Here is a 57671-nt window from a genome sequence, read left to right as displayed (position 1 = left end):
CCCAAGTCGCCCAATCCGATGTGGGAAGTTCGGCGCCCCTACGCTATCACGTTGATAACTCGATCGCGATCGAAACTGATTGTGATCAGTAATTATTGAGGCTATGCTGCCCAAAAGTTGGGGGAAATATGCCAAAGCCTGCGGTAGACCAGTCCGACGTCATGATCCCTATGAGCGATGGGGCGAGGGTAGCGGTTCGGATATATCGTCCAGAGGGACCTGGTCCATTCCCGACCTTGTTCGCGGCGTCGCCTTACCGATACGACAATGACGACGTGCCGCCTTCGATGATCTTCTATTGGCACGAAACCGGTCCGATCGATTTTTATGTCGAGCGAGGCTATGCGTATGTTCATCTCGACGTCCGCGGAACTGGTAAGTCAGAGGGAGAGTACGGGTTCTTCAGCCGTCGTGAACGAAGAGACTTGTATGAAGTTATTGAATGGATCGCGGCGCAGCCGTGGTCCAGCGGAAAAATTGGTGGTATCGGACAATCCTATTACGCCGCCGCTCAGTGGTGCATGGCTGCTGAACGACCCCAGCATCTGACATGCGTCGCGCCTTTCGATGGTCACATCGATTTCTACAATGGATGGTTCTATCAAGGTGGAATCCAGAGCCAGTTTGCTTCCGTTTGGTGGAACGGCTCGGTCCGCCTTGCGAATCGATTTCCTGCCAATGGATCGGGACCGCGCATCATCGAATATGATCTGATCGCCGACCTTATGCGGCATCCGATCCGTGACGATTACTGGGAAGAACGGACCATTGTCGATCAACTTTCACAGGTCGACATTCCGGTCTACTCGATCGGCATCTACGTAAAGCGTGATATCCATCTAGATGGCAACATCATTGGCTACAACACCGTGCGAGGCCCAAAGAAGCTTAGGTTGTTGAGCACTCCCACGCTCCCGCAAGCTTTGGCTGCGTTCGCCTCGACTGCAATGCACGAAGAGGTCTTGCTTCCGTTCTACGATTGTTACCTCAAAGGAACACGCAACGAATACCTTGATCGTCCAAATGTCGAGTTTGACCTGTGTGGATCTTCAGCGACGCTCACATCCACCACCTGGCCGCCCGTAGGCGTGGAATACAAAGAGTTCTTCCTCGGATCTGGTCCGACTGGAAGTGTCACATCTATGAACGACGGGACACTGCAGGACGAAGTTGATCTCGGCGTGGCAACCGACCAGAGCACGGAGTATTCTTATCCTGATTCACAATGGGCGATCGGTCCAGTTGCACATTCGGCCCGCGGTCCCGACCTGCTAAAGAGAATGGTTACCTTTGCCTCTGCAGCTTTTGGGCAGGATATCATCCTTGCCGGCTGGGGTGAGTTGGTTCTTTTCGTCTCATCGACTAGGGACGATGCAAACTTCATCGTCAAGCTTTCTGAGCAGTTCGAACAACCAGCCGATGATCGAGCGAAGGGCATCCAACCGCAATCGATCCTGATCTCGAAAGGATGGTTACGCGCCTCCCAACGGGCAATTGACGAAGCCAGAAGCGTCAAAGGTGGGCCCGTCCATTTTCATACGAAGCGCTCTCAACTCGTTCCCGGTCAAGTCGTTGAATTGCGGATCCCATTAACGGCCACAGCCTATAAGGTCAGGTCAGGTTCAAGAGTTCGCATCGATATATCTTGCGCCGACTCCACGGTCACAGATCTGCAATTTTCACACGCCTTCACGCCGGATATGGTTGGCAAAGACACGATACATCATGGACCGACACACCCGTCTCGGCTCATCTTGCCAACATTGCGCACTTAAGCCGTTCGAGTAGCGAGTAGGTTCATCCAAATTTGCTCGACGCGTTGCATGTGGCTAAGCCTAGTATCAGCGTTCGCAGCCACCGGAAGGCCGGATCGTCGGCTAGCCGGGTGTGCCAAATCAGCATTTCGTTGAAGGAGGGACCTTCGTGCGCAAATTCTAATAGCCTCAAGTTTGTTCTTGCGGCAGTGGAGCCAAACAGCCGCTTTGGAATAAGGCCAAGATACTTGGTCCCAGCGACAAGATCTGGAATCACCGAAAAGCTTGGCACAATAATCTCGGCCGGAAATTCTTCGGTAAGCGGGCGACTCGAGATCTCCGCCGTCGCCATGACCAAGCCTCTAAAGCCTACAACAATCTGAGGAAAACGAGCGCAGTCTTCGCGTGATACGGGTCCTCTCAACGGATGCTCACCGTCGACAACACAGCAATACACTTCAGAGAAGAGGAAGTCGCTGCGTATTGTTGGGTCCTGATGAACGATTGTATGAACGGCGGGATTGCCGGTAACGCATACGTCCACTTCTCCAGCACGGATGCTTTCCAACGGGGATTGAATCGGTAGGACTTCGAACTGCACCCGAGGCGCCCACTTGGCGCATTGCCGGAAAAGATCGTTAAGCAACGTGATCGTGGAATAGTCGGACGCCATGATCCGGAATCGACGACTATCCTTGCTGGGCTCGAACTCCGGCTTCGAGCTCACAGTGGCCTCCACTTGAAGCAAAGTCGCTCTAATTGATGCCGAAAGGTGCTCCGCAAGAGGTGACAATTGGAAACTCTTACCTCGGCGCACCAGCAGCTCATCATTGAACTGTTGCCTTAGGCGCAGGAGCATTCCGCTCATGGTCGACTGTGTCACGCAAAGCTTTTCGGCTGCCTTCGTGACGTTCCGCTCGGCCAGGAGGGCGTCCAGAGAATAAAGTAGATTGAGGTCGAATCTCGCCATTTGTCCGACATGTCGCCACACGGCGTAGTATACTGGAGATGCTGAAGAAATGCCAAGTATCGTCTCGACCGATATTCGAGCTTGAGAAATCCCATTTGTCATTCTGTCTGTGGAGAGGGAGGCTGATCCGACCAACATAAAAGCGGAGGGAACGACAAATGTGGGGCTTCGCGACACATGAAGTGACGACGGGCTCAAGAGCTAGGCCGGATCTTGCCGATCTTGTTGGTCGCGTCGAAACGCTCAATGAACATTTTCGAAGTATTGCGCGCGAGACTGAGGTCAATCGTAGGGTTCCCAAGCGCTCGATGGAATTGCTGCGGGATGCGCAACTGTTCAAGGTCATGCAGCCGGCTGCTTTCGGTGGATATGAGTACGGCCCGGCCGAACTGGCCCGGCTGGGATACGAATTGGGCCGGGGCTGCGGAAGCACTGCTTGGTGTGGAACGCTTACGATCGGAGGTCAATGGATCGTATCCTTCTTTCCGGAAGAAGCGCAGCAGGAGGTTTGGAGCGATCCAAACGGCATCGTTGCCGTAGCGCACACGCCAAGCCGCGATTGCGAGCGCGTGTCCGGCGGATTCCGAATAGCTGGCAAGTGGCCATATGTGAGCAACTGCGAAAATTGTCCGTGGCTGATTGTCGCTGCAATGATTCCCTGTGAAGGAAACGCCCCAGAGCTTGGCTGGTTGTTACTTCCCAGTGAAGCGTTCACGGTCGACCAGAATTCCTGGTTTACCTGTGGCCTTCAAGGGACCGGGAGCAAGACATTGGCCTTGGATGAGCTGAAGTTCGTTCCCGAGCATCGCGTACTGCGATTTGCCGACATAGCAAGCGCGACCGCGCCTGGCAGCGCGATCCCCGAAAACATCATGGCTCGCTTCTACTTCACGACCTTCGGTCCCACGTCCCTTGCCGCACCGATACTTGGGATGGCCCGCGGCGCGCTGGATACGTTCACGGAGATGGCTCGCTCCAAGTCGCGTCCCGCCGCGGCTGGTGCCGCTGCCCTCGCGCTCCAATCCCGGGTGCAGGGCAAGATCGGCGCCGCTGCAACAAGTATTGACGCCGCGTTGACGTTGCTGGTCGACGGTCTGGAGTGCGCGGACGCAAAACTCAGAAAAGAAGGAACGCTTGACCGCGCGGAACGATTGGCCATTCGACGCAATCATGGATTCGCGGCTAAGCAGGCGGTAGCTGTCGTCAACGAGTTGTTTCTCCGGGGAGGGGCCAGTTCCGCGGACTTATCCTTGCCCCTTCAAAGGTTCTGGCGCGACGCCAATACCGGCGCGCTGCATATCAGCCTCGACCACGAAAACACCGACATCATGTACGGGCAGAACGCCCTCGGGATTGATCCCGAAGGAATGTTTTAGACTGACAACCAATAGGACTCGCAACCATGAGCAAAACTCCGGACGAAGATGTCGTAGTCCAGACGAAACTCGCCATGCGCAGGCTGGCAAGCTCCGTCGCCATCGTGACATGTCAAGACGAGAGTGGCCGTTACGCTATGACGGCCACATCCTTGAGCGCGATGAGCATGCGGCCTCCGTCATTGATCGTTTGTGTAAACCGATCTTCATCGTTCTACGAGCACATACGTGGCGTCGACAATTTCGGGGTCAACATTCTGAACAGTGGGCAAGCCGACGTCTCGATGCGTTGCGGCACGTCGGGCCAGATGGATCGATTCGGCGCAGGCTCTTGGAGGCAAGACGATTCAGTTCCAATCCTGGCTGACGCTCAAGCCAGCCTTATCTGCGAGTCTGCGGATCGATTTGATTATGGTTCCCATTCCATTTTCGTGGGCCGAGTGCTTTCCGTCGTCCTGAACGGGACAGTTGATCCGCTGATATATCTAGACGGCACCTACGAAGCGCGTGCCGACCGCCGGCAAAATCACGAAAAATGCGCTTGCGACAGACACCACACCGTGTAGTGTATTCATCAACAGGAGCTGAATACAGCCATGCGGTATTAGAGGGGAAGGCCAATGAGTGCCGAGCAAGGGCTTGCTTCTGCCGTGAGCCTTCTTCTTCCAAAGGAAGCTCCGGAAAAAGCCGAGAGGCTGATCGGGAGCGATGGACGGCTATACTCGGGCTGGACGACGACGCTCGCCTCGCTGATTGGAATGGTATTTGGTCCAAGCAGCATACTCGTCTTTTGCTTCAGCGCATTTGTGTTGCCGCTTGAGGCCGAGTTCAAATGGGGAATTTCGACGATATCGTTGGGCGCCTCACTTATTTCACTCATGATCATTACGACTTCGGTCATATCGGGCTATCTAACCGATCGCCTAGGTGCCCGAAAATTGGTTCTTTGCTCGATTCCCCTGTTTGGATTGAGTGTCTCCGCCTTGTATTTTCTTCCTGGGAATCTCTATGTTTTCTATGCGGGCCTTGTGTTGGCCGCACTTTGCGGCATCGGCGTATGGCCTGTCACCTACAACAAGGCTACCGCCAGCTGGTTCGATAAGCGTCTCGGGCTGAGTCTAGGGCTTGCAAATACGGGGATAGGCATCGGCGCTGCCGTATTGCCTGCCCTTGTAGCCTACACCATTGCCAACTTTGGGTGGCGTACAGGCTACGCCGTATTGGGTGTTCTCGCGATTATCGGCCCATGGCCCGTCGCCTTCTTCATGCTGAAGGAGCGTCGCGTCAAAATAGAGACTCATGATAGCGCCGACCTACTGGGGATTTCGCTGCGTCAGGCCGCTAAGACCCGTGAGTATTGTATTTCGGCCGCCGGCTTTTTCGTCCTGGGTACCGCGAGCTCCGGAGCGGTTATTCACATGATCAGGATTTTGACTGACGCAGGCCTGACGCCGGCTGAGGCGACCTTTTTGCAATCAGTGATGGGGATATCGTTGATCGTCGGACGGGTTTGCACGGGCTGGTTTCTAGATCGGCTCAAGGTTTCCGTGGTGATGACGACCATGTGCCTCGCTGCCGGGGCAGGGCTTTGGATCCTCAACTCGAGCCCGCCATACGCACTGGCCGCGGTCGCTGCATCGCTGCTCGGCTTCGTGATCGGCGCTGAATTCGATGGACTTGGCTATTTGATTCCGAGGTACTTCGGGCAGAAATTTCTAGGCGTGATCTACGGATCCATCTACGCGATATTTCAAATTGGAGCGGCGTTGTCGATTGCGGCATTCGGTTTCATCCGCCAAAGCACAGGTTCGTACTCTTTGGCGCTAACGGTCGTGTTTGCGGCGTTGATGTTTGCCTCCGGCCTATTTCTACTTCTCGGCAGGTATCGCTTCTTAGGACGAAATCCTGGAGGCTAGGGTGATCGCGCTTGAGTCGGCGCTAATCCGGCGGGCTTTGTAAAGTACGAGAGTGTGTCTAGCCAGCAACACTTTTGGCTTGTAAAGGTACACTGTACCGTGTAGTTCCTTGCATACTGCACCGTGTAGAGTTTTATGATTTGACCGGAGCGGAGCCGGTCGGATCGGAATGAGGATTTTTAACTTAGGGGGGACATCATGAACCGTCGCTGTACCATTCTTGCAGTATCCATGCTTTCAATCACGGGGAGTGCGTCTGCCGCTGATCTTCCCGCGAAGGCAAGTCCAGCAGTGGCTGTCGACACGCCGTTTTTCAAATTGATCGACGATCGCATAACTGTATCTTGGATGCCTGCGGGCACCGATCCAGGAAACTATTCAATTCGTCCTGATGGCAGCATCAACGGCAAGACTGCTAAACAGGTCTATTCGTTCACGCACTTCGACATATGGGCCTACGGCACGAACTTCTTCAACATTTCTCTCTTGAAGTCAGATCACAACGATCCCGCCAACCCCTGCACGAATGCAGGCGTCATCTTCAACCCGACTAACGGCACGACGACGTCTGCCGCTTGCGAGGGGGCGTCAGAGATCTTCGGCCAAATCAGGTCGACGTTCGGCTGGAACGAAATCTTCAATACGAAAGCGTTTGCCATTGATCCGCTCCGCAACATTTCTTTCGCGGTAGGCTTGGATGCGAACACTGTCAATAATCGCCTGGCGCCGGCGAAGCGCGACGTTGTCGCCGGCCTTCAGTTCCAGTTTGCGCTTCCCTACAAAGGCTTCTTCAACGTTTCACCTTTGATGTATTGGGATTTTGCAAATCACAACGGCTTCGCGCAGTGCGGTAGCGGCTTCTCGGGACCGGTACCAGGCGTCAACTGCTTGATAGACGGCCACCGCAGTTACAATCCGACTTGGGCGATCGAAACCAACTATTACATGGATCTCGGGTTTCTTCCTGAGAGCATGCAGTTCTTCTCGATCAGTGGCCGAGCCGCCTGGTATGGTCCAAAGGGAACTGAGAGCAATCCACTTCCTTACAACCCTTTGCCAGTGGCGGCGCCCGCCAATCTTAATACCACGGTCGAGTTCAATGCCGAGCCAATCCGGCTGACGTTCGATGCTTCCAAAGCCGCTTGGGGGCCGAAATATTCGCACTTTGTTGATATGTGGGTGGCGTACCGCTATTGGCAAAACAAATTCGGACTCGATCACGAGAAGAGCAGATTGTGCAACGTCTCGCCGGGGGTGAGCAACAACACGTGTACCGAATCAACAATCTATAGCGGCATTACCATGAAGTTCTGAAACTTCCTTCGTTAAACCTCCCGAAGGAATAGACTAAGTGCCGGGGTAGTTCCGCGGCACTTTTTTTGCAGGACGAGAACTTACTTGCACCGGAAAGGTGGATCAAGCTGGTTTCGTTCGACGTCGCGCACAAGTGCTGAGGTTATTCACCCCGATGACTTTAGCCTTCGCGAGCTCCATTCAGGAAAAGCCTTACAGTTGTAGAGACGTTTCGTCTAATCTCCTTCTGCAAAGCCTCTCGCGACTGTCCGAAGAGCAATTTCATATGGGTATCGCCCTTAAGCATCGCGATAAAAAGAGCAGCGGCGGTCGTAGTGTCCTTCAGCACCAAACGGCCCTTTCGCACTTGCGTCGCGAAATACGACGCGACAGCGTCTTGGGTTCGCTTCACCGGACCGGAAAACATCATGTTTCCGATATCTGGAAACTGACGCGAATCGTTGATTACTGTTTGAAACAGATTAATTTGTTCAACCGAGTATATGCGGGCGAGGAACCACTCGCCAAACCGCTTTAGAACATCCTCAACCTCTTCCTCAGTCTCTCTCGCCAGAAACTCGGGCGGTGTGATGCGCTCGCAAAGCTCCTGAACGACGGCGGCAAAAAGGCCCTCCTTGCTTTCGAAGTAGTCGTACACTGTTCGTTTGGAGACATTCGCCTGAACGGCCACTTCGTCCATGCTTGTGGCGCCAAACCCGCGCTCAAGGAATATTTTAGTACCGGCCTCGAGGATAGCTTCGCGCTTGGTCGCTCGCGGCCCGCGGCGAGGAGCGCTTCTTTTGGATTTCATCGGTTCCCGCTCAGTTCTAGAATTTAATTATCGATCGGCCAACCTCGAGCCTCGCCGACTTTCGTATTGGGCTCGCTTTGCCCAGAATCGATAGCCTATACGCTGACCTGAGGGGGCGAAATGTTCCCCGTCAAGCCAATCAATTGCTGGTTTCCCACCAAAAAAGCGCCCAGCCGCTTCCCGAAACAAGTTTCCTAGCGCTTCTAGGGGGCCTTTGGCCACGATGTTGGTCGCGGCGAAAGCCTGCGGCGACTAGCTCATTCGTTGATGCTTCTTCCGCCCAGGCTGGAGTTCAATGCCTAGCAGGCTGGCGCCCGTATCAGGCTGACAGGCCGACGTGCGAAGGGCCCGATCCACAGGGTACGGATAGCAGGGCGCCAGTACTATCCGACGGGTGCAAACCGGCGGCTAACACTCGACAAAACTATACGGTATAGTATATGTCTCCGAACAGTGCCGGCAAACGGTTCCAGTACCGAAGACTCTCGGCAATCAAAGGGGAGAGGGCGTGACAATATCAGCCGGATCCGTTGCGCACGAAGATCTGTCAAAACGCACTAGCAATTGGCGCATAGTATTGGGTGCGGTTCTGGGTCTCATCGTTGGCAACGGACCGATGATGCAGTTCACCTTCGGCGTCTTCTTAACCGCCCTAGTAGAGAGTTTTCAATCCGACCGCGGTACGCTCTCGGCTGCCCTCATGATGGGCCTGTGCGCGACGGGAATCGCCACGCCTGTCGCAGGCTGGCTTGTCGATCGCTACGGCGTCCGCCGAATTACATTGCCTGCCGTTCTCCTGTCGGGGAGCGGGATGGTTGCGCTCGGATGGCTGCCAAACTCCTCAACGAAATTTGTCGCGCTCTACGGTGTTGTCGGCCTGGTATGGGGCGGCCAAACCCCGCTGCCCTACGCAAGAGCCGTTGCTGGCGCTTTTGATCGACGACGAGGGCTCGCGCTTGGCATCGCTATGACTGGTGTCGGTCTCGGCGCCGCGCTGATTCCACTGCTAGCAGCCCATCTCCTCGCGAGTTTCGGGTGACGTCACGCTTACATGATGCTGGGGGTGTTGGTGGTAGTGCTGGGGGTACCCGCAGTCTGGACGCTTGGGGCCGACGCGCGTCGGCCCAATGGAGCGGTCGTCGAAAAGCCAGGCTTGTCCACGCGCGAAGCGATCGCAAGTGCGCACTTTTGGCAACTGAGCGGCGCCTTCTTCTGCGTGGCCATGACCGCTTCGGGTGCGACCGCGCATCTGATCCCGCTACTCACGGATCATGGCGTTCCGACCGCTCAGGCGACGCGGGCAATTAGTGCAGCCGGTATCGCGCTAATTGCGGGAAGGTTAGTCGCCGGAGCCATGCTTGACCGCTTTTTCGCGCCGAATGTTGCACTTGCCTTCTTCTTGATGCCGCTTGCGGGCATCATCATGCTGCTATCAACAGTCAGCATGCAAGCAGGGCTTGTCGCGGCCATGCTCGTCGGATTGGGGCTAGGCGCTGAGATCGATCTGATCGCCTTCCTTCAATCACGCTATTTCGGTCTGCGTGCCTTCGGCGCACTCTACGGCTACCTCTTCGCGATCTTCATGTTGGGTAGCGGCATTGGTCCCTGGGTTATGGGTTTAAGTTTCACGCGGTTTGGAAACTATACGCCAGCGCTCTGGCTGTTCGCTGCGGTGCTCGTGCTTGCGTGCTCCCTGATGTGGCAACTAGGCCCCTATGCCTTCGGCCCAACGTCCGACCGTTCCTCATCCTGAGACGGGAGATCTCGATGTTAAATCCACTGACGCCAGAGGTGGTGCATTTCTCCGCCCGGGATGGCACTAAGCTGGCAGTGGCCGTCTACAAGCCTTCACAAGCGCGCGAACTGCCGACCTTGTTCGCCGCCTCGCCTTACCGTTTCGACAACAATGCGCTCCCGGCCAGCCCGCAGTTCCTATGGCGGGAAACCGGCCCGATCGATTTCTACGTTGGCGAAGGCTACGCTTATGTGCATCTCGATCTGCGAGGCTGTGGCCGTTCCGAGGGCGAGTTCGGCTTCCTCGGCAAGGACGAGCAGGGCGACCTTTACGACGCGATAGAATGGGCGGCGGCACAGCCCTGGTCGAACGGAAAGGTCGGTAGCATCGGTCAATCCTATTATTGCATGATCCAATGGTTCCTTGGCGCCCTGAAGCCGCCGTCCCTCGCTTGCATCGGTGCGCATGACGGAGCGGCCGATATCTATCGCCAGGGCTGTTATCATGGAGGTATCCCGTGCGATTTCTTTGCGGGCTACTGGTGGCATCAGAATCGGACTATCAATCGCTTTCCCGAGACTGGACCCGCGCGCAATCAAAAAACCGACCTCGATAGCCTACTCGCGGAGCATCCGCTGTTCGACGATTTTTGGCGCGAACGATCAGCTTGGGACAAGCTCGATCAGATCGAGGTCCCGCTATATTCAAGTGGTGTCTGGGGCAAACATCAGCTTCACACGCGCGGTAACATTGACGGCTATCAGCGTGCGCGAGGTCCCAAGAAATTGCGCATGTCGGCGGCACCCAATGCCTGGACCGCGGCAGCCGAGTTTGCCAGCACTGACTTTCACCGCGCAGTCATGCTGCCATTCTATGATCGCTGGCTGAAAGGAATCGAGACAGGCTGGGAGAGCCGTCCGGCGGTCGAATTCTTTGTCGGCGGATCGGGCGAGCGGCGTGTTGCGGCGCAATGGCCGCCGGCCGAAACAGAGTATCAAACTCTCTACCTGTCACCCACACGGTCGGGCAGTGTCCATTCCTTCAACGATGGCTCGCTAGCATCGCGGACCTCGACAGGGGTGAACTCCAGTTCTTACTCTTACCCCGATCCTGGCTGGGTCGCAGGTGTCGTCGGGTTTGGGCCCGGCGGCCCGGCCTCCGGCTTCGACCCAGTTCGGCGAGTATTGACCTTCACGACACCGCGGCTCGAGCAAGATTTGGTGATCGCGGGGCCGATCCTTCTTCGTTTGTACGCTGCATCCTCCAATGCCGATACGGATTTCTTCATCAAGCTAAGCGACCAACTCGATGACACCGATGCGTACAAGGTTGGCCACAACGCGGCAGCAACTGTTGTCACGCGCGGCTGGCTGAGAGCATCACATCGCGAACTCGATCCGTCCAGCACGACCGAGGTTCCTCGCCACCCGCACGATCGCGCGGACCCGCTCATTCCGGACCAAATCTATCCCTTCGAAATTAGTCTTGAGCCTCAGGCATATCGCTTCGCAGCTGGTCATCGCATCAGGCTGGAGATAGCGAATGGGGACTCACCTGTGACCGAACAGCTCTGGCCACATATGTATACGCCGGAGAAAATTGGAACCGATACGATCTTCCATGATTCTGATCATCCATCTTGCCTCGTGTTGCCGGTAATTCCGACGGCTTCGGACGCCCGATAGAATTGGAGGATTGAGTGTACGACGTTTATCTAAACGGAAGGAACGATCTACTGGTTGTCCCGCGAGGATTTGCTATTCCTTCGAGTCTGAGCGGGAATTGGCGCAAGAGAAAGCGCGTTGTTCGCTCGGTAAGCGAGGAAATTCGTGAGGACGTTCAGCACCGTGGTTACCACCGCCGCAGCCTGATCGGACGTCAAGGTCGCAGTTGATCGCGCGTAAACCCTGGCAAATTGGCAGTGGCCACATTCGAAATTGCACATCAATGATGTTGGCGCACCCGACACGATTCGAACGCGTGGCCTTCGCCTTCGGAGGGCAATTGCTACTATCAATCCTGGACAGCGGATTCAACCAATCAAGAATGGGCTTTTGCCCCGCAGATCAGCAACGCGCTGAGTTCGCGATCGCGAACTGGACGTGTTCGCCCACACGAAGTTCCACTTGAACGCGTAGCTGAATTCGTGGGTTTTGGTCTATAAGGGAAGAAGTTGCCTTACCTTTCAACGGGGATTGACTGACACTCTCTCCGCCATTTGCAGAATTTTGTACGCCAAACTACGATCTCGTGCATTTTGCACCGCCTGCGATCGCGCCTCAGGCATCAGAGGCCACTCCATGACGTACCTGGGAGCAGTTGGCCCCAGGCCCACATCGTCAGCGCGGTTTTTGATCGCGACTCCGGAACAGCCGCGAATGCGGGATGCATGGAGCAGATATGCGATCTGGCGTGCCGCATCGTCGTATTGGACGCCTTCGGGCCTTATGTGCGACACGCAGTTTCGATCGGCATCAGTCGCCCCTCGCTGCGGTGCCAAGGTGAAATAGGCTCCGAGACTATTGGTTGCGGAAGGGCCCGGTCTCTCGCCGATGAGCACTAGCACACTTACAGAATTTACACGGGAGGCGACCGCGTCCCCGAGCGTCAATCGGCGTTCGACTGGGATCCCCTATCGGCATCCAAAGGGGACCCCTTTAATCGGCGCGCTCTGTTGGTAGCGCTCGGGTCGTCGGAGCTGGTCGGGGTTGCGGAGACGGCGCGAGCGCGGGTTGTTTGAACATCGTCGCGGCCTTTGAAACGCCAACTGTCGTTGCCGATCTCAACGATGTCGCAGTGCAGGCGATCGCTGCATGACGGAGCGTCAGTGCGGCCGGCGTCATGATGTTCGCCGGTGGGGCGGGTTCACGTTGGCGGGCCAGGATATTGAGCACGACATCGGCGGAATGGACGCTGTGACTGAGCGCTTCGGCACAGGCCGCTTCCACCGCGGGCAAACCATCAGTCGGCACCGCGTTGAGGATGTCGATCATTTACCGATTGCCATCGTCGGTGCTAGCAAGCTTGCGCCGGATCCGCTCGATCGCGGTCGGCAGCACCCAGTCTTTGAAGGGAGCACGGTTGCGCAAGGCGGGTTTGCGGGCGAGCACCGGCACACAATGCCAGGGGTCGTAGACGGTATCGCCGCGGCCAAAGGATCGCGGGTGGGTGAAGTCCACCGTCGCGAAGGTGGGGGACCGATACACAGGGTATGGGCGCGATGCTCGGCGGAGAGTTCGTCTGGAAGGACGAGGACGGCGAGCGCATCGACCTGGGCGAGACGTTGGTGGCCCAAGCCCGCTGGAATAAGTTGGCTGCTCGTTCGGCGGCAGTCGGGGCTATCCTGGCAGCCGCGGCAATGATCATCCAATCGCAGAAGATCGCTACATTATGGCCAAAATGCATCATGCTGGGTGCACAATGGGGCGTGCCAAGGCATGGCCGCCCGTCCGGCTATTACACTGAGTATGCAGACCAGGCTGCGAAGCTGTGCCGCCTTGGTGCTACCGATGCTGAATTTCTTCGACAAGGATGAGCGGACCATCAACCGCTGGAAAGGCGCTCCCCCGGATTCTGTCAGGCCCTAAGAGACGGTAAGCTCGTCTCGGATACGGAAAGACCGTTAATCGTCACATTGGTCCGATCCGCTTCTTCGACGGCGCTTGCAGAGATCGTGGCCGACAATGATGCTTGCTTTCCGATCTCCGAGACCGAAGTGGAAAGCTCATTGGTAGAAGCTGAAACGGCTTCGATGGTTAGAGACCCCTTCTGAGCCACGGCCGCAACGGCCGTGGTCTGATTGTTAGTAGTTTCGACGATAGCGGTCATGCTCTCAGAAGTGGCTCAGAGTTCGAATTGCATCCGCGACGGTGAGGAGAGCTGAACTGACTGCAGCGTCGAACTCGTCGGCGACGTGCTTCAATAGGACTACACGATCTTGATCTTCAGAGCGTCGGTGGGCTGGAGACATCTGATATACGTAACACGTTGATATTCCATCTCTATTTTATTCGCATAACATAGATTATGGAATGTAATTCGCCTTTTCCGAAACTAAATCTGGCCGTTAGCTACATTGTTACCACGCAGCCGCTTGTCTTCGCCGGATAGCATCGCGTTGGCGTCGACTTCGTTTCCGCATGCGTCCATTCGGCCACCGCGGCAACGTCCCGCTGCGGAGGTGGGCTGGAGGAGCAAGCCGAAGAATTCAGACGCGCAGCTTTCGGCTGACGTATAGGCCGGCACGCCGTGCGCCGTGAGGACCGCTCTGAATTCGGCGCATGCGGGCTAACATAGGCGATGACCGGTATGTCGGAGCGGCCGGCCGCGGCTTCGCCATATCCGCCTCCACGGTCACGGGCGACTATTGCGATCGTGGGATGAGCAGCGAGCCAGGCTTGAGCGGTCGCGGGCTCACGATCAGGCAGCAAGGTGACTACCCGGCGCCTTTCCAAGTTGCAGACGATGCTGGCGTACCGGTGATTGCGCCGCCAAGCCCAATCGTCAATGCCAATGACCTTGGGAGAGTCAGACGGCGGGCGGCTGCAGCGTCGGACCACGCGCAGGAGCGTGTCGTTGCTGACCCGGCGAACTCGTCGGAAACTATTGAAGACCAACCCTTTTCTCAGACGGTGCTTTGGTAGAGGATGTGCGGACGAGAGCTCTGCCCGCTTGCGAGGACCGGATCGTTGAGCAGGAATTGACTGACTGTTGAGGCGTATGCATCGATCTCGATATGAGTAACCGAACCGATCTTGTTGAGTTGGAAGTTTTCCTGGCGATTGTACGTGCAGGCGGCTTCCGTCGCGCCGCGACCATCAGGGGTGTCTCCGCCTCTGCACTCAGCCATTCCATGAGGAGTCTCGAGGAACGGCTTGGCGTACGCCTTCTGCATCGCACCAGCCGAAGCGTGCATCTTACGGCCGCAGGCGAAATGCTCGTGCGTGAACTGGAGCCTCGCTTCCGCGGGATTGAAGATGCCATCGAGGGCCTGAATGAGTTCCGCGGCCACCTTGTGGGCCGCGTCAGGATCACCGCATTGCGCGATGCTGCGCGCCTGCTTCTCGCGCCGAAGCTCCCAGCGTTTCTCGCGGCTTTCCCTGAGATCGAAGTGGAGATTGCCGTCGACGACAAGTTCATCGACATGGTCGCCGAGGGGTTCGATGCGGGCATCCGCTACGGCGGAACCGTGCCCGAAGGCATGATTGCCTCGCGACTGAGCGACAGTCTCGAATGGATCATCGTCGGCTCACCCGGTTATCTCAGAGACCATGGGCATCCAGGACACCCGGAAGATCTCGCGAGCCATAAGTGCATACGCATCCGCCTGGGCACCGACCGGATCTATGAGTGGGAATTCGAGCATCAAGGGAAGCGTCTCGCCATCGACGTTCCCGGCACCATCATCCTTGATGACTCTGAGCTCTCGATCCGCATGGCAGAGGCCGGCGTTGGCCTGTTCTATTGCCTGAAGGCCAGGGTCGACGCGCAGCTGTCGAGCGGCTCACTGGTCGCGGTGCTCCCCGAGTGGATTTCGCCTGGACCGGGCTTCCACGCCTACTACTCTTCTCACCGTCAAGTCCCGTCAGCGCTGCGAGCGTTCTTGGACCACCTCCGGGGTTAGTGGTGGTTTGGCGCTCTGTCCGCGATCGAGCCAGGCAGCCACGGCCCACAAGCAGATATCGGGGGCGACGGCATCGCAGTTCGTCTGTCAGCCCCCGGGGCCGTCCTTCATGATGTAGCCCATCAGGTCGTCCACGTTGTGCTCTAAATCCCGGATGATGTTCTTGACGACGTCTCCGATCGAGATCACGCCTACGACCTTGCCGGCGTCCAACACTGGCAGATGGCGAAAACCGCGCTTAGCCATCACAGCCATGCAGCCCTCCAGCGGATCGTCCGGCTTGACCGTCACCGGGTTGCCCGTCATCACTTGGCCCACGGGCGTCGTCTTCGCATCGAGCCCGGGCAGCAGCACTTTGATGGCGCAGTCACCCTGGGTCACGATACCGACCAGCACGTCGTCGTCGATGACCAGCACCGACCGGACCCGATTGTCGCGCATCTGGCGCAAGGCTTCGACGACCATGTCGCCGGAACGAACATCGATCAGGGCGCCCTTCTTCTGGGCCAGAGCGCTTTTGACTGTGCTCATCGATCACCCCTCGTGGGCCCTGTCCTGCCCCCTTGATGGTCCACATTGGAGAATAGTCGAAATATCTTGCCGCGTCAGCACCGCGCCGATGTCGCCGCGACGCCTGTCACCGATACCGACAGCGGGATTTTCACGGCCTCGATGGCGTAGCCCGGCAGCACCTCCAGCTCGAAGCCGCTGACGTCATCCTGCGCAGCGCAAACCGGGGAGAGATACCGTTTCTACCGTGTCTCCAGATTCCACAGCCGACGGAGCGGTGGAACGGGGTACCCAGGTTCAAGCGGTCGAAGCACTGGCACGGGCTCAAGGGCGCTGTGGGTCAACAGCCGTCGATGGAGCTTGAGCGACGCCCGGTCCGCTTACATCGCTTAGCGGGAAACTCCTCGATCCGTCTCCTGGTGAGACACGACATTCTTCGGCGTCCCACTCCAGAACGCTTCGATATTATCCATGAGTTGGTCAGCAAGCGATTGCACCGCCTCCTGACTTGCCCACGCGACGTGAGGGGTCAGAATGAAGTTGGGCAGCCCGGTCAGTTGCATAAGTGGATGATCTGCTGAGGGCGGCTCGACGGTAGCCACATCAAAGCCGGCGCCCGATATGCGACCGGAACGAAGCGCCTCGCCCAGGGCGATCTCGTCAACCAGACCGCCTCTGGCCGTATTGATGAGTATCGGGCTGCGTTCCATGAGCGCGAACTCGGGCGCCCCGATCATGTTGCGCGTTGCCGGCGTCAGCGGAGCGTGGATCGTGATCGCATCACTGAGGCGCAGCACGTCTTCAAACGGCGTATAGAGCGGCCCCATCCCCTGAACCCCCTTGTAGGACGAAAAGAGGACGCGCATTCCAAAGCCTCGCGCGAGGTCCGCGACGGCGCGTCCCAGCGCGCCATCCCCAATGATCCCAAGTACAGAACCTGCGATATTCCGGATCGGGTAATCGAAATAGCAAAACTGCCCCGAGTCAGCCCAACGTCCCGTCCGCACCGAGTCGCGGTAGGCAATGAGGCTGCGGCGAAGCGCGAACAAGAGAGCAAAGGTATGTTCGGGGACCGTGTCGACCGCGTAGTCCCGAATATTTGACACGAGCACATTCCTGGCAGCACAGGCCGCAATATCCACCACATCTGTCCCGGTCGCAGCGACTGCCACCAGTTTCAGGTTGCGTGCTGTGGCCATCCCCCTTCCAGTTACCGGCGCCTTGTTTGTGATCACAACATGGGCATCGGCAATCCGATCGCTCACCTCCTCGGCTCGCGTCGCTTCGTACTCAATCCACTCGTGTGGAAATGACAATCGGCGCAAAACAACGTCAGGCAGCATCGTGCTCCTATCGAGAAACACGACCTTTGCGGTTGTGATGGTTTTGCTCATGTTGAAACTCCGTCCAGGCGTGGCGTTCGCTTCGGGTCGTACCCGCACATTCCCTCCCCGCATACGACGGACGAGAGATCGCTCCGCAAACGACTTCAAGCAGTTATGAAAGAACGCTTCGCGCTGGGAAAACGAAAAAGAGGGTCGAACACATGAGTATTGCTCAACTTCGCCATTTCAATGATATCTCAGTCCTCCTCCGGCAGTCCTGACATCCAGGCCGCAAAGCGCGGCCCCCAATCAGGATGCCATCGGGAAAGCGCGGGCCTGTTTTGAACCATATCGTCCGCGGCCCAACGAATTCGTCTAGCATCTATTTCGGATGTGACTGAATTGTCGGGGCAAATGATGTAAAAATCGCCGCGCCGAAACCGTTCGACAAACAGGTCGATCACTTGTTCGGCCGTCCAGGGCTCGTCCGGTTTGGCATCCTGCAACGGCTTCAGGCCCGAAAAGTTCATGGGAGTCCATGTGTACCCTGGCACCAGCAGGTGCGCCGTGACACGACCTTCAGTCGCCTTCAAAAGCTCGTGGCTGAGTTGCTCGGTCAGAACCTTCACTGCAGCCTTGGAGACGGAGTACGCCGCTTTGCCGGGAGGGGTGGTAATACCCTCCTTGGACCCGAGATTGACGATCGCGCTTCGTGTCTTCGCTTCGATCATGCGCGGAACGAAAAGATGTTGGGCAGCGAGCACGCCAAAAAAATTTATGTCGAGGGCGTGCCGCCATGCGCCGATTTTCTCGTAAGGGCCGGCGCGCTCGATGATAGCTGCATTGTTCATCAGCAGGGCAACTTCGCCGAACCGTCCGTATGCCGCATCCCTCAAAGCTTCCAGATCCGCCTCACGGGATACATCGCCCGGCACGACGACAATTTCGGTATCGAGCGTGCCGGCGAGCATCCGAAGCGCATCTTTGTCCCTGTCGAACAGCACGAGGCGCATCCCTTCGCGGGCAAAACGCCGTGCCGCAGCCGCCCCGATTCCGTTCGCCGCACCTGTCACAACTGCAACGCGCCCTCGCGCGATGATGTCCGCGTTCATCTCTCGTCCTTCCTTAAGTGAGACCCGCATCCGGTCTTGCCGTGGAAGGGTTCCGATCCAGGCAAAGTCAGTCCGAATGTTTTGACCAGATCCTTCTCCTGCTCTGGCGACAGGAAGCGAGGATTGAGGCCCCGCAACAGCAAATAGAGTTTAGCGGTCTCTTCGAGTTCCTCGGTCGCAAACACGGCGGCCTCGAGCATTTCGGCAGAGACGACCGGCCCGTGATTGGCCAACAGGATGGAAGAGTATTTCCCCGCGAGGCCCGTAATCGCCGAAGCGACCGCGGGGTCTCCCGGACGATAGTATGGGATCAGGGCGGTCTGACCGCACTTCATCAAGTAGTAGGGCGTCATCGACGGCAGGGCCGCTCGCGGGTCAATCTCTGGCAGCATCGAGAGGGCCACCGAGTGCGTCGAATGAAGGTGAACGACAGCCCCCGCACTGCTGCGGGTGTCGTAGAGCGCAGCATGGAGCGGCACTTCCTTGGTCGGAGGATCACCGGAAACGACGCGCCCTTGCGCGTCGATTCTCGATATCCGGGCAGGATCAAGAAAGCCGAGAGAGGCATTCGTGGGCGTTACCAACCACCCGCCGTCTTCCAGCCGGACGCTGATGTTACCCGACGAGCCTGGTGTCAGCCCCCGCTCAAATAATGACCGGCCGAACCGGCAAATCTCTTCTCGACGTTTGGTCTCGCTCACGTGCATACCGAAGGTTGGAACCAACACCTCGTGCTATTGGGGCTGAACTCAGCCCAACGGCGCTATGAACCACTCGGGAGTTGTTCAAGATCAGAGAATGAAGCCGGTGTGGATGAAGTTCGAGTGGTGACCGTCGACAATGGCATTGAGGATTTCGCGCGCTGGTTGGGTGTATTTTGTCGCCACCATCGAACGTATTGAAAACGAACGCAGCGCATCGGTGACCGACAATGTGCCTTCGGCCGAGTCCTTCCTTCCGGTGAACGGGAAGACATCGGGCCCACGCTGACACTGACAATTGATATTCACCCGGCACACCTGATTCACCAGCGAATCGGCCATGCGGCCGATCATGTCGGGATCGCGGGCAAACAGGCTCACCTGCTGACCGTGTTCGGAGGTGGCAACGTAATCGAGCGCAACGTCAAGATCTGCGAAACTCATGATCGGGACCAGGGGACCGAATTGCTCCTCGCGATAAAGCCGCATCGCCGACGTCACCGGGTATACTACCGCCGGATAGAACAAGGTGCCTTCAACCGTGCCGCCACCGGCGTTGAGAACCTCGGCACCGTTGGCGACGGCATCGTCCAGAAGCTCGGTCATTTGCCTGGCCTTCCCCATGCTGGGCAAGGGGGTCAAGCTGACGCCGGGCGTCCACGGCATTCCGATCTTCAGATCGCCGAGAAGCCGCAGGAATTCCGCGATGAACGCATCTGCAACGTCTCGATGGACGAGCAGCATCTTCAGAGCGGTGCAACGTTGTCCGTTGAACGAGAGAGCCCCCGCCAGGCATTCACGCGCGGCAAGCGCGATGTCAGCGTCAGGCATGATGATGGCCGCGTTCTTGGCGTCGAGCCCTAACACCGCACGCAGACGATTGGTCTTCGGGTGCACCTTCTTGAGGTGGTCTGCCACACGGCTTGAGCCGATAAGGGTCAAGACGTTGACCTTGCCGGTGCTGAGAAGTGCTGGGACAATCTCAGCGCCCTCACCATAGGCGAAGTTGATGACCCCCGGGGGAAACGCCTCGCAAAAGGCACTGAGCAGCGGCTCGAACAGGAGCACTCCGTTGCGCGGCGGCTTGAACACGACCGAATTGCCCATGATCAGGGCCGGAATCAGTGTCGCGAAGGTTTCGTTGAGCGGATAGTTGTAGGGACCCATGCACAGCACGACCCCGAGCGGTGTACGGCGGATGAGGCCGACCGTTCCGTCCACGATTTCGAACTGGGAGTTCGCGTTGTCGAGGTTTCGCAGCGCCTCGATGGTTTGCCTGATATAGTCGATCGTGCGGTCGAACTCCTTTTCGGACTCGCTCAGGGTCTTGCCGATCTCCCACATGATGAGACGCGCGATCTCCGCGCGGCGCGCGCTCATGCGGGCCAGGAATTTTTGCATCGCGGCGATGCGGCCGGAGGCGCGCATCGTCGGCCAAACGCCGCGACCGTTGTCGTATGCGGCCACCGCGGCATCGAGAGCCACCAGCGCCGGCTCGACACTTCCGAACGGATGGCTACCGAGCCGCACCTGCGTCAAACGACCGTTGTCGTCACGAACCATCACCGGCGAGAGCACATCCTTGGTTGGCCCCGCCCAATCGCGGATTTCACCACCGACGAGGATGCGACGCTGCTCGATCGGCGCGATCGCAAATTCGCGCAGGCCTGCGTCACCGGCGTCCGGAAACAGCAATCTCAGCTGATCGGAGTTCATGACATCCCCCAAGATCCCAGAGATCCCTGATCGCTAATCAGCGAATTTGTGCGACTTTGTCGTGCCCCCAAGCCGCACGTATGTCGCGACCCGCTTGTCGATCACCCAGGGCGCAACCAGCCTGTCGAAACGACGAAAATGCTCAGTCGCCAAATGCGCGTCAAATGCCGCTCGATCGTCATAGATCTCATAAAGGAATATCTCGGCGCCGTCGGCTGCTTCGCAGACATCAAAGAGCCGACACCCTGGTTCGAGTGCGATCGAATCGGCGGCGTTCGCCAGCATCGCCTCGCGAAACTCCACCGTGTGCCCCGCCTTGATCGAAAAGGTCACGCTCACGACGAACTCGCCCATCACGCCACCGCCTTCATCGCTTGCGGAAGAGCTGCAATGGTTTCGCGCGTCACCGCCGCGCACCCCGCCGTGCCGCCGAGCTCGATCGGCACCGCCCCGGAAGAGAGCGCCATTTGTACCGATGCTTCAATGAGACGAGCACGAACCTCCAGCTGAGGCTCGCTATGCTTCTCCGCGAGCCAATCAAGCATCATCGCGGCCGAGAGGAACATTGCGCACGGGTTCGCTTTTCCCTCTCCGGCAATGTCAGGGGCTGTACCATGCGCAGGCTGGAACAGGGCATGCTTATCGCCGACGTCGGCTGACGGAGCCATGCCCATTCCACCCACGAGTCCGGCGGCGAGATCGGACAGAATGTCCCCGAACATGTTCTCGGTGACCATGACGTCGAGTGTCCATGGCTTTTTCACCATGGTAAGCGCCATGGCGTCGACATAGGCGTGGTCGGCTCCGATCGCCGGATGTGTCGCCGCGACCTCATTGAAGATCTTGCGAAAGAAGGCCATGGAGGTGAACACGTTCGCTTTGTCGACACAGGTCACCCGCGCCTGGCCGCGCCTTGATTTGCGACGTTGGGCCAGCCGGAAGGCAAAATCGCTCACCCGCGCGGTTCCGCTCCTGGTGATGCACATCGTGTCGTAAGCTTCATCGTCACCGACGACCTTGCCCCTGCCCCGGGCATGGAAAAGCCCCTCCGTCTGCTCCCGGACCAGGACGAAATCGATGTCACGGACGCGCTCGTCCGACAGGATCCGCGGGAGGCCCGGAAACCAACGGATCGGCCGGACCCCGGCGTAGAGATCCAGCGCCATGCGGAGATCGAGCTGGGGAATGATTTCCGTACCGTCGGAATGCCGAATGTCCGGCCACCCCATGGCGCCGAACAGAACTGCATCGGCCCGGCGGCAAGCCTCGAGGGCAGCGTCCGGGAGTGCTTCGCCGCTCTCGGCATAATATTGTGCCCCGGCCTTCCAGGTCGTCGTTCGCATCGGCGCGCCGGGGGTCTTGGCCTCCACCGCGGCGAGAAGCTCGAGGCAGGCGGCCATGACTTCCCGCCCGATGCCATCGCCGGGCAGGACCGCAATATCAAGTTCGTTGGAAGAGACTGTCACGCTGCATCTCCAGGTGGGGTCTGCTTAGGCTGCGGATCGCATCGCCATCGGTACGTAAACGGCGTCATTGTCGCGTTCAATAGCGTATGCATTACTTGCACACTAGTCCGATATGACGAAAGCTGCAAGGTTGAAGCAGAATCCTTGTCCCGTCCGGTCGAAGGGCGATCAGCAGGCACCGCCCCTCATCCACGAGTTTTTGGAGCAAGCGGCGAGCCTCCCCTTCTCATTCGACCTGGGCCAGGGCTAGGTTTTGGCAAGTGACGGATTTGGCTGGGATCGTTCCACAACCGAACCGGTGTCGATCGCTTCCGACGCATGGTCGCGGTAGAATTGGTTGCTCACGGCGATAGTGGTAAGACTAGGGAGAGAAGAACTGACCGCAATGACAACCAAGCCTCGAAAAAAGTCGCCAGACCTCAAGGCTGTGCCCCGAAAAGCGCCGACACGGGCGCGCCTTGCTCCCGTTGCGTCCCCGAGCGGCAAACCCAATCAAGCAGATATCGCCTATGCCCGGCTGCGCGAGCTGATATTGAGCGGCGCGATCGCCCCCGGCAGCTTCGTTCTCGAACTTGAGGCGGCGGCCCGGCTTGGCATGAGCCGGACCCCTGTCCGGGAGGCGATGGTGAGGCTGCGCGCCGAAGGCATCGTCGAAATCCGCGCGCGCCACGGCATGCGCGTCCTTCCGGTGTCGGCGGACGACATGCGCGAGATCTACGAGGTGCTCACGAGCCTGGAAGCGACCGCCGCCGGTCTCGTCGCGAGGCGTGGGATCGCCAAGGAGGCTTTGGTCTCTCTCAACATGGCCGTCGCCAACATGGACGACGCGTTGGATCGGGACGACCTGGAGGCGTGGGCCCAAGCGGACGAGTCGTTCCATCGGACACTGATCAACAGTTGCGGCAATCGACGCATCATTCAAACCGTCGATCAGTTCTGGTCGCAGGCGCACCGCGCGCGTCTGCTGACGCTGCGCCTTCGCCCCAAGCCGACGCAGTCGAACCGGGAGCATGCCGCTCTAGTGCGGGCGATCGCCAAGGGCGACGCTGAAGCCGCCATGCGGCTGCACCAGGAGCACCGCGAACGTGCGGGAAGGCTCCTAACCGATCTGCTCTCGAAGCTGCCCTGAGCCGCCAATCAGTTCGCACTTCGTACCTGGCAGCGCTATCCGCGGATAGCGCTGCCGCTTGTTTGCCCTCGATTCAACGAACCGCACCGGCAGAGGCCCCAACTGTCGCAGGCGCGCTGCGGGACTTTTGCCGGGTGAAGTAGACCACCGAAACGGCCACACACGCCGTCCAGATTCCGGCCACACAGTAGATGCCCAGGTCCAGCGTGGATGTCGATTGCGTGAGAAAGCCGATGATGAAGGGCGCGAAGAAGCCGGCCGTCAATCCGATCGAATTGATGAAGGCGATTCCGGCGGCGGCCGAAACATCCTTGAGGGCAGCCGTCGGCAGACTCCAGAACACCGGCAGCACCGCCATGACTCCGCCCAGCGCCATGCTCAGCCCGATCAGGACCAGAACGAGGTTGTGCTTGAACCAGACGCTGATCAGGAAGCCGGCAACGCCGAACAGGCAGCTTCCGACGAAGTGCAGGAAGCGCTCGCGCTTCCGATCGGAGTTGCGACCGACTGCGAGCATCACGATCACCGCTCCGGCGTAAGGCACCGCCGAATAGATGCCGAGCTGGACGGTGTCGGTAACCCCTGCCCCCTTGATCAAGGACGGGAGGTAGAAGAAAATCCCCGATTGGGCGAGCACGATCCCAAAGAGAATTGCAGCAAGCAGGAGCACGTCGACGTTCTTGAAGACGTCAAGAATGCCCATCTCGGGCTTCCTGACGTTCTCCGCATCGATGTTGGCGCGAAGGCGCACCTTTTCCGATGAAGACAACCAAGAGGCACCCTCGATGGTGTCGCTCAGCTTGAACCAGACCACGAATGCCAGCAGGACGGCCGGGAGACCCTCTAGCAAGAACATCCACTGCCAGCCGGCGAGTGACGCAGCTCCGTGCATGTGGGCGATGATCAGACCGGAAATCGGCGCACCGAAGATGCCGGCAAGAGGTGCAGCGAGGTAGAAGAGCGACGTGACGGTGGCGCGACGCTCGGTCGGATACCATCGCATCAGGTAGAAGATGACGCCGGGAAATAGCCCGGCTTCTCCGATCCCCAGCGCGATGCGGAAGATATAGAAGGAATATTCGGACCAAACCAGCATCATCCCCATCGAGATGAGGCCCCAGGTCATCAGGATGCGGCTCAGCCATCGCCGCGGGCCGAAACGGTGCATCAAAAGATTGCTGGGGACTTCCGATGCCGCATATCCGAGGAAGAAGAGTCCCGCGCCGAGCCCATAGACGGCTTCGTTCAATCCGAGATCACCCATCATATGGGGCTTGGCAAAACTGATGTTGATCCGGTCGAGATACGACACCGTGTAACAGGTGATCAGCAGCGGCATCAGATAGAGCGTGACTTTCCGGTAGAGAGCGTCATCGCTCCCGGCCTTCGATCGCCCCGTTTCCTCACCCATGGCCCCCTCCTCCTTCTTTACAGCATTCATTAATGCATGCATTACTGCGATCGTTACAAATGTAAGGCTGGAAATCAAGCTGTTTTCACTGCATCTTTGGTCCCCGTCGGGAAAACCGTGGGTCGACGACGCCGAAACGCGCCTGGGGAATGGATCGATGAGCGAGGAATTCGACTACGTGATCGTTGGCGCCGGCGCCGCTGGATGCGTCCTCGCGAACCGGCTTACGGCCGATGGCGTCACCACGGTTTGCCTGCTCGAGGCGGGGCCGCCCGATCGCAACCCCTTCATCCACCTGCCCGCCGGTTTCATCAAGACGCTGTTCGATCCGACCTGCACCTGGCAGTTCAAGACGGACCCGACCGAGCGGACCGGCGGCCGACCGATCGCGACAACGCAGGGCCGCACGTTGGGCGGCGGCTCGTCCATCAACGGAATGGTCTACAACCGCGGACAACCGGCTGACTTCGATGGATGGGCCCAACGGGGCAACCGGGGGTGGGCTTGGGACGACGTCCTCCCCTACTTCCGTCGCTCGGTGCGGCGGTTGGATATCGAGAAGGGGCTCGAGCAAGGCGAAGCAATTCCGGTCACCCAAATGGACTGGCTTCACCCCGTCTCCGAGGCCTTCATTCGCGGTTGCATCAACGCGGGCATTCCGCAAAATCCGGACTATAATGACGGCCATCAGGCGGGCGTGGGATACTTCCAGCGCACGATCGACCGGGGCTGGAGAGTCAGCAGCGCGCGCGCATTCCTGAAGCCCGCCCTGTCTCGGTCAAACCTGGAGCTCCGCACCAACGTTCGCGCGAGCGAAATTGTGCTCGACCAGCGTCGCGCAGTGGCCGTGCGGTATCTGCGTCGACGCGGCGACGCGCCAAACGAAGTTTGCGCGAGACGCGAAGTCCTCTTGTCGACGGGGACTGTCAATACCGCACGGCTGCTCCAGGTTTCCGGCATCGGCCCGGCGCCCGCGCTTGCATCCTTGGGTGTCCCCTTGAGACACGAGTTGAACGGAGTAGGAGCGAACTTTCGCGACCACTATGCGGTGCGGATTGTCATGAAAGCCCGGCCCGACGTCGTCACATTGAACGAACTGTCGCGCGGGCTACGCCTTGGAGGGCAGATCGCCCGCTGGGCTATGGGCTTGCCCAACATTCTGGCGACGTCCCCGTCGCAAGTCCATGTGTTTTGGAAATCATTCGAAGGCCTCGATGCGCCGGACCTCCAATGCGTGTTCACGCCCGGCTCCTACAAGCAAGGCGCCGTCTATGTGCTGGACGACTATCCCGGCGTGTCGGCCGGCGCCTGGCCGCATCGCCCGCAAAGCACGGGATATGTGCGCGCCCGCTCCACGGACGTCTTCGAGGACCCGGTCGTTCAGCCGAACTATCTCAGCGACCCGCAGGATCGGCGTGCCACGATCGGCGGCCTCCGCCTGGTCCGCCGACTCCTGTCGATGCCCGAACTCGCGCAGTATCTCCAGAACGAGACCCTGCCCGGCCCTGACGTGACCACCGACGACGAACTGCTCGACTACAGCTATCGGAACGGGACCACCTGCTACCATCTCATCGGAACTGCGCGCATGGGACCGGCAACCGATCCGGATGCCGTCGTGGACAACGAGCTTCGGGTCCACGGACTTGACGGCCTGCGGATCGTTGACGCCTCGATCATGCCGACGATGCCGTCTGCGAACACGTACGCCACGACGCTTATGATCGCAGAAAAGGCTGCCGACATGATCCGAGGTCGACAGCCGCCAAACAATCAGGCCGGGTGATAGAGGCGCAACGCCTGTCAGCGCATCACGAAGGGATCCACCACGTCTTCCGCGGTCCCAATCATGATGCTCTTGGTCTGGAGATAGTTCTGGATCGAATCCAGTCCATTCTCCCGGCCGATGCCCGAATGCTTGTAGCCACCGAGAGGCGAGAGGTAGCTGATCACACGATAGGTGTTGACCCACACCGTGCCAGCCTGAAGTCGCTCCGAGACCCGGAGGACTCTTCGAATGTCCTGCGTCCAGAATCCCGCAGCAAGGCCGAGCGTCGTGTCGTTCGCGATCGCGATCGCTTCCTCGTCGTCGTCGAAGGGAATGCACGCCAGAACGGGACCGAAGACCTCTTCCTGGGCAATGCGCATCCGGTTGTGCACACCGGTGAATATCGTCGGTTCGACGAAGCAACCGCCCTCTCCGATGTCGGGCCCGGTCGCCGGCCCACCACCCAGCACGCAGGTCGCGCCCTCGCCCTTCGCGACATCGATGTAATCGAGAATCTTTCGATATTGAGGCGGCGTCGTGACGGGACCGACCTGCGTGCTGGCCAGCAGCGGATCGCCCTTCTTGGCCCGTCCGGCAAACGCGACGACGCGCTCCACGAACTGGTCGTGGATGCTCCGATGAACGAGGAGGCGTGAACCGGCGATGCATGTCTGTCCGGTCGCAGCGAAGATCCCCGAGATGACGCCTTTGACCGCGTTGTCGATCTCGGCATCGTCGAACACGATGTGAGGCGACTTGCCGCCGAGTTCGAGCGTCACCTTCTTGAAGCTGCGTGCGGCCAGTTCGCCGATTCGGCGCCCGGTGGCTTCGCTCCCGGTGAAAGCAATCTTTGCAACATCGGCATGCGAGATCAGGGCATCGCCGATCTCACCTCCAAACCCGGTAACCACGTTGAAAACGCCCGGCGGAAAGCCGGCCTTGTCCACAAGCTTCGCGAACTCCAGCGTTGAGGCGGACGTGAACTCAGACGGCTTTGCGACGAAGGTGTTTCCCGCGGCGAGCGCCGGCGCGAGCTTGTAGGCGAGAAGCAGAAGCGGCGAATTCCAGGCGGTGATGCCGACGCATACGCCGAGGGCCTCCTGCCGCGTGAAGTTGAATGTCTGCGGCTTGTCGATCGGGATGACAGCGCCCTGGACCTTATCCGCGAGGCCGCCGAAATAGTAATACCACTGCGGAATGTACTTCAGCTGGAACGCCATCTCGTTGATGAGCTTGCCGTTGTCCGTCACCTCGGTTCGGGCGAGTTGCTCGGCGTGTTCGGCGACGAGATCGCCGAGGCGTCGGAGCAGATGTCCGCGCTCGGTGGCCGTCAGCTTTGGCCATGGCCCCGTTCTGAATGCCGCCTTGGCCGCCTCCACGGCCCGGTCGACATCCTCAGGCTTTCCTCGTGGGATCGTTGCCCATGCCTTGCCCGTGAAAGGATTGAGAGACTCGAAGCGTTCGCCGCCGACCGCCTCGACCCATTCGCCGCCGATGAACATCTTGTAGGCTTGCATTGCGCTCTATCCTGTTCTCAACTGGGCCCGCAGACTGGCGTGTATCTAGGCGCCGACGCGCTCGGCAAGCTGGATAATGTCGTTGGCCACGACGTCCCAATCCTGCGTCGGCTGGAGATCGGTCTTCTGGCCCGGACCATGCTCGGTCGGACGCGGGATGAACGCCGTTTTCAGGCCAGCCGCGCGCGCAGCAGCGAGGTCGCCATTGTGCGCCGCGCACATCATGACCTCCGCCGGATCGAGATACATGAGCCGGCACACGCCGAGATAGGTCTCGGGATGTGGCTTGTAGTGCCGAAACAGCTCGCAAGAGAAGACATTGTCCCATGGCAGTCCGGCATGCTTCGCCATATTGACGAGCAGCGCAACATTCCCGTTCGACAATGGGCCGATGACGTAGCGGCGCTTGATACGGGTGAGCCCCTCGACCGCATCGGGCCAGCCTTCGAGCCTGTGCCATACGCGGTTGATGTGCCGGCGCTGCTCCGCTGACAGGACCTCCAGGTCAAGTTCAGCCAGCACCTGATCGAGGGCATGAGCGTGGAGCTCGTCGAGATTGGTCCAGGCGATTTCCCCGGTCCTGACCCGATCCTTCTCGGGTTCGTACCGTCCCCGCCACTTGTCGGCCAAGGCGGCCCAATCCGCCTTGATCCCTTCGAATTCTCCCCACGCCGAGAGGTCGCGAATGATACTTCCACGCCAGTCCACCACCGTGCCGAACGTATCGAACACGATCGCCTTCACTCTCTGGATCGAACTCTTCATCACCGGCTCCCTCAGCTGCGGCCAGGGTCCCAAATCCGCCAAACGCGTCTTTGAATTTATTAATGTATGCATTATTTCTGTCAAGCCTCGCAGCCGGACCGGCCACGCGACTTGACCGCCCCTCACCCGTCGGACGAATGCGACCTAAAGGCGCCTCCGGGCTGCCGGTCAGTAGATCGACAGACAGCCTGCATGCAGGAGAGGCACACGGGGAAACTGGAGGATCGGCCGGGCAAACCTCGCCGGGCGCGATCGTGTGCTGGCCTCGTTTCCCGGCCGTCCGCGTCGCGCTCAACTGACGGCCGGATCGGCCCTCACGATTTCTTGCCGGACTCAAGACGTTGCAGGACCTTGGTCACAATGTTCTCCGCCGTAATCCCGAAATGGCGGAACAGTTCCTCGCCCGGCCCCGAGGCTCCAAAGCCTGACATGCCGACAAAGATGCCGGCGTCTCCGATATAGCGCTCCCACCCGAGCCGGACGGCGGCCTCAATGCCTACGCGTAGCACGTCCTTTCCAAGAACGCTTTGTCGATAACTCTCTTCTTGCTGCTCGAATGCTTCCCAGCACGGCATCGATACCACAGCGGTCGGAATGTTCTGCTTCTTCTCGAGAAGTCCCTTCGCGTCGAGCGCGACGGCGACCTCGGACCCGGTCGCCAGCAGCGTAACCCGCGGTGCCCCGCCTGTGGCTTCGGCCAGAACATAGCCACCGCGCGCGCTCAAATTCTCGTTCGAGTGCGCGGTCCTTACCGACCGCAGGGCTTGGCGCGACAGGATGAAGGACGAAGGACCGTCGCGCCGCGACAGCGCCATCTCCCAACACTCCGCGACCTCGACGGCATCCGCGGGACGGAGCACCAGAATATTGGGGATGGCCCTTAGTGAGGCCAGGAATTCGACCGGCTGATGCGTCGGGCCGTTCTGCCCAATACCGATGGAATCGTGACTGTTGATGAAGACGACGGGCAACCCCATCAGGGCTGCCATCCTGATGGCGGGCCGCAAGTAATCGGAGAAGGCGAGATAGGTCGCCCCGATCGGCATGATTCCGCCGTGGGCGGCCATCCCGTTCATGATCGATCCCATCGCGTGTTCGCGGACGCCATAATGCACAAAGCGCCCACTGCGCTCAGTCGCCGTGAACGCCTGCAGGTCTCGTTTGTGACAGGTCGGCCCCTCGAGATCCGGCGCGCCGCTCAGCAATTCCGGAAATACGTCGAACAACGTCGCCACGGCCTCGCCGGACGACAGGATGGATGGTTGGGCCGGCAAGGAAAGCGCGGACTTCTTGTATTGCCGCAAGGGAGCCTGCCAGTCCGCAGGCATCGTGCGGCGCGCCAGGCGTTCCAAGAGCGCGCGTCGCTCAGGCGCGAGTTCGCAGACCCGCGACTTCCAGGTATCGTACCGTTCCGTATTGCGCGCGCTAACCAGGCTCCGCCAGCCGTTCAGGACCTCGGAAGGGACAACGAAGGGCGGGCTGGTCCAGCCGAGTCGTTCGCGAGCGGCTTGCGTATCCTCCTTGAAAACGCGCCCGCCATGCGCGCCCCGTTTTCCCTCGAGCCGCGGGAACCCGCGGCCGATCACCGTCGCGCATGCAATGAGGCTGGGCCTCGGATCGGATTTCGCGTGCGCGATCGCGACGTCGACCGATTCGAAATCGTGTCCGTTCGCATCCAGGACCTGCCAACCCGCCGCCCGGAAGCGCGTCCGAATATCTTCGCTGGTCGACAGGTCCGTACTGCCGTCGTCGGTCATCGAATTGTCGTCCCAGAGAACGACAAGTTTTCCGAGACGAAGATGGCCAGCCAGCGCGAGCGCTTCCTGGGCGACCCCTTCCATCAGGCAACCGTCACCCGCGATGACATAAGTGAAGTGATCGAGCAGGTCGGAGCCGAGCATCTGGCGCAGATATTCTTCGGCGATGGCCATACCCACGCCATTGGCGAATCCCTGCCCCAGAGGCCCGGTGGTGACTTCGATACCGTGCTCGACCGCATATTCCGGATGACCATGACAGATGGAGCCGAGCGTACGGAAGCGCTTGATCTGCTCGATGTCGATCGCCTCGTACCCGCTCAGGTACAGCAACGAATAGAGCAACATCGATCCATGACCGTTGCTCAGGATGAATCTGTCGCGATCGATCCAGGTCGGATCGGCGGGGTTGAACTTGAGATGGCGCGTGAAAGGGACGGTAGCGATCTCGGAACAACCAAGCGGTGCACCAGGATGACCGTCGCTGGCATTCTCGATGGCGTCGAGAGAGAGCATCCTGATTGCATTGGCCATCGCCCGCTCCAGGTCTTGATCTCGAGATACGGGTGTTTGGGGCACGATAGTCATGTTTAACCCTTGTGTGTTCACGTCTGTGATTGTTTCTTCGCCGTCCGATCAGATCGTGCGAGGCTGAGGCGCTAGAGAAAGCCGATCGAGAGCCAGGGGATGAACGCGACCACGACGAGGCCGGCAAGCAGCGCCAGCATGTATCCCATCAAGGGACGAATGCCTTCCGCCGGATCGGCGCGACCGATCGCGCAAGCTGCGTAATAGCCGACCCCGAATGGCGGAAGGAAGAGTCCCATTCCCATCGCTAGGATGATCACCATCGCATAGTGCACCTCGTGAAGCCCGACCACCTTCGCGATCGGGAACATAAGAGGAGCGAAAAGCACGAGCGCCGGTATTCCCTCCAGCACGCTCCCCAGGACGATGAACATCAGGATCGACACGGCCATGAAGGTCGGGCCGCCGCCGGGAAGCGACGCCATGACCTTTGCGAGATCGCGCGAAAACCCCGACTGCGTCAAACACCAGGCGACGGTTGTCGCGGCACCGATGATGAACAAAATGGCGCCCGACAGCGCGGCCGTGTCGATCAGCATCTTTGGAACTTTCGACCAGTCGCACCGGCGATAGATCAAAAGTCCAACGATGACCGAGTATGCGATACCGATGGTCGAGACTTCCGTGGCCGTGGCCACGCCCTCGACGACTGCCGCTCTGATGATGAACGGAAGCGCGAGCGCCGGGAGCGCGAAGAGAAACGCGCGGAGAACATCCCGCCGCGGCGGCTTCGAGATGTGCGAGAGATCCTCTCGCCTGTTCCTCCACCAAACGACCATCGCCAGGAAGAGACCGAGGACGACCGCCGGTACCAAGCCCCCTGTAAAGAGCGCCGCGATCGACACGCTGGTTACCGAGCCGATCGTGATCAACACGAGGCTGGGCGGGATGGTCTCGGTCTGGGCGCCGGTCGCGGCGAGCAAGGCGACGAGCTCGCCGCTCTTTTGCCCCCGCTTCCTCATTTCGGGCAGCAGCGAGGGTGCGACGGCAGCCATGTCCGCGGTCTTCGAACCGGAGATACCGGAAACCAAGTACATCGCGCCGATCAACACATAGCTCAACCCGCCTCTGACGTGCCCGAGCAATGCAGCAAGGAAGTCGACCATCGCCTTCGCCATCCCTGTGAGTTCCATCAGGTATCCAAGGAACACGAAGAGCGGAACGGCGAGCAGGATCAGATGCGACATTCCTTCGTCCATCCGCCCGGCAATCGTCAGAACGGGCGAATTGGTTGCAAGGCCGATATATCCGAGTGCAGCCGTGCCGAACGCAAATGCGATGGGCACGCCGAGGAACACGGCCACGCCGACCAGGCCCACGAAGAACAGTACGAGGTTGAGGTTTCCGAGGCCCAGGAAGAAGCCGCGAGACAACCACACGAGCGCAGTGAGGCCGGCCACCAGGCAAAAGGCGGTCACCAACCGCTGTCGTGCAATCGAACCGACCTTTGCGAGCGCGAAAACGACCATCAGGACGAGGCCGACAGGCAGCGCCGCTGCGCGTATCGATCCCGGCAACTCCAGCGCCGGCGTAATCACAAACGACTCCTCATGCGCGTAGTCGATCGCCGGCCAGAGCATGAGGACCATGAAGGCGACGCAAGCCAACAACGCCACCGTTTCGCAGCTTGCCCGCGCCGAAGGGCCGAAACGATCGACAAGGGCCGTCATGCGCATGTGCTGGCCGCGGTGCAGCGCGATGGCGGAGCCGAGCATGGACAGCCACACGAACAGGATCTGAGCGAGTTCGTCGGTCCAGACGATCGGCGCGTGAAAGACATACCGGGCAATCACGCCGATCGACAACACTCCGACTTCGACCGCAACGACGGCGGCCGCGAACAGTTCGGTGAGAGATATCAGGCAAGCTATCAGCCTTGGGCCAAGACCCGGCCGAACGCCGATCATCACTGGTTCGTCGGTCACCGCCATCGTGCCCTCAGCTCAGCTTCCCGCTCGCTGCCTCGAGAAGAGACCAGGCTTCGTCCCCGTACTTGGCCTTCCATTCGCCGTAGAAGCCGGACTGCTGCAGCTTGGAGCGGAACGCGGCCGTATCGACCTTGATGAACTCCAGGCCCTTCGTGCTCAATTCGCCCTGGAGCGAGTTGTTGAGCGCCGCAACGTCGGCGCGCTGCTTGACTGCAGCCTCGTTGACCGTCTTGACGACGACATCGCGGTCCGAGGCCGGGATACCGTCAAACGCCCGCTTGTTTGCCAGGAACCAGAAGCCGTCCCACATGTGGTTGGTTTCGGAGAGGTACTTCTGGACCTCGTACATCTTGGCGAAGTAGATTCCCGCCAACGGATTTTCGAGGCCGTCGGCCACCTTGGTCTGGAGCGCGGAATAGGTCTCGCCCCACGGAATCGAGGTCGGCGACGCGCCGAGGGATTTGAACAGCGACGTCCACAACGGACTCGGCGGCACCCTGATCTTGAAGCCCTTTAGATCATCGGGCGTCTTGATCGGGCTCTTGGCCGCGGTCGTTTGCCGAAAGCCGTTGTCCCACATCTTCTCGAAGGCAACGATATTCGACTTGGCGAAGCTCGCGACGATGTGTTTTCCAAGAGGACCGTCGACGGCATTCCAGACCTGGGAATAGTCCGCGAAGGCAAATCCGATTCCGGTGATCGCGGCGACCGGCACAAGGGTGGCTACAATCAGGCCCGATGAAGCGAAGAACTCGATCGCGCCCGACCGCAGCTGGCTCAGCATATCTGCGTCGGTGCCAAGCTGACTGTTCGGAAAGACATCGATTGCGACACGTCCGTCGGTCAGCTCCAGGATCGTCTCGGCCGCCTCCGTCATCCGCGTGTTGAGCGGATGATCCTTCGGCATGATATTGGCGAACTTCAACTTGAACTGCGGCTCGGCCCTGACAATCGAGGGATATGCAAGACCAAGTGCAATACCAACGCCCCCGTGAAGCACGCCGCGTCGTGACAACTTTCTCATCGTCTCCTCCTCCACAATGTTACTGGTATTTTCTTTTGGTCGATTTCTGCGCGGGCGAACGCCTGCGCCTATTCCTTCTCTGCAAAGAAGCCCAATAACGCCTCGGAGATGAATTCCGGCGCCTCTTCGGCCACCCAATGTCCGCTGTCCGGGATCGTGCCGCCCCGCACAGTTTCAGCGACACGCTTTAGCGACTCGATGGTCTCGAGCCCGCGTCCGAATGCCTTCTCGCCGCCCAGCGCCAAAACCGGCATCTTGAGCTTGCCTTGCGATGCCAATATCGCCTGATTGTCCGCGACATCCTGAGCAAACGCCCGGTAGTAGCCGAACATTGCCCGAAACGCCCCGAGCTTCCTGTAGGTCCGGTAATATTCCTGCTTGTCGTCCTCCGAGAGGCAATTCGCGCGATGGCCGTAGTTCTCGAAGAACCAGTTGAGCACCAGTTCCTCACGCCCCGCGCAGAGTGCCTCCGGAAGATCCGGCGTGCGATAGAAGGGGTGATGCCATCGCCGCCCGCCCTGCGACATCTCCCCGCCATCGCCCGGAATCGTCACGTCTAGAATCGCGAGCTTCGAGACCGCCTCCGGGTGATGTGCAGCGAGCGAGAACGCGACCGGCCCGCCCCAGTCGTGGCCGACAAGATGAAAGCGCTTTATTCCCAAGTGGCCGTTGACAAGCTGCCAGATGTCCTCGGCTACGGTCTTCTTGTCGTACCCCCATGGCGGACGAGTCGAGTCTCCCAGTCCACGAAGGTCAGGAGCGATCACGAAATATCGCTCGGCGAGCCGTGGCATGACGAACCGCCATTCATGCGAGGACTGAGGGATCCCGTGCAGGAGAACCACGGGATCGCCCTTGCCGGCGGTCAAGTAATGCAGCGAAACGTCGGTCAGATCGGCGAACTGACTGTTTGTTTGGCGCATCATCTCACCTTCCCGACATGCCGGTCATTGCGCGATACGCTCTTACGACCTGACTGTCGTCGACCTGGCCAAAGCCTTGGCCTGAAACCGCCAAGAACATCTGCTGTGCGATCGACGCCAGCGGGGTCGGCGCTTTCAGACGCAGGCCGGCATCCAGGACGATTCCGAGGTCCTTGACGAAGATATCGATGGCGCTCGTCACCTGAGGTTCGCCCGCGATCATGCGGGAGCCCCTGTCGCGCAGCATCCAGCTGGACGCCGAGGATTCAGAGAAGATGTTGATCAGTATCTGAGGATCTATGTCGGCCTGCGCACCGAGCGAGACCGCTTCTGCAGCTGCCGCCAGATGCACGCCGCACAGGAGCTGGTTGATTGTCTTTACCAGCGCCCCCTGCCCAGGACTCGACCCGACATGATGCACCTTGTCTCCCATCGCCTGAAGAAGCGGCTCCGCGCGAGAAAACGTTTCGTTACTGCAAGCCGCCATGATGGTGAGCGTAGCTGAGGCGGCACCCGCGACTCCTCCGGACACGGGAGCATCGACGAAGCTGCGGCCGGTTTTGGCGACCGCCTTTGATATTCTTTCGACGTCCGCCGCTGGACAGGTCGCCATGAGCACAACGCCGCCTTCTTTTGGCAGAGCATCAAGAACGCCCGCCTCAAACAGCAACTGCTCCGCCTGGGCAACGTTCACCACCATGAGCACGAGAAAATCCGCTCCCAGCGCGGTATCCTTCGCCGCATCGGCCCAGATACCTCCGTCCTTTTCGAAAGCGGCGCGAGCTTCGGCTCTGACGTCGTATCCCCTCACGCGATAGCCGCGAGCGCAGAGATGCGCGGCCATCCTTGAGCCCATGGATCCGAGGCCGATAAACCCGATGTTGATTGCCTTGGATGGATCCGTGCTCTTGCTGTCCCGCGTCATGCTCATATCGCAATGGTGTCCCTTCGTATTCCTTTCGAGCACGCGGCCTCCCTGCCTTCGCGAAGGGAGCGCTGACCGAGCAAGAAGGAGCGGAGGACTCTCGCAATGAGAGCACAGTGGGCGTACCTCCGGATCTTGCGGTTGTCTGTCCGCATTCTCTATCGCTTGAGCCTAGTAACCTTGCCCGGCCCCAACAAAGGAATTAAAGTCCAAGTTAGATGATCTGTATTCATGTGAACCATGACCCACCTGCTCCACTTGCGCGCCATTCAGATTTTCGAAGCCGCCGCGCGTCTTGGCTCCTTCCTTCGCGCCGCGGACGAATTAATGGTGACGCCCTCCGCCGTGAGCCACCAAATCAGATCACTGGAAACCACTTTGGGCGTACAGCTCTTTCATCGAATCAACCGCGCGGTCATGCTGACCGACGTCGGTCGAAGGTATGCCGACGAAGTATCCGAGGCGCTCGGGCGAATTGAAGCCGCAAGCCAGACTGTCGCGAGAAAAGGCAAAAGCGACATCCTGACGATACATTCGGTCCCGAGTTTTGCGAGCCAGTGGCTGATGCCACGGCTCTCCAGATTCGGCGCGCTCAATCCGGAAATTGATTTGAGATTGAATGCGTCGGGCGACGCTGCCGATCTCGGAGGCGATGCCGTCGACATCGATATTCGATACGGCACCTTCGTGCCTGCAGCTTACCTCGGGGTTGATTCCTTCCCGCTCGAGACGATCGTCGTGTTGTGCTCACCCAAGCTCATGAAAGGCGCATCGCGGATTCGGACGCCGGGCGACATAAAGAAGCACGTCTTGATCCACTCCGAGGTCAACCTCTACCGATGGAAGCACTGGGCGGATGACGCAAAGCTCGAGCTGGATCTAGAGCGCGGCCCTCGTTTTGACCGCTCTTTCATGGCCATCAGCACCGCCGTTGACGGCCTCGGTGTTTGTTTGGAGAGCCGACTGCTAGTCCAACGCGAGCTCGAAAGCGGTCGCCTGGTCATGCCTTTCGGACCGAATGGCGCTCGTATGCTGTGTCACAGCCTGGTATACCGCCGCTCTCGCACCAACGTACCGAAGATCGCCACGTTCCGGAAATGGATGTCGCAGGCTTTACGCGAGACTGAAACGTAGGGGCACGTCGAACGCGCGGATGATCGCATGCCGTTCCGCTCCGAATGGGCCAGGCGACGGCAGCGGCTACTCCACCAGGATTACCCGCAGATCATTGACATTCGTCAACGTTGGACCCGTCTGCAGCAGATCGCCAGTCTCTGCGAAGAAGGCGCTTGCATCATTGTTGCCGAGATACGACCGAGCGTCGAGGCCTCGCGATTTGGCCCTACTAAGGGTCCGCTCGTCAATGATGGCGCCGGCAGGATCTGACGCGGCTCCGCTGCCGCCATCTGCACCATCGGTATCTGCAGCAAGAGCTGCGATGCCACTCTCGCCGTTGAGCCCGATGGCTAACGCGAGTGCATACTCCTGATTGGGTCCGCCGAGCCCATTGCCGCGAACGCTGACCGTTAGCTCCCCACCCGACACTATGGCGACGCGCTTTCGTTCCAACCGAGCTTGTAGCGCCAGGCGCGCATGATTGGCCGCGACATCACGCGCCTCACCTTCAAGATCAGCTCCGAGATCGATGATCTCGTAACCAGCTTTCCTTGCTGCAGCAATCGCTGCAGCCAGCGAATCTCGTGGCCTTGCGATTAGCTCCAGGCGCGTCCTGGCGAAACACGGATCATTAGGCTTACAGCTCTCGTTTTGCGGATCACTGAGGGCACGACGAATCGCGTCATCTGGCAGGAGGTCGTATTTCTCGATTACCGCTCGCGCATCCGCGAGCGTCGTCTGATCCGGTACGGTCGGTCCGGACGCGATTGAAGACGGATCGTCGAATGGCACGTCGGAGATTGCAAGCGCCACGACCTCAGCCCGCCTGCTGGCACGCGCGAGGCGTCCACCTTTGATATGCGACAGGTGTTTGCGGACGATGTTAATCTCGTCGATGCGTGCGCCGGAGCGCAACAATGAACGCGTCAGTTGCTGCTTCTGAACGAAGGTAATGCCGTCAACAGGAGCGATCCAGTTGGCGGAGCCGCCACCGGACAGCAACACCAAGACCAAGTCTTCCTCTCGGGCACTCTGGGCGAGTCGCAGCGTCCTTTCCGTACTCTCCAGTCCTGCCTCGTCTGGCATCGGATGGCCGGCCTCAACGACTTCGATGCATCTCGTCGGCACGCCATGACCGTGCCGGGTCGTCGCAATGCCGATCAGTCGATCCGGATCAAACTTGAACACATCCAGGTAGTGCCGCTCGGCCGCTGCGGCCATGGCGGCGGCCCCCTTGCCGGCTGCGAGACAGATCAAACGGCCCTCCGGAGCTGCCGGAAGATGAGGCACCAGTATGACGTTGGGATGGGCGGCGGCGATCGCAGCATCTAGAACGGCGCGAAGGAGAAGGCGTCGATCGGTCATTTCAATACTCATTCTAAAAAAGGGCCCGACCTCTAGGGCCGGGCCAGTCTCGGGAGGAGCGCTTGCGCGCTTGTTCGGTCGGTATCACCGACCAACTTGTCAGGCGCCATTAGACCGGCGGCTGAGCTCCGCTGATAGGTCCGGTCAATGTCTGGCGGTGCCCGACTTGACCTACCCGCAAGCTAAAGAGACGACATGTGCATTGGCTCAGGATAATAGCGGAAGCCGTCACCATCCTTCCCTACGTGGCCAAGGCCGGGCCAAGGGAAGTGATATGACATCAGCGGCGTCCTGTTGGCGGCCAACATATCGAGCACTCTCACACGTGATTTCACCGACAGCTTGGAATCCGTGTCGAACAGAAACTCCATTCGAGGTTTTTCGAACAGCAGCACGGGATGGTGTGTCAGATCCCCGACATAGCAAAACGACTTCCCCGCCGACTCGATCATGAAGCAGTGATGACCGAGTGTGTGACCGGGCGATGCAATCGCATGAACTCCCGGCAGAAGCTGCTCGCCGTCGTTGAAGAAAACGATGCGATCGCGCACGGGCGGCAGGTTATGGATCGCCGCCTTGACCAGACCATCGAGATCACCGCCGAGCTTGCTCTTGTCAGTCCAAAAGTCGTAGTCGGTCTGGCTGATGTAGATCTGTGCGTTCGGGAAGGTCGGCTTGTTATCGTCCCCCCAGATACCACCGATGTGATCCCAGTGCGCGTGCGAACAGACGACCGCGTCGATGTCCTCAAGAGCAATTCCGGCAGCGGCGAGGCTGCTCCTCAGGCGCCCCGTGGTCGGCCCGAACTGCTTGAGTGATCCCATTCCGGTGTCAAACAGGACCAGCTTGTTTCCAAAGTTGACAACCGGCGCATTCTGCTCGAGCACGACCTCCTTTGTCGGAAGGAAGCTCTTGTCGAGCATCCGCACGACTTCCTCCTTCGGCACCCCCAGAAAGCTTTCGCTCGGGTCTCCAAGGGGCAGCGGTCCGTCCGATACGACAGTGACCTGTGCTTCCCCCAACGCAAACCGATAATACGACGGAACCTGCTTATCGGACTTCGGTTCCTTGGCTTCGCTGCGCGTAGCAACCACCTCGGTCAACGCCGCACCGCCCACCAAGGCCGCTCCCTTGACGAGATCCCGGCGCCTCATTTGCGAACGAGTCTTTCTTGACTCCATTTGCTCCTCCCAATGAACGCGGTTTGTTAGTTTAGGCTGGACGTCGGAAGGCTACGGCGTGCCAGCACAAGGCTACAAACGAAATGGTTGGGTGGATAGGTGACCCCATTTCATCTCAGTCAAAAGCGGCGCCCCGACTTTTTGAACGAGAAGTTCTTGTCTGACCCTTATTTTTGAGCCGGCCGCCAACTATGCTCCGGCGAATAGCCGAGCACTCGACGTGCCTTGTCTATGGAAAGCAGCGTCTCATGTCCGCTAATCTTCCTCTTGAACGGTACGCCAGGAAAATATTTCTGTGCGAGCTCGACACTCGACGTCGGCGATACCGTGTCGGAATTGGCAATTACGAAGACTTCTGCCCCCTTCATATCCGCCTCCAGCGATAATCGAATGGCCTGAGCCCCATCACGTGCATCGATGTAACCGAACAGATTGAACTTTCGATCTTCCGGATCGAAGGACGGAAATTGCGCGTATTCGGCCGGATCCATCACGTTCGAAAACCGCAGGCACGCAATCTTCAGCAGGGGATCCCACCGGCAAAACTGACGTGCAATTTCTTCGCCGACCGCTTTGGAGAGCGAGTAAGCCGTCTCAGGCCTCGCCGGATAGTCTTCGTCGACTGGAAGATATGGCGGCGGATCCTTGTATGGCAGACCGAGCAAGGTCTCGCTTGAGGCCCAGACCACATTGCGTATGCCAAGGCGCCGCGCCGCCTCAAAGACATTATACGTACTGGCCGTATTGATACCGAATACCTCGCTGATAGCCACAACTCCGGGCATTGGAACGGCAGCGAGGTGAACGACTGCGTCCACTCCGCGATTGTGATACCATTCCATGCCGGAAAGCAGCTCTATCGTGCGGTCGAGATCCGTGAGATTGACCTGCACGAAAGGACAAAGGTCCACCGCAGGAGGTGCGACATCCGCGTTGACCACGTTGTAGCCGTGATCCAAGAGATCCTTTACGCAAGCTCGGCCGAGCTTGCCGCTTCCACCAGTGACGATGACCAAGGTCATGCGATAGCCCTTCTTTTTTGGAGTTTCTGCTCAGTCACGCGCGCTGGCTGCGGCCCAAGGCCACCGCCAGAACTATGAGAACGCCCCGCGCCATGAGCTGCTGACTAAAGTCGAGCCCAAGCAGAATAAGACCATTGTTGATAACGCCGATCAGCAGCGCCCCAACGATTGATCCGATGACCGTTCCGGCTCCGCCGAACAGGCTGGTGCCGCCAAGAACGACGGCGGCGATAACCGACAGTTCATCGCCCTCGCCCAACTGGAAGCGCCCCGAGTGCAGGCGTCCCGCGTAAAGCATACCGGCGACGGAAGCCGCCGTGGCGGTCAGCAGAAGCGCCTGAAACTTGACGGTTCTTGTCCTGATGCCGCTGTAGCGCGCTGCGGTCTCACCACCGCCGGTGGCCAGGATCTTTCGTCCGAAGGGGGTCTTTCGCAGGGCCGTATGAGCCAGCGCGCCGAGGATCACGACCCACAATACAAGGATTGGGACCGGGCCGATATTCCCTGATCCGAAAACGGCGATGAAGGTGTCATCGATCACCGGCACGGGAGAGGTTCCGCTCATCCACATGCCAAGCCCACGGGCAAAGCCCATCATACCTAACGTGACCAGAAACGAAGGAATGCCGATCCAGGCGGTCAAGCTTCCATTCACGGCTCCCACAAGGAGACCGGTACAGAGTCCGGCCGCAATGGCAGGTGCAAGCCCGTAACGGCTAAGAGCGAGGCCAGAGGTCACTGAAGCCAGGCCTGCAATGGCTCCAACCGACAAATCGATCTCCCCGGCGCACAACACGAAGGTCATGGCCATCGCCATGATGGCGATGATCGCGGTTTGTCGTGCGATGTTGAGTAGATTATTGGCTGACAGGAAGCCGCGATCACTCAGCGTAATCGCGAAGATCACGAAAATCAGCGCGAACCCGATATAGACGACGTATTGTCGCCAGTCCGAGACAATGGAACCGCCTCTCGTTATAGCCAGCGGACCTCGCTGGGTCGCCGCAGTTCCACTTCCATCAGTACGCCGGAGCATTGAGCCGCACCTCCTGGATAAGGACTTGAAGGTTGTGCTCCGCCTTGGCGATCTGCACTCCTTCGTCTGCACTTCCGTTCGGCTCGCCGGCCGCCACGGAAATCTCTTCCCTGGACACCTCGCGGGCAATGCGTCCGTCGCTCATGATGAGCACTCGATCGCTAACCGCCAGAAGTTCGGCGAGCTCGGAAGAAATGATGATGATGGCTCGTCCCTCATCCGCAAGTTCGCGGATGAGATCGACGATTTCCGTCTTGCTGCCGATGTCGATGCCCGCCGTGGGTTCGTCCAGGATGAGTATCTCGGGGTTCATGGCCAACCATTTCCCCAGCACAACCTTCTGCTGGTTGCCGCCCGAGAGTGTTCGCACCGGGACCGAGCTAGAAGTTGCCTTGATGCGCAGTCGCTGGATCAAGCCAGTCGCAGAAGCGGCTTCCTTCGTGCCGTCGAGGAACGGTCCACGAGTAAGGTCGCCCAACCGGGGTAGACTGAGATTTGTGCGTATGATGTGCGCTGCGATCAGGCCTTCGCGAGCCCTGCTTTCAGGTATGAGGGCGATTCCAGCTTCCATCGCTTCACGTGGACTGCGAATTCTGACAGCTTGGCCTTTCACTCGAATTTCGCCCGAGGTCATTGCATCAATACCAAACATGACCCGAGCCAGTTCGCTGCGGCCGGAACCCAACAGCCCTGCAATGCCGAGCACTTCACCGGCATGAACTTCGAAAGAGGCGTTTATCGGCTTATTCGCCCCGGATACCGATCGAACCTCGAGAGCCGGGCTACGCGTGCGGTCGACCGAACGCGGCCGCCAACTGAAACTTCCAACCCGCTTGCCGATCATATGCTCGACGACGTCCTGGATTTCCAACTGACGCAATGGAGCGGTCGCGACGTTCCGACCATCCCTGAGGATGGTCACTTCCTCGGCGATCTCGAATATCTCGTCCATCCGATGCGACACGTAGACGATCGCGACCCCATCCGCGGACAGCCGTTTAAGAAGAGAAAAGAGACGCTCGACCTCGACGCCGGTCAACGCGGATGTCGGCTCATCCAAAATAAGGATGCGAGCGTCTTGCGAGATCGCTTTCGCGATCTCGACCATTTGCATCTGGCCAGTGCTGAGCTTCTGAACAGGCGTCGCCGGATCCACATCCATGCCCAGTTCGGACATGATCACCCTCGATCGGTCCCACGCCGTACGATCGTCGACGAAAAGCCCGAATTTTCTCGGCTCTCGAGCCAGAAAGATGTTCTGGGCGACGGTCAGACTTGGGATCAGGCTGAGCTCCTGAAATATCATCCCGATACCGAACGCGCGGGATGTCGCGGCACTAAAGCTATTCATCTGCCGACCGAAAACGGTTATCGAGCCTTCGGTCGGCGTCAGAATTCCCTGAAGTATCTTGAGCAGCGTCGACTTTCCGGCGCCATTCTCACCCATCAGCGCGTGGACCGTTCCCTGCTTGACCGCGAAGTTGACGCCGCGGAGGACGTGCAGCCCTCCGAACGACTTCTTGATGCCGGTCATCTCGACCGCGTTGCTGGCTTCGATCATGACCCATAGCTCACATATGGAGACGAACTCCCGGGCCCACCGGTCCTACTTCAAGGCGTCCGTCACCACCTGGGGCGGCGGCGTCCCATTGGACAATGGCCAGCCGGCAATCAAGTTCTGCTTGGTCACCGCCAGTGCGGGAAGCACGACATAGGGCGGCGCTGACTTGCCGAGCAGGGCATAGCCCGCCAAAATGCCTTCCGCATAGCCTGCGCCGTACGGCCGCTGCGATCCCGTCCCCTTCACGTAACCGTTCTTCGCCATGTCGATAGCGATATTCACGCCAAGATCGCAGGTCGTGATTACGAGATCCTTTGGCCCGCGTCCGCTGGTGCGCGCCGCAGCGAGCACGCCTTCTGTCGGCACATCCCAGACAGCCCAAATCCCGTTCAGTTCAGGATGGGCGGTCAGCATCCCGGAGGCGATACGCTCGGACTCACCGGAAAAGTCAGGGCCACCGACGCCCTGCTCGGCCACGATCTTGATGTCAGGGTAGGCTTTGATCGCCTCCTTGAACCCCATGACGCGCTCGACGGTCGCGAACAGGTCGGAAGCGTGCGGAAGCAATCCAATATTGCCCTTTCCGTTCAGGGCCTGCGCCATAAGCAGCGCCGCAGCCTTGCCCATGCCTCGATTGTCGGAAGACACGAGGCTCACATACTCCGTCCCAGGGGACATTCCGGCGCCGGTCTGGTCGAGAAACACGATCTTGATGCCGGAAGCCGCCGCACGCTTGTACGCGGCTGCCGTGCCGTTTTGCTCAGCAGGAACGCTAATCATCACGTTCGGTTTGCGGGCCATGACCGTCTCAATGTCGGAGACCTGTTGCTCGGCTTTGTAGCCGGCATCCGTGACAGCGATGATCTTGATTCCGAGCATATCGAGAGCAGCCTTTTGGCCCGCCATCTGCGCCTTCGCCCAATCGGAGGCCGTGTAGTGCATGACGATGGCCGCAGTCGCATTCATCGACTTGATCTTTGCGATCTCCTCCGTGGTTAGCCCCAGATCGCTGGCGAGAACGGGCTTTTCCCCGTGCGGACCGGACGCGGGATGCTCCTCGATCTCCTTCAATGCCGCAGCAACATCCGCCGCCGTCGACGGGCCTATGGCCAAGCCCATGATTGCGACAGAAGCAGCTATCGCAGCGCTAAGGTTTTTAATCAGGCTAGACATGGTGATCCCTCCCAAGAATGGGCCGCGCCCAAATGCAACGACAGGATCTTTGCGTCCCTTAATGCATACATTAATGCGCGCCACCTGAGACCGTCAATCGCTCGCGGCTCGTTGTACTAGCTTGCTTTAAACAAATTTCATCGAGCCTCGATTGCCAGATCATGCACTTGGAGCTGGATATCGCACGAATTCCAGGGCGGCAGACAAATCTCGCCATTTGCGACGCAAATCCAGGTCAAAAACCTGGCGGTACGACCCATTGTGCAGCGGCGCTCAACAGTCCAATGATCAAGAAAGCACAATCCCTAACCCACAATTCCCTTCCTAGGGTCGATGGACCGCCACGCATGTGATGGGGCGCCCTCGCGAATCAAAGCGCCACGTGGCCATGCGGTGTGTGAGCCAGATCGCACAGCGTGGTGAGCGCAATTTTCGCATCGGATGCCATTCTAACGGGTTGTGGACTCCGGAACGACATTCCGGCCCCGAGCACACTCGGAGATAGACAATGGCTAACGGCAAGCGTGTCGCCGTCACCGGCGCACTCGGTAAGATCGGCAAGGTCCTCGTCCCCTATCTGCGGGACAAGAGCTATGAGGTTTTCCTTATCGACGACATCGCGCCATCCGATCCGAAGGAATCCGCGATTCGCGCCGACCTCACCGACTTCGGCCAAGCGCTCGACGCTCTATCGTCGATCGGCGCCGATACTTATGCTCGCGCGGAGCCCAAGGCATTCGACGCGATCGTGCATCTGGCCAGCATGCCCCACCCGCGCATGAAGCCGGATGCCGAAGAGCTGCGCATCAACATGATGGTGACCTATAACGTGTTCGAGTCCGCGCGCCGTCTCGGCATCAAGAACGTCATCTGGAGCGCGAGCGAGGTCGCCACTGGCATACCCTACGATAAGACCGCCGCTCCCTACGTCCCCGTCGACGAATCCTATCCGATGCGGGGCTACAACGTCTATTCGCTGACTAAAGTGCTCGGTGAGGAGATGGCACGCCAGTTCTGTCTCAACGATCCCGAGATGCGCATCACTTGCCTTCGCCTCTCCAATGTCATGAACCCCGAGGAGTATGAGGGGTTCGAGGAGTGGCAGGACGACTCCGCCAAGCGTCTCTGGAATTTCTGGACCTACATCGACAATCGCGACGTAGCTCAGGCGGTTGCGCTGGCGATCGAACATGATGTCCGCGGCAAGGACGAGTTTTTCATCACCAACGATGAGACGGTGATGCGGACGCCGACCACCGAGCTGCTCGACAAGCATTTTCCGAATATCGAGCGCCGCAAGGCATTCAGCGGCAACGAGGCGGTCATCTCCAACGAGAAGGCCAAGCGAGTGCTCGGCTATCAGCCGCAGCATCGCTGGACCGACAAGAAGTAGGCCACCAGCGATGGCGCGCAAACCGCTCATCATCGAGGCTCGGATCAACGAGTACACGCCGCGCAGCGAGAACAGGCACATCCCGTTCTCGCCAATGGAGATCGGCGAAGCTGCGGCGCGTGCTTGCGGGGCGGGCGCCAGCGTCGTCCATTTCCACGCACGTCACGACGATGGCTCACCCGACCACCGTGCCGAAACCTATGCAGCGGCGATCCGCGCCGTCCGCGAGCGGTGCGATATCCTGGTCTATCCAACGCTCGGTCAGATCACTGCGGGCGGGCAGGATGAGGGTCGGATCAGGCATATCCAGGCGCTGGCGGGCGATCCCGCCACACGTTCCGATATCGCGCCGATTGATAGCGGCAGCACCAACATCGACCGCTTCGAGGACGGCGGGTTCCGCTCCGGCGACCGGACCTATGTGAACCGCACCGGGACGCTGCGCTTCTTCGCCGAACGGCTGCGCACGCTTGGCGTCAAACCGCAGTTCGTCAGTTGGGCTGTCCCCTTCACGCGTATGTTCGAGGCACTTCGTGAGATTGGCCTCGTCGACGCCCCTGCCTGGCTCGTCTTCGAGTTGACGGGTGGCGGTATTTTGGGCGGCGACCCGGGCACTATCGACGGCCTGGAGGCGCATCTTCGCTTCCTTCCCGGCGGACCGCTCGAATGGTCCGTCTCGAACAAGATCGGGAACGTGACCAGTCAAGCCGCGCTCGCAATCGAGCGCGACGGCCACGTCTCGGCCGGCCTCGGCGACTATGGTTGGCCGGAACTCGGCTGCCCGGATAATGGCGCCGTTATCCAGTTCATCGCCAATCTGTCACGCGCCATGGGACGCGAGTGGCTTCAGTCGCGCAAACCCGGGACATGCTTGGTCTGTGATCCGGGCAGCACGAGAAAGACAAGGATCATGATACAGGACAAGGTTGTCGCCGCCCCGGCGTGGCGCTCGCGCAGATCGCGCTCGGTCTGGGTGGCCTCTTTATCAGAACCGGCGAGTTCGCCGCAATGGGACTTCTGCCGGGCATGGCGCAGTCGGCCGGCGTCTCCATCCCACAGGCAGGCAATTCATCAGCGCCTATGCGCTCGGCGTCGTTATCGGCGCGCCGGTCCTTGCCGTTGCGACGTCGCGCATGGAGAAGCGCAACCTGCTCCTGCTGCTCGCCGCGATCGTACTGGTGGGCAATCTCGCCTCCGCGGTCACTCCGGACTATCTCGGCATCGCGGCTGCGCGCTTCGTTGCGGGGCTCCCCCATGGCGCCTATTACGGGACGGCCTCGATCGTCGCGGCAGCCATGGCGCCGCCCTCCCAGCGCAGGCGATTGGCCGCGTCATCTTGGGGCTTGCCGCTGCGAACCTCGTCGGCGTGCCGCTGATGACGTGGCTCGGCCAGAGCTTTGGCTGGCGGTCGGCTTTCGGACAAGTCGCCGTTGGCGGTGCCTTGCTTTTGGTGATGCTGCCGCATTCTTATTCCCGTGATCGAAGCGGACGAGGACGCAAGTCCACGGCGCGAGCTGTCGGCCTTCCCCCGCCCGCAGATCTGGTTGACGCTCGCGGTTGCGACGATCGGCTTCGGCGGCATGTTCGCTGTCTACAGCTACATCACGCCAACCCTTGTTCAGGAAACCGGCGTAGCCAAGGGCACGGTGCCTCTGTTCCTCGCGCTGTGGGGCCTGGGCATGATCGTCGGCAAATCACCGGCGGGTGGCTCGCGGACCGGGCGCTGATCCCGTCGATTGTCGGCATCATCGTCTGGAACATCGTGTTCCTCGCGCTCTTCTTTCTCGCCGCACCCAACCCGATCCTGACCGGCGCGTCGCTCTTCATGATCGGCATCCGCTTGGCGCTCGTGCCTGCGCTTCAGGCGCGGCTTATGGACGTTGCACGCCACGCGCAGTCCTCGGTCGCCGCGATGAACCATTCGGCTTTCAACCTGTCCAACGCGATCGGCGCGTGGGCGGGCGGGCTCGCGATCGCAGCCGGTTACGGCTGGGCGTCGACCGGCCTCGTGGGTGCCGCGCTGGCGGCGGGCGGGTTGGGGATCATGACAATCTCGGTGCTGCTGATGCGCGGTGCTGCCCCTTCAGGAGAGGAAACATGAAGCCTTACGTCATCTGCCACATGATGAGCCCGCTCGACGGTCAGCTCGTCGTCGATCAGTAGAGCCCGTCGACGGGCCGCTCGTCGGACGATCTGGTTGCCGAATATGACCGGGTGCACGAGGAGCTCGAATGTGATGCCTGGATCGCCGGGCGCGCGGTCGGTGAAGAGTTCGCGGATGGCGAGCCCCATCCACCGAGCGATCATGGCGGGGTCGGAAGGCCGGTCCACGTCGCCCGTACCGGTGCCGTTGATTACGCCATCCTGATCGATCAGGATGGCACACTCCACTGGACGAGCCCTGAGACCTACGGCGCGCCGATCATCATGGTTCTCGGCCGCGATGTGGCGGACACGCATCTGGCGGAGCTCGCCGCCGACGGCATCTCCTACATCGTCGCCGAAGACGAGACGATCGACCTTGCCGCAGTCCTCGAGATCCTCGCCGATCGCTTCGGGATCAGGCGCTTGCTCCTGGAAGGCGGCGGCCACACCAACGGAACGTTTTTCAAGGCCGGGCTGGTCAACGAGATCAGCCTGCTTCTCTTCCCTGCGATCGGCGGGCGCCGTGGCGGTCGGACCTTGTTCGAGGCCGGTCCCGACGGGCTTGCCGACCGTGTTCGCCTCTCGATCAGCGCGAACGAAATGCGGCGCAATGGCGTCGTCCACCTCCGCTACTCCGTCTTCTACGTCTGAGACGGCTTCCCTCCAGGATTTTGAGGAGCATCTCATGAAGACATGGTTCATCACCGGCGCGTCGCGCTAAGCAGTGGTTTTCGCGCTGAACCAGCCGCCAAGCGTCGCAATCAACGAGGTCATTGTCACTCCTGTCGATCAGGCCTGGTGAACCCTGCGATTGAAAGGGCATTTTGAGCCTTAACCTACTTCTCTCGGGGTTTGATCGCGTTCTGGCTGAGGCTGATATCCGGCAGGCCTTCAACTGTGGAGATCAAACCGCAGTCATACCGCCATCGACCACCAATTCGGAACCCGTCATGTAGCTCGATCCGTCGGACGCCAAAAACGTGAGCGCCGCCGATACTTCCGAGCACTCTCCGGGTCTTGCCATGAGCGTGCTTCCCAGGATGAGCCGCGTCTTCTCCGGGTCAGAGAAGTAATTCTCATTGAGGGGTGTCCTGATCGTGCCCGGGTGTATGGAGTTCACTCTGATGCCGTGCTGCCACAGGTCGACGGCCGCGGCCTTGGTGAGCATACGAATAGCTCCTTTCGTTGCGGAGTAACCAGTCATGCCAGGCATGTTCGCGACGATTCCGGACACCGATGACACGTTGATGATCGAACCTCCGCGCGCCCGCTTCATGCTGGGGGCGACCAGCTTGCACCCGAGGAACGCACCGGTGACGTTCACCTCGTACAGCCTTCGGAAGTCCGCGACGGAAAGCTTCTCGATCGCCTCGCGGATGAATATTCCTGCATTATTGACGAGCACGTTGACATATCCGAAGGTTCGCTCCGCCTGATCAACGACGTTGCTCCACGCCGCTTCGTCAACCACATTGTGATTGACGAAAATTGCCTTGCCGCCGGACGCTGATATTTCGTCGGCAACACGACGACCATTCTCCGTGTCGACATCGGTGAGGACCACTGCTGCACGTTGCGCTGCGAATTCGCGGGCATGGATCTCGCCCATTCCCTTGCCGGCTCCCGTGACGATAGCAACCTTTCCCACAAGCACTTCAAATCTCCTCGTCTTGTCCCGTCGCACTTTCGGCGCGCGTCAAATACCCGTCGTGTTGAGGCACACCGCGTAGATCGACGTACTCGCCGCCATGAAAAGCCGGTTCTTACGACGCCCCCCGAAACAAACATTTGCGCAGGTCTCCGGCAGATGAATCTTTCCGATCAAGGCGCCTTCGGGGGAGTAGCAGCGGACGCCATCTTCGGCGGGATCAGCCCACCCCATACTGCACCAGACGTTTCCATGAAGGTCGACGCGCAGTCCGTCGGTGAACCCCGGAGCGAAGTCGTCGGCGAACACCGCGCCGTTCCTCAAGCGTCCGTCGACCACATCAAAGACGCGGATATGCGACGGGCCGCCGTCCGTTATCCCGCTGTCGACGACATACAGCCGCGATTCGTCCGGAGACAAAGCCAGGCCATTGGGCCGCACGAAATCGTCAGCGACCACATTGAGCGATCCGGCGGGATCCAATCGGTAGACAGCCCGGGGAAGCTCGGCTTCCTGCTTGACGCCCTCATAGTCGCTGTCGATGCCGTACCCGGGGTCGGTGAACCACACCGCACCGTCCGAGGCCACAATCACGTCATTTGGCGAGCTGAGGCGTCTTCCCTCATGCCGGTCCGCCAGGACGGTGATGGTCCCGTCCAGCTCGGTGCGAGTGACTCGTCTAAGGTGCTCACAGCTGACAAGGCGCCCATTGCGATCGCGGGTATGCCCATTCGCATAATTCGAAGGGCTTCGAAATACTCCCAGATGTCCATCCGCCTCGAGCCAGCGATAAATGCGGTTGTTTGGAATATCGCTGAAGAGAAGACTGCCATTGTCCCCGAAGTAGACAGGTCCCTCCACCCATCCAAAGCCCGTTGCGAGACGTTCGATCGGTGCGTTTCCGATCTTGTACGTGAACCGTCGATCGAGCGGTTCGACGCCCTCGACGGGATATCGCAAGCTGTTCTCGATTGGGCCCAGGCCAAAACCCACAGCGGCCTCCTGCAATCAGGTATCTCGCGAGCGGCCACCAAACTTGTCGGCGCACACGGCCAACAGAATGATCGCGCCGATCACGACTTGATGCCAAAACGTGTTGACGTTGAGAATATTGAGACCGTTACGCACGACGGCCATGAGGACCGCGCCGGCAGCAGTTCCCAACAGGGACGCCTTGCCTCCGGCGAGGCTCGTGCCCCCCATGACTACCGCCGCGATGACATCCAGCTCATAGCCCTCGCCAGCCTCCGGCATTGCCGCTTCGAGCCGTGAGGTCAGGAGAACACCGGATAGCGCAGCCAGAAACCCAGTGAGTGCATACACAGCAATCTTGACGCGATCGATTCTTATTCCGACCAGCCGCGCCGCTTCCGGATTGCTACCGATCGACAGCGTGTAACGGCCGAAGCGCGTTTGATAAAGTAGGAAGTAGACCGCTGCAAAAGTCAGGATCGTGACCAACACCGGCATCGGCACGAAGCCGACGAATCCCTGGCCGAAGGCCTGGAAAGAAGGATTCGACAAGCCGGTGAGCGGAATGCCCTCCGTATAGACCATGATCAATCCACGCGTGATGACCATCATCGCCATGGTGACGATGAAGTCGGCTATCCTGACTTTGGCGACCAGAACGCCGTTCACAATGCCGATCAGCGTACCGACGGCCAGGCTCGCGGCGACGCTGACAAACGGATTGAACCCGCGGTTCATCAGGTCCGCAGCGATCAGGCCGGTGAATGCCAGCGTCGACCCAACCGAGAGATCAATGCCTCGCATGGCAATGACGAGGGTCGCTCCGAATGCGATAATGGCGACAAAGACCGCCTGCCGCGTGATATCCGTGAGGTTACCGACGCTTAGAAAGCGTGGCGATGCGACTCCAAGTGCCACTATGAGAACGATCAGCGCTATCACGATGCCGCTCGCTCCCCCGGACAGTCTGAATTTCGATACCGTGGTTTTTGCATCCAAGGCCTGAGTCGACATTCTGTTCTCCATTGTTTTCTCAGGTCCGCTGAATCGAAAGCGACGCGATGGTTTCCTCGCTTGCGGAAGCCGAATCCAGCATTCCGACCGCCTCGCCTTCAAACATGACCAGTATCCGATGACACAACCCCAGCAGCTCGGTGTTGTCAGATGAAACCACGATGATCCCCTTTCCGGTCTGCGCGCTGCTGGCGATGAGTTGGTAGACATCGGCCTTCGCCTTGATATCGATCCCCCGCGTCGGCTCCTCGAGAAGCAATACGTCAGGCTCGGTCAGCAGCCATCGCGCTAACAGAACCTTCTGCTGATTGCCGCCGCTCAGCTTGCCGATCGGCTGCTGAGGCCCTTCCGATTTGATTCCCATCTTCCGGATATGGTTGATGCATTGAATGCGTTCCGCTCGCCGATCCAGGCGAACGCCGCCGAATTTGCTCAAGCTAGAGGCGGTTAAATTCCAGCCGACGCTATGTTCGGCGAAGATGCCTTCCGTCTTGCGCTCGGCCGGAAGGAACGCGATCCCGTTGTTCATCGCGCCCGATATCGATCCGATCGAGATCGATCGTCCCTTCAGCAGGATTCTGCCGGAGTCCGACGCACCATCACCGAACAATGCCCTCAGAAGGCGGCTCTTGCCCGATCCTTCGAGTCCCGCAACACCCAGAATCTCCCCCTCGTGCAATTCGAAATTGACGTTGTCGAATGCTCCGCGTCGGGATAGCCCTTCCACCTTGAGGATAGGATCAGCACCTGGACTTGTCTTCGTCGGAAATTGCTTTGCCAGCGAGCCGCCGATCATCAAGCCGATCATCTTGTTCACGTCGAGCGTCGATGCCGGCAGGTCGGCGACGCACGCTCCATCGCGCATCACGACGACGCGGTCGCAGATTCTCAAGACCTCATCCAGTTTGTGGGACACGTATATGACGGACTTCCCGGCCTGCTTGAGATCGTTGATGATTCTGACGAGCCGTTCTCGTTCCGCTTTCTCGAGAGCCTCGGTCGGCTCGTCCATGATCAGGATCTTTGCGTTTGAGTTCAACGTCCTGGCGATTTCGACGATTTGTCGTTGAGCAAGGGTAAGCGCGCCAACCGGGCAATCGAGATCAATCTCGACGCTAAGCACATCATTCAGGATTCGACGGGCGCACTCCCGCATGGCCCTCTTTCGAAGCGGCGCCGTGATGTTCGGAGATTTTCCAATCGACATCTCCCGGCCGATGAAGATGTTTTCAACCGCATCTAGGTCCGGAAACAGACTGAGCTCCTGATAGATGATTCCTATACCTACCCTTTGCGCGTCCGCCGGCTCCCGGATCTCCACGCGCACCCCATCGACCTCAATTTCGCCCTCGTCACGCACATGGGCCCCGGACAGGATCTTCATCAGGGTCGATTTTCCGGCCCCGTTTTCGCCCACCAATCCCAGCACCTCGCCCTTGGCCAGATTCATCGAAATGCTCGAAAGCGCGTTGGTCGCTCCGAAGCGCTTGCCAACGCCTGTGATTTTGAGCGCCAGTTCCGACTGGTCCATTGATGTCGCCCCCTTCGCAACAGCAGATGGAGCCACGCTCGAGCGGCGAGCGTGGCTCCTCCTGACCATCTACTTCGTATTCTTCGCGACGTAGATGTAGTCGGCCGGGTCAAACGTGCCGATGTTCTTGGCATCGTACGTCTTTGGCGCGACGAAGATCTTCTTGGGGACGCCTTCTCCCTTCATGACGAATTGCTCGACCGCGCGGATGATGTTGCGGCCCTCCTCCTTGGCCCCGGTATCGACGGTGGCTGCGAAATCGCCGACCTTGATCGCGTCGTTGGCTTCCTTCATGTTCTCGTAGCCTACGATCGCAATCTTCCCGTTCAGCTTCCTCGCCTTCAAGGCCTGCAGGCCTCCCAGGGCCATTTCATCGTAGAGCGCAACGAGAATATCCACATCGGGATGCGCGGTGAGCATGTTCTCGGTCACGGTGAGACCTTGCGCGCGCACCCAACCGGCCGGCTGCTTGGCCACAATCTTCAGGTTCGGGTACTTCGAGAGGACTTCATTGAAGCCCTTCATGCGCTGCGCAGTGTGCGGACCGGGCAAGCCCTCCAGGACGGCAATCTTGACCTCCCCCTTGTCCTTGTAGTTATCGACAATCCACTGCGCTTGAGCGCGACCGCCGTCGCTCTGGTCGTATCCGATATCGCTGACGTAATAGGGGTCGTCGGCGACAGGTGAGTTGAACAGGAACACCGGGATTCCCGCTTCGGTCGCACGCCGGATCAACGGCTCCAAAGCGCCTTCGTTGTAGAGCGCGACCGCTATCGCGTCGACGCGTTCGTTGATCCAGGCCTCCATCGTGCGGACCTGATCGTCCGTCGCGGATTGGCTCTTCGGCGCTTGCACGAGCAGTTGGATCGTGGAAGGTCCCCCGGCTCGATCGATCTCCTCCTTAACTCCAGCCAGCACACGCTGATAGTAGGTATCCATTGCCGTCGGCAGGAAACCGACCTTCAGGGGACGGTTGGTCTTCACCTGGGGTTTCGCCTCTTTGCCGGTCGGCGGAATGACCTTGTCCATGAGGATTCCTGGAAAAACCGCCCCGTAGTCGGCGGCGAAAGCCACACCGGGCAAGACGACGGCCGCGAGCAACCCAGCCGCCAATGAATTACAAAAAGATCGCTTCATGTTTCCCCTCCAATGCTTGTTTCTGGTGCAACATCTACTGCCCGCATGCGCGAGCAGCCTCGTCCAGGGCTCCAGTCGCTATGGAGCTCTGCCAACGATCAGTCCGCTGAGACGCGCGACGTCGCGCTAATCTCTGAGATTGCGGAGTATTTCCTTGAGAAGCCGCCAGATAGGCTCGACGGTGGTGTGATTGAGACGTTCTCGGGTCGTGTGCACGTCGAACGCTTCCGGTCCGATCGAGATCATGTCGATTCCCGGAATCTTCTTGTTGAAAAGACCCAACTCGAGGCTCGAGTGAGATACTTCTACGTGAGGCTTGGCCTTGAACGTATCCTCGAACGCGCGGGTGGCGACGGCCAAAAGCCTGGAGTCCTTGTTGTAGGGCCACTCTGGGCAATCCGCAAAGGTGGTAACCTTTGTACCGCGCCCCATTAGCTCTGCCAGCCGCTCGATTCGCTTGAGGATGCCGTAGCGCCGCGAGCTGACGGCGCTCGGAATGGTCGAGAGAATCTCGACTTCCTCGTCGCTGGTCGATAACAACGCAATGGTGTTCGAGCTTTCCACCAGATTCGCGATGGTAAGGCTCATGCTCTGGACTCCGTTCGGCGTAAGCGTGACCGCCTGCACGACCGAATTGGCGGTCACGTCTGAAAGCACACGATCGAAACCGCCCGCACACGGCTCCAAACCGACCTCCAGCTTAGGGTCGCTGACTGCGAACTCCTTCTTGATATCTGCGGCGACATTCCGGACGATCTCGCTTGCACGCTTCAGGTCCGCTTGATGAAGCAACATGACTGCTTCGGCGTCTCCGGGAATGACGTACCGGTTGACGCCTCCCTTGACCGATGCGAGCCGGACCGGCAGGTCGTCAAGAAGCGCACCGAGGACCCGGGCCAGAAGGACGATCGCGTTTGCACGCTCCAGATGAATGTCGAACTCCGAGTGGCCGCTGCTCAGTCCCTTCACGAACAATCGCGTCGCCGTCAAACCAGCCGGCACCTTCTGCCATTCGGCCGGGATCCGAAAGCGCGCCGAGATATCACCCGCGCAGCCGGCGAACAGACTCTTGGGATCATGCCAATTGAAATCGATTAGCCGCCTTCCAGTGAGACAGGATGCGTCGAAGTGTTGAGCGCCTCCCTTTCCCACCTCTTCCTGGACGGTAAGCACGACCTCGAGCGGCGGATGTGGAATGTCCGTGGAGTCGAGCACGGACAGCGCAAGCGCAACACCTACCGTGTTGTCTGCGCCGAGGGTCGTACCCGTGCCGTGAATGAAATCGCCATCGATCCGCAGCTTGATGCCCTGATTCGCGAAATCGTGCTCCACGCCCTCATCGCTCTCGCACACGATGTCGGTGTGACCGTGGAAGATGACCGGCGACGCGTTCTCGTAGCCGATTGTTCCCGGCTTCTTGACCAGAATATTGTAAATGTCGTCCTGATAGCACTCAAGGCCGCGATCCCGCGCGAAGTTGGCGATATAGTCGCTGACCTGCTTCTCGTTATAGGATCCACGCGGAATGCGGCTGATCTCTTCGAAGTAGCGAAAGAAGACCTCGGGTTTGAGGTTCGCAAGGACTCCACTCCCATCAGCTCCCACGGAGTGAGCGGCCGCGTCTGGACGTCGATCGTGTGCGGTTGCGGTCTGGTGCGCAGACATGAATTCCTCCCAGTGCCGGCGCCGTCGTGCAGTGCGGTCGCCCTCAAGCTTTCGACGATAAGAAATACGATCGGCAGATCAAACGAATTGCGCGCTTCATCAAGTGAATTGCTCTCATCCAAATGGCGGTTTGGAGCGGTGAACATACTTGAATCGAGGTGGCCACTTGGGAGTTACGTTCTACAATCTCCCACGCGAAAGGTTCGCGATGGCGTCGGCAGCAAACAGGCGAACCCCAGGATATGCGATTGGCTTCCTCGGGTCTGTTTCGACGCCAAGCAGAATGCCAAATGCCTGAGCGACCGCCGACAGGCGCGTCCGCTATGCGCACGAACTTCTTCAATCGCGGGAACGCTAAAGCTCCCTGGCTTACGAGGATAAACCTATGGCCCCGTGCCCCTGGTCCCATGGGAGGCTACCTGCCGCGCAGGTTTTAACCTACGCTTTCCGTAGCGGACGAACCTGCTAGAGCGACTCGTTCAAGGCCGACAAGCCAGGCTCGCGTCCGCGTCGCGCTACCTAGCCGTCACAGCCAGGACTTGATGCGGCTAACGATCGCATCCGTCGAAATTCCGTATCGATCGTGAAGCGTAGGCAAGGCGCCAGCGGCCAGGAATTCGTCCGGAAGGCCGATCATGTGGAACGCAGGATGCACGCGCTCCCTCATCAGAACAGCGGCGACTGCTTCGCCTAGCCCACCAATCACAGTGTGGTTCTCCGCGACGACAACCGCTCGCCCCGGCTTTCTACAAGCGGCCACAATGGTTTCAACATCAAGCGGCTTGATGGTCGGCACGTGAAGGACCGACGCGCCAACACGATCTGCTTCAAGTTTTTTTGCGGCTTCCAACGCCCGCATCGTGAGTAGGCCGGAAGAAATGATGAGGACGTCATCTCCGCTTCGCAAGTGCTTCGCTTTTCCAAGTTCGAACTTGTAGCCGTACTCTTCGAGAACGAGTGGCACCTGCCCTCGCAGCAGACGCATATAGACGGGACCACGATGCGCGGCCATGGCAGGCACCACCTGCTCAATTTCCAGGGCATCGCATGGATCGATAACCGTCATGTTCGGCATCGCGCGGAACAGTGCCAGGTCTTCCGCCGCCTGGTGACTTGGGCCGTAGCCGGACGTGAGCCCTGGCAACGCGCATGCGATCTTCACGTTGCGATCTTCTTCGGCAATGGTCTGGTGAATGAAGTCATAGGCGCGACGAGAAGCGAACACAGCGTAAGTCGTCACAAACGGCATGAAGCCCTCCGCGGCAAGGCCCGACGCGCCGCCAAACAACAACTGCTCCGCCATGCCCATCTGGTAGTAGCGGTCCGGAAACTCCTTCGCGAATACGTGGAGATCGGTGTACTTGCCGAGGTCAGCCGTCATCCCGACAACTTCGGGGCGCCGGCGCGCGAGTTCGATCAAGGCATGGCCAAACGGCGCCGGCCTTGTTGGCTGTCCCTCTGCGGCAATCGAAGCGATCATTGCCGACGTCGTGAGGCGCAGCTTCGGCGTGGTAGTGCTCGACGTCGACTTCATAGCCGGCTCCCATCCTGCAGCGCTGCGAGCGCCAACTTCCACTCGTTCGCATCGACGCGCATGAAATGATTCCGCTCACGCGTCTCAAGAAACGGCACGCCTTTTCCCATGACCGTGTCGGCGATAATCATTCGC

The 57671-nt window shown here is 59.4% G+C and carries 48 protein-coding genes and 4 pseudogenes (2 of these 52 cut by a window edge); 16 read left to right on the top strand and 36 right to left on the bottom strand.

The window, feature by feature from the left end; translation table 11 throughout:
- Positions 1 to 5, bottom strand: the 5' portion of a protein-coding gene (locus JQ604_RS26535) for a TetR/AcrR family transcriptional regulator (protein WP_212363589.1). Its footprint begins 646 nt before the window's first position; 5 of the gene's 651 nt are visible here — the first part of the coding sequence; it begins with the start codon at positions 3 to 5; the stop codon falls past the left edge of the window.
- A 123-nt stretch (positions 6 to 128) separates the two neighbouring features.
- Between JQ604_RS26535 and JQ604_RS26530 the strand changes: the two genes are divergently transcribed.
- Entirely contained in the window at positions 129 to 1775 is a 1647-nt protein-coding gene (locus tag JQ604_RS26530) for a CocE/NonD family hydrolase (RefSeq protein WP_212363588.1), read from the top strand.
- A gap of 22 nt (positions 1776 to 1797) precedes the next feature.
- Here the strand turns inward: JQ604_RS26530 and JQ604_RS26525 are convergent, their stop codons facing one another.
- On the bottom strand, positions 1798 to 2724 hold the full coding sequence (locus JQ604_RS26525) for a LysR family transcriptional regulator (protein WP_212363587.1): 927 nt from the start codon (positions 2722 to 2724) through the stop codon (positions 1798 to 1800).
- A 158-nt stretch (positions 2725 to 2882) separates the two neighbouring features.
- Here JQ604_RS26525 and JQ604_RS26520 point away from each other — a divergent pair, with 158 nt between their 5' ends.
- The 4 genes from JQ604_RS26520 (at position 2883) to JQ604_RS26505 (ending at position 7330) form a co-directional block, all read left to right on the top strand.
- On the top strand, positions 2883 to 4100 hold the full coding sequence (locus JQ604_RS26520; protein ID WP_212363585.1) for an acyl-CoA dehydrogenase family protein: 1218 nt from the start codon (positions 2883 to 2885) through the stop codon (positions 4098 to 4100).
- A 26-nt stretch (positions 4101 to 4126) separates the two neighbouring features.
- Positions 4127 to 4666: a flavin reductase family protein gene (locus JQ604_RS42205; RefSeq protein ID WP_212363583.1), complete on the top strand. Its 540-nt coding sequence runs from the start codon at positions 4127 to 4129 to the stop codon at positions 4664 to 4666.
- Between the two features lie 54 nt (positions 4667 to 4720).
- Positions 4721 to 6016, top strand: coding sequence for an MFS transporter (locus tag JQ604_RS26510; protein WP_212363581.1), 1296 nt, complete (start codon positions 4721 to 4723; stop codon positions 6014 to 6016).
- A gap of 198 nt (positions 6017 to 6214) precedes the next feature.
- Complete coding sequence (locus JQ604_RS26505) at positions 6215 to 7330, top strand: hypothetical protein (protein ID WP_212363579.1); 1116 nt, start codon at positions 6215 to 6217, stop codon at positions 7328 to 7330.
- Positions 7331 to 7490: 160 nt separating this feature from the next.
- Here JQ604_RS26505 and JQ604_RS26500 read toward each other — a convergent pair whose 3' ends face one another.
- Complete coding sequence (locus JQ604_RS26500; RefSeq protein WP_212363577.1) at positions 7491 to 8120, bottom strand: TetR/AcrR family transcriptional regulator; 630 nt, start codon at positions 8118 to 8120, stop codon at positions 7491 to 7493.
- A gap of 616 nt (positions 8121 to 8736) precedes the next feature.
- On the opposite strand from JQ604_RS26500, the pseudogene JQ604_RS42050 reads away from it, so the two are divergent.
- Positions 8737 to 9873 (top strand): annotated as a pseudogene (locus tag JQ604_RS42050) (MFS transporter).
- Positions 9874 to 9887: 14 nt separating this feature from the next.
- Positions 9888 to 11540 carry a CocE/NonD family hydrolase gene (locus JQ604_RS26485; protein ID WP_212363571.1) on the top strand — a complete coding sequence of 551 codons (1653 nt, stop codon included), beginning with the start codon at positions 9888 to 9890 and terminating at the stop codon, positions 11538 to 11540.
- 500 nt (positions 11541 to 12040) lie between these two features.
- On the opposite strand, the gene JQ604_RS42200 is transcribed toward JQ604_RS26485, so the two are convergent.
- The gene (locus JQ604_RS42200; protein WP_433996285.1) at positions 12041 to 12415 is read right to left on the bottom strand and encodes an ethanolamine ammonia-lyase light chain EutC; all 375 of its coding nucleotides are present in this window, start codon (positions 12413 to 12415) and stop codon (positions 12041 to 12043) included.
- A 97-nt stretch (positions 12416 to 12512) separates the two neighbouring features.
- Positions 12513 to 13022 (bottom strand): annotated as a pseudogene (locus JQ604_RS26475) (hypothetical protein); the annotation flags it as partial.
- Positions 13023 to 13066: 44 nt separating this feature from the next.
- Between JQ604_RS26475 and JQ604_RS26470 the strand changes: the two are divergent.
- Positions 13067 to 13390, top strand: coding sequence for a hypothetical protein (locus JQ604_RS26470; RefSeq protein WP_212363568.1), 324 nt, complete (start codon positions 13067 to 13069; stop codon positions 13388 to 13390).
- Positions 13391 to 13431: 41 nt separating this feature from the next.
- Here the strand turns inward: JQ604_RS26470 and JQ604_RS26465 are convergent, their stop codons facing one another.
- Together JQ604_RS26465 and JQ604_RS26460 are read right to left on the bottom strand one after the other, a co-directional pair.
- Complete coding sequence (locus JQ604_RS26465) at positions 13432 to 13683, bottom strand: hypothetical protein (protein WP_212363566.1); 252 nt, start codon at positions 13681 to 13683, stop codon at positions 13432 to 13434.
- Between the two features lie 494 nt (positions 13684 to 14177).
- Positions 14178 to 14438, bottom strand: a pseudogene (locus JQ604_RS26460) (transposase); the annotation flags it as partial.
- A 152-nt stretch (positions 14439 to 14590) separates the two neighbouring features.
- Between JQ604_RS26460 and JQ604_RS26455 the strand changes: the two are divergent.
- Positions 14591 to 15478 (top strand): LysR family transcriptional regulator, encoded by an 888-nt coding sequence (locus tag JQ604_RS26455; RefSeq protein WP_212363564.1) that lies wholly within the window; start codon positions 14591 to 14593, stop codon positions 15476 to 15478.
- Positions 15479 to 15565: 87 nt separating this feature from the next.
- Here JQ604_RS26455 and JQ604_RS26450 read toward each other — a convergent pair whose 3' ends face one another.
- The 7 genes from JQ604_RS26450 to JQ604_RS26420 all read right to left on the bottom strand — a co-directional run bounded on the left by JQ604_RS26450 (position 15566) and on the right by JQ604_RS26420 (position 22308).
- Positions 15566 to 16009 carry a CBS domain-containing protein gene (locus tag JQ604_RS26450; RefSeq protein ID WP_212363562.1) on the bottom strand — a complete coding sequence of 148 codons (444 nt, stop codon included), beginning with the start codon at positions 16007 to 16009 and terminating at the stop codon, positions 15566 to 15568.
- Positions 16010 to 16377: 368 nt separating this feature from the next.
- Complete coding sequence (locus JQ604_RS26445) at positions 16378 to 17382, bottom strand: D-2-hydroxyacid dehydrogenase (RefSeq protein WP_212363560.1); 1005 nt, start codon at positions 17380 to 17382, stop codon at positions 16378 to 16380.
- Positions 17383 to 17570: 188 nt separating this feature from the next.
- The gene (locus JQ604_RS26440) at positions 17571 to 18425 is read right to left on the bottom strand and encodes an SDR family NAD(P)-dependent oxidoreductase (RefSeq protein ID WP_212363559.1); all 855 of its coding nucleotides are present in this window, start codon (positions 18423 to 18425) and stop codon (positions 17571 to 17573) included.
- Positions 18422 to 19126 (bottom strand): aldolase, encoded by a 705-nt coding sequence (locus JQ604_RS26435; protein ID WP_212363558.1) that lies wholly within the window; start codon positions 19124 to 19126, stop codon positions 18422 to 18424. The genes JQ604_RS26440 and JQ604_RS26435 overlap by 4 nt, the downstream gene beginning before the upstream one ends.
- 90 nt (positions 19127 to 19216) lie before the next feature.
- Positions 19217 to 20842, bottom strand: coding sequence for an NADP-dependent glyceraldehyde-3-phosphate dehydrogenase (locus JQ604_RS26430; protein ID WP_212363557.1), 1626 nt, complete (start codon positions 20840 to 20842; stop codon positions 19217 to 19219).
- 33 nt (positions 20843 to 20875) lie between these two features.
- Positions 20876 to 21196, bottom strand: coding sequence for a putative quinol monooxygenase (locus JQ604_RS26425; RefSeq protein ID WP_212363556.1), 321 nt, complete (start codon positions 21194 to 21196; stop codon positions 20876 to 20878).
- On the bottom strand, positions 21196 to 22308 hold the full coding sequence (locus JQ604_RS26420) for an isocitrate/isopropylmalate dehydrogenase family protein (protein WP_212363555.1): 1113 nt from the start codon (positions 22306 to 22308) through the stop codon (positions 21196 to 21198). The genes JQ604_RS26425 and JQ604_RS26420 overlap by 1 nt, the downstream gene beginning before the upstream one ends.
- A 385-nt stretch (positions 22309 to 22693) precedes the next feature.
- Here JQ604_RS26420 and JQ604_RS26415 point away from each other — a divergent pair, with 385 nt between their 5' ends.
- The gene (locus JQ604_RS26415) at positions 22694 to 23437 is read left to right on the top strand and encodes a GntR family transcriptional regulator (protein WP_212363554.1); all 744 of its coding nucleotides are present in this window, start codon (positions 22694 to 22696) and stop codon (positions 23435 to 23437) included.
- A gap of 73 nt (positions 23438 to 23510) precedes the next feature.
- Here the strand turns inward: JQ604_RS26415 and JQ604_RS26410 are convergent, their stop codons facing one another.
- The gene (locus JQ604_RS26410) at positions 23511 to 24878 is read right to left on the bottom strand and encodes an MFS transporter (protein ID WP_212363553.1); all 1368 of its coding nucleotides are present in this window, start codon (positions 24876 to 24878) and stop codon (positions 23511 to 23513) included.
- A gap of 127 nt (positions 24879 to 25005) precedes the next feature.
- Here JQ604_RS26410 and JQ604_RS26405 point away from each other — a divergent pair, with 127 nt between their 5' ends.
- Positions 25006 to 26634 carry a GMC family oxidoreductase gene (locus JQ604_RS26405; protein ID WP_212363552.1) on the top strand — a complete coding sequence of 543 codons (1629 nt, stop codon included), beginning with the start codon at positions 25006 to 25008 and terminating at the stop codon, positions 26632 to 26634.
- Positions 26635 to 26651: 17 nt separating this feature from the next.
- Here JQ604_RS26405 and JQ604_RS26400 read toward each other — a convergent pair whose 3' ends face one another.
- From JQ604_RS26400 to JQ604_RS26370, 7 genes are all read right to left on the bottom strand, one after another.
- On the bottom strand, positions 26652 to 28133 hold the full coding sequence (locus JQ604_RS26400; protein ID WP_212363550.1) for an aldehyde dehydrogenase: 1482 nt from the start codon (positions 28131 to 28133) through the stop codon (positions 26652 to 26654).
- 45 nt (positions 28134 to 28178) lie between these two features.
- On the bottom strand, positions 28179 to 28898 hold the full coding sequence (locus JQ604_RS26395) for a haloacid dehalogenase type II (RefSeq protein ID WP_212363548.1): 720 nt from the start codon (positions 28896 to 28898) through the stop codon (positions 28179 to 28181).
- A 314-nt stretch (positions 28899 to 29212) separates the two neighbouring features.
- On the bottom strand, positions 29213 to 31189 hold the full coding sequence (gene tkt / locus JQ604_RS26390) for a transketolase (RefSeq protein ID WP_349631149.1): 1977 nt from the start codon (positions 31187 to 31189) through the stop codon (positions 29213 to 29215).
- A 125-nt stretch (positions 31190 to 31314) separates the two neighbouring features.
- Positions 31315 to 33174: a TRAP transporter large permease gene (locus JQ604_RS26385; RefSeq protein ID WP_212363545.1), complete on the bottom strand. Its 1860-nt coding sequence runs from the start codon at positions 33172 to 33174 to the stop codon at positions 31315 to 31317.
- A 7-nt stretch (positions 33175 to 33181) separates the two neighbouring features.
- Positions 33182 to 34195, bottom strand: a complete 1014-nt coding sequence (locus tag JQ604_RS26380) for a TRAP transporter substrate-binding protein (protein ID WP_212363543.1) — start codon at positions 34193 to 34195, stop codon at positions 33182 to 33184.
- Between the two features lie 68 nt (positions 34196 to 34263).
- Positions 34264 to 35121 (bottom strand): alpha/beta fold hydrolase, encoded by an 858-nt coding sequence (locus tag JQ604_RS26375; RefSeq protein WP_249158651.1) that lies wholly within the window; start codon positions 35119 to 35121, stop codon positions 34264 to 34266.
- 1 nt (position 35122) lies between these two features.
- Positions 35123 to 36043, bottom strand: a complete 921-nt coding sequence (locus tag JQ604_RS26370; protein WP_212363541.1) for an NAD(P)-dependent oxidoreductase — start codon at positions 36041 to 36043, stop codon at positions 35123 to 35125.
- A gap of 240 nt (positions 36044 to 36283) precedes the next feature.
- Between JQ604_RS26370 and gcvA the strand changes: the two genes are divergently transcribed.
- Positions 36284 to 37177 (top strand): transcriptional regulator GcvA, encoded by an 894-nt coding sequence (gene gcvA, locus JQ604_RS26365; protein ID WP_212363539.1) that lies wholly within the window; start codon positions 36284 to 36286, stop codon positions 37175 to 37177.
- Positions 37178 to 37243: 66 nt separating this feature from the next.
- On the opposite strand, the gene JQ604_RS26360 is transcribed toward gcvA, so the two are convergent.
- The 6 genes from JQ604_RS26360 to JQ604_RS26335 all read right to left on the bottom strand — a co-directional run bounded on the left by JQ604_RS26360 (position 37244) and on the right by JQ604_RS26335 (position 44497).
- Entirely contained in the window at positions 37244 to 38524 is a 1281-nt protein-coding gene (locus JQ604_RS26360; RefSeq protein WP_212363537.1) for a glycerate kinase type-2 family protein, read from the bottom strand.
- A gap of 182 nt (positions 38525 to 38706) precedes the next feature.
- A complete protein-coding gene (locus JQ604_RS26355; RefSeq protein WP_212363535.1) occupies positions 38707 to 39705 on the bottom strand; it encodes an MBL fold metallo-hydrolase in 999 nt (332 codons plus the stop codon).
- A 167-nt stretch (positions 39706 to 39872) separates the two neighbouring features.
- Positions 39873 to 40727 carry an NAD-dependent epimerase/dehydratase family protein gene (locus tag JQ604_RS26350; protein ID WP_212363533.1) on the bottom strand — a complete coding sequence of 285 codons (855 nt, stop codon included), beginning with the start codon at positions 40725 to 40727 and terminating at the stop codon, positions 39873 to 39875.
- A 34-nt stretch (positions 40728 to 40761) separates the two neighbouring features.
- Entirely contained in the window at positions 40762 to 41763 is a 1002-nt protein-coding gene (locus JQ604_RS26345) for an ABC transporter permease (RefSeq protein WP_212363532.1), read from the bottom strand.
- Positions 41747 to 43324 carry a sugar ABC transporter ATP-binding protein gene (locus JQ604_RS26340; RefSeq protein ID WP_212363531.1) on the bottom strand — a complete coding sequence of 526 codons (1578 nt, stop codon included), beginning with the start codon at positions 43322 to 43324 and terminating at the stop codon, positions 41747 to 41749. Before JQ604_RS26340 ends, JQ604_RS26345 begins: the two co-directional genes overlap by 17 nt.
- Positions 43325 to 43369: 45 nt before the next feature.
- Positions 43370 to 44497: a substrate-binding domain-containing protein gene (locus tag JQ604_RS26335; protein WP_212363530.1), complete on the bottom strand. Its 1128-nt coding sequence runs from the start codon at positions 44495 to 44497 to the stop codon at positions 43370 to 43372.
- A 508-nt stretch (positions 44498 to 45005) separates the two neighbouring features.
- Between JQ604_RS26335 and JQ604_RS26330 the strand changes: the two genes are divergently transcribed.
- From JQ604_RS26330 to JQ604_RS42040, 4 genes and pseudogenes are all read left to right on the top strand, one after another.
- Complete coding sequence (locus JQ604_RS26330) at positions 45006 to 45890, top strand: NAD-dependent epimerase/dehydratase family protein (RefSeq protein ID WP_212363529.1); 885 nt, start codon at positions 45006 to 45008, stop codon at positions 45888 to 45890.
- 10 nt (positions 45891 to 45900) lie between these two features.
- Positions 45901 to 46677, top strand: a pseudogene (locus JQ604_RS41685) (3-keto-5-aminohexanoate cleavage protein); the annotation flags it as partial.
- A gap of 139 nt (positions 46678 to 46816) precedes the next feature.
- Positions 46817 to 47266, top strand: a complete 450-nt coding sequence (locus tag JQ604_RS41680) for an MFS transporter (RefSeq protein WP_249158674.1) — start codon at positions 46817 to 46819, stop codon at positions 47264 to 47266.
- Between the two features lie 838 nt (positions 47267 to 48104).
- Positions 48105 to 48686 carry a dihydrofolate reductase family protein gene (locus JQ604_RS42040; RefSeq protein ID WP_349631148.1) on the top strand — a complete coding sequence of 194 codons (582 nt, stop codon included), beginning with the start codon at positions 48105 to 48107 and terminating at the stop codon, positions 48684 to 48686.
- A 253-nt stretch (positions 48687 to 48939) separates the two neighbouring features.
- Here the strand turns inward: JQ604_RS42040 and JQ604_RS26315 are convergent, their stop codons facing one another.
- The 8 genes from JQ604_RS26315 to JQ604_RS26280 all read right to left on the bottom strand — a co-directional run.
- Positions 48940 to 49689: an SDR family NAD(P)-dependent oxidoreductase gene (locus JQ604_RS26315; RefSeq protein WP_212363527.1), complete on the bottom strand. Its 750-nt coding sequence runs from the start codon at positions 49687 to 49689 to the stop codon at positions 48940 to 48942.
- 42 nt (positions 49690 to 49731) lie between these two features.
- Positions 49732 to 50676: an SMP-30/gluconolactonase/LRE family protein gene (locus JQ604_RS26310; protein WP_349631147.1), complete on the bottom strand. Its 945-nt coding sequence runs from the start codon at positions 50674 to 50676 to the stop codon at positions 49732 to 49734.
- A 15-nt stretch (positions 50677 to 50691) separates the two neighbouring features.
- Entirely contained in the window at positions 50692 to 51669 is a 978-nt protein-coding gene (locus JQ604_RS26305) for an ABC transporter permease (protein ID WP_249158649.1), read from the bottom strand.
- Positions 51670 to 51688: 19 nt separating this feature from the next.
- A complete protein-coding gene (locus JQ604_RS26300) occupies positions 51689 to 53200 on the bottom strand; it encodes a sugar ABC transporter ATP-binding protein (RefSeq protein WP_212363523.1) in 1512 nt (503 codons plus the stop codon).
- A 69-nt stretch (positions 53201 to 53269) separates the two neighbouring features.
- Positions 53270 to 54337 carry a sugar ABC transporter substrate-binding protein gene (locus JQ604_RS26295; protein WP_212363521.1) on the bottom strand — a complete coding sequence of 356 codons (1068 nt, stop codon included), beginning with the start codon at positions 54335 to 54337 and terminating at the stop codon, positions 53270 to 53272.
- Positions 54338 to 54463: 126 nt separating this feature from the next.
- A complete protein-coding gene (locus tag JQ604_RS26290; RefSeq protein WP_212363519.1) occupies positions 54464 to 56002 on the bottom strand; it encodes an aminoacyl-histidine dipeptidase in 1539 nt (512 codons plus the stop codon).
- A 526-nt stretch (positions 56003 to 56528) separates the two neighbouring features.
- The gene (locus JQ604_RS26285) at positions 56529 to 57536 is read right to left on the bottom strand and encodes a transketolase family protein (protein ID WP_212363517.1); all 1008 of its coding nucleotides are present in this window, start codon (positions 57534 to 57536) and stop codon (positions 56529 to 56531) included.
- Positions 57533 to 57671, bottom strand: partial view of a transketolase gene (locus JQ604_RS26280; protein ID WP_212363515.1) — the 3' portion only. The gene runs 701 nt beyond the window's last position; the window shows 139 of its 840 coding nt (coding positions 702-840); the start codon falls outside the window, past its right edge; the stop codon is at positions 57533 to 57535. Before JQ604_RS26280 ends, JQ604_RS26285 begins: the two co-directional genes overlap by 4 nt.

It is taken from the genome of Bradyrhizobium jicamae (assembly GCF_018130695.1).
In the GTDB taxonomy this organism is placed as follows: domain Bacteria; phylum Pseudomonadota; class Alphaproteobacteria; order Rhizobiales; family Xanthobacteraceae; genus Bradyrhizobium; species Bradyrhizobium jicamae_B.
The sequence above is the reverse complement of the archived record's forward strand: the minus strand, read 5'-3'. Positions and strand labels throughout refer to the sequence as shown.

Bases quoted from the DNA above. Each gene is read 5' to 3' on its own strand.
- JQ604_RS26530 (WP_212363588.1), top strand. From the start codon at position 129: ATGCCAAAGCCTGCGGTAGACCAGTCCGACGTCATGATCCCTATGAGC.
- JQ604_RS26525 (WP_212363587.1), bottom strand. From the start codon at position 2,724: ATGGCGAGATTCGACCTCAATCTACTTTATTCTCTGGACGCCCTCCTG.
- JQ604_RS26520 (WP_212363585.1), top strand. From the start codon at position 2,883: ATGTGGGGCTTCGCGACACATGAAGTGACGACGGGCTCAAGAGCTAGG.
- JQ604_RS42205 (WP_212363583.1), top strand. From the start codon at position 4,127: ATGAGCAAAACTCCGGACGAAGATGTCGTAGTCCAGACGAAACTCGCC.
- JQ604_RS26510 (WP_212363581.1), top strand. From the start codon at position 4,721: ATGAGTGCCGAGCAAGGGCTTGCTTCTGCCGTGAGCCTTCTTCTTCCA.
- JQ604_RS26505 (WP_212363579.1), top strand. From the start codon at position 6,215: ATGAACCGTCGCTGTACCATTCTTGCAGTATCCATGCTTTCAATCACG.
- JQ604_RS26500 (WP_212363577.1), bottom strand. From the start codon at position 8,120: ATGAAATCCAAAAGAAGCGCTCCTCGCCGCGGGCCGCGAGCGACCAAG.
- JQ604_RS26485 (WP_212363571.1), top strand. From the start codon at position 9,888: ATGTTAAATCCACTGACGCCAGAGGTGGTGCATTTCTCCGCCCGGGAT.
- JQ604_RS26470 (WP_212363568.1), top strand. From the start codon at position 13,067: ATGGGCGCGATGCTCGGCGGAGAGTTCGTCTGGAAGGACGAGGACGGC.
- JQ604_RS26465 (WP_212363566.1), bottom strand. From the start codon at position 13,683: ATGACCGCTATCGTCGAAACTACTAACAATCAGACCACGGCCGTTGCG.
- JQ604_RS26455 (WP_212363564.1), top strand. From the start codon at position 14,591: ATGAGTAACCGAACCGATCTTGTTGAGTTGGAAGTTTTCCTGGCGATT.
- JQ604_RS26450 (WP_212363562.1), bottom strand. From the start codon at position 16,009: ATGAGCACAGTCAAAAGCGCTCTGGCCCAGAAGAAGGGCGCCCTGATC.
- JQ604_RS26445 (WP_212363560.1), bottom strand. From the start codon at position 17,382: ATGAGCAAAACCATCACAACCGCAAAGGTCGTGTTTCTCGATAGGAGC.
- JQ604_RS26440 (WP_212363559.1), bottom strand. From the start codon at position 18,425: ATGAACGCGGACATCATCGCGCGAGGGCGCGTTGCAGTTGTGACAGGT.
- JQ604_RS26430 (WP_212363557.1), bottom strand. From the start codon at position 20,842: ATGAACTCCGATCAGCTGAGATTGCTGTTTCCGGACGCCGGTGACGCA.
- JQ604_RS26425 (WP_212363556.1), bottom strand. From the start codon at position 21,196: ATGGGCGAGTTCGTCGTGAGCGTGACCTTTTCGATCAAGGCGGGGCAC.
- JQ604_RS26415 (WP_212363554.1), top strand. From the start codon at position 22,694: ATGACAACCAAGCCTCGAAAAAAGTCGCCAGACCTCAAGGCTGTGCCC.
- JQ604_RS26410 (WP_212363553.1), bottom strand. From the start codon at position 24,878: ATGAATGCTGTAAAGAAGGAGGAGGGGGCCATGGGTGAGGAAACGGGG.
- JQ604_RS26405 (WP_212363552.1), top strand. From the start codon at position 25,006: ATGAGCGAGGAATTCGACTACGTGATCGTTGGCGCCGGCGCCGCTGGA.
- JQ604_RS26400 (WP_212363550.1), bottom strand. From the start codon at position 28,133: ATGCAAGCCTACAAGATGTTCATCGGCGGCGAATGGGTCGAGGCGGTC.
- JQ604_RS26395 (WP_212363548.1), bottom strand. From the start codon at position 28,898: ATGAAGAGTTCGATCCAGAGAGTGAAGGCGATCGTGTTCGATACGTTC.
- tkt (WP_349631149.1), bottom strand. From the start codon at position 31,189: ATGGCCAATGCAATCAGGATGCTCTCTCTCGACGCCATCGAGAATGCC.
- JQ604_RS26385 (WP_212363545.1), bottom strand. From the start codon at position 33,174: ATGGCGGTGACCGACGAACCAGTGATGATCGGCGTTCGGCCGGGTCTT.
- JQ604_RS26380 (WP_212363543.1), bottom strand. From the start codon at position 34,195: ATGAGAAAGTTGTCACGACGCGGCGTGCTTCACGGGGGCGTTGGTATT.
- JQ604_RS26375 (WP_249158651.1), bottom strand. From the start codon at position 35,121: ATGATGCGCCAAACAAACAGTCAGTTCGCCGATCTGACCGACGTTTCG.
- JQ604_RS26370 (WP_212363541.1), bottom strand. From the start codon at position 36,043: ATGACGCGGGACAGCAAGAGCACGGATCCATCCAAGGCAATCAACATC.
- gcvA (WP_212363539.1), top strand. From the start codon at position 36,284: ATGACCCACCTGCTCCACTTGCGCGCCATTCAGATTTTCGAAGCCGCC.
- JQ604_RS26360 (WP_212363537.1), bottom strand. From the start codon at position 38,524: ATGACCGATCGACGCCTTCTCCTTCGCGCCGTTCTAGATGCTGCGATC.
- JQ604_RS26355 (WP_212363535.1), bottom strand. From the start codon at position 39,705: ATGGAGTCAAGAAAGACTCGTTCGCAAATGAGGCGCCGGGATCTCGTC.
- JQ604_RS26350 (WP_212363533.1), bottom strand. From the start codon at position 40,727: ATGACCTTGGTCATCGTCACTGGTGGAAGCGGCAAGCTCGGCCGAGCT.
- JQ604_RS26345 (WP_212363532.1), bottom strand. From the start codon at position 41,763: ATGCTCCGGCGTACTGATGGAAGTGGAACTGCGGCGACCCAGCGAGGT.
- JQ604_RS26340 (WP_212363531.1), bottom strand. From the start codon at position 43,324: ATGATCGAAGCCAGCAACGCGGTCGAGATGACCGGCATCAAGAAGTCG.
- JQ604_RS26335 (WP_212363530.1), bottom strand. From the start codon at position 44,497: ATGTCTAGCCTGATTAAAAACCTTAGCGCTGCGATAGCTGCTTCTGTC.
- JQ604_RS26330 (WP_212363529.1), top strand. From the start codon at position 45,006: ATGGCTAACGGCAAGCGTGTCGCCGTCACCGGCGCACTCGGTAAGATC.
- JQ604_RS26305 (WP_249158649.1), bottom strand. From the start codon at position 51,669: ATGTCGACTCAGGCCTTGGATGCAAAAACCACGGTATCGAAATTCAGA.
- JQ604_RS26300 (WP_212363523.1), bottom strand. From the start codon at position 53,200: ATGGACCAGTCGGAACTGGCGCTCAAAATCACAGGCGTTGGCAAGCGC.
- JQ604_RS26295 (WP_212363521.1), bottom strand. From the start codon at position 54,337: ATGAAGCGATCTTTTTGTAATTCATTGGCGGCTGGGTTGCTCGCGGCC.
- JQ604_RS26290 (WP_212363519.1), bottom strand. From the start codon at position 56,002: ATGTCTGCGCACCAGACCGCAACCGCACACGATCGACGTCCAGACGCG.
- JQ604_RS26285 (WP_212363517.1), bottom strand. From the start codon at position 57,536: ATGAAGTCGACGTCGAGCACTACCACGCCGAAGCTGCGCCTCACGACG.